A 57,671-nucleotide genomic window follows, 5' to 3' on the forward strand; every position below is an offset into this window, starting at 1 on the left:
AACCCCGACCCGCCCTTCATCACACAACGCCGCCAACGTGCGCAGCACATTGCGCAACTGCCGCACATTGCCCGGCCAATTAAATGCAAGCAAAGCCTGACGCGCCGGTTCCTCGATGACTATCGTTTCACCGCCCGCCTCCTCGGCCAGCAGAAAATCCAGCAACTGCGATTTATCACTGCGCTCGCGCAAAGCCGGCAACGCCACTTCCAGGCCGTTGAGTCGATAATACAAATCCTCGCGGAAGCTGCCGTCCGCAACCCGATCCAGCAGATTGCGGTGGGTAGCGCTGATGATACGCACGTTGACCGCTTCCGGCTCGCCGCCAATCGGCACCACCTGCCGATCCTCCAGCACCCGCAACAACCGAGTCTGCAAGGCCAGTGGCATATCGCCGATTTCATCGAGGAATAACGTGCCGCCATCGGCCTGCTGCAACTTGCCACGCATACCGTCCTTGCGCGCACCGGTGAAGCTGCCGCCGCGATAGCCGAACAGTTCGCTCTCGATCAGGCTCTCGGGGATGGCCGCACAATTAAGGGCAACGAAAGCTTTGCTCGAGCGTTGACTCGCCTGATGCACGGCCTTGGCGAAGGCTTCTTTGCCGGAACCGGTTTCGCCGTTGATCAACAGAGGTACGTCGCGCTCGAAGACGCGCAAGGCTTTTCGGAAGTCAGCCTGCAACGCTTCATCACCGAGACAGATACCCGACAGACGCGGGGCCTCGGCCACAACCGTGGACGGCACGATCGGCAAGGGCTTGCGCGATTCGCCGCGCAGTACGGCAAACAGATGTCGGCCGTCACGAGTGCGCAGAGGCCAACTGGCGCTGGCATGGGCACTCGCGCGGCCAAGCAACTCATTCAGTGAACAATCGAAAAACGCCTCGACCGGTTTACCCAGCAAGCCGCCGCGAATATGCCCGAGCAAGTTCAACGCGCTCTGGTTGACTGCACTGATCCGCCCTTCGCCGTCAAACGCCAACAAGCCTTCGCTGAACAGCCCGACCGATTCGGCCTGCAAATGAAAACGCAACAACCATTGGTTATCGAAACAGCGCAGGAAGTAGCAACTCTCGATCATCTTCGCCGACAGATTGACCAGCGCCATGGTGTGGAACTGGCTTTGCCGCGAGACATCGTGGCGCGCCGAAGACACGTCGAGCACCGCGAGCAGTTCTCCATGCGGGTCGAACACCGGGCTCGCCGAACAGGTCAGGCCGGTGTGACGGCCGCGAAAGTGTTCGTCCTGATGGATGGTCAGGGCCTGACGCTCGACCAGGCAGGTGCCGATGCCGTTGGTGCCTTCGCAGGCTTCACTCCAGTCGGCGCCCAGCCAGAGGCCGGCACGCTCGAAAATTTTACGTTCGGCCGGCGCGGTGACGCAGTTGAGGATCACCCCGCGCGCGTCGGTCAGCAGCACCGCATGGCCAGCGCCGGAGAGTTGTTGATGCAGGCTGCTCATTTCATTGCCGGCGATCTGCAGCACTTGTTGCAGGCGTTCGCGGCTTTCCAGTACGCGCCCGTGTTCAAGCACGGTCGGCGCCATGCTCAGCGCCGGGTCGAGGTGATAGTCCTCAAGACAGCGCAGCCATGAACGGGCAATCGACGGATCGGCACCGGGCCCGTGCAGGTGCGGTTTGCCCTGGGTAACGGTGAGAACCTGTTGGGCATGGCGACTCAAATGATTGTCGTGCATTTCTTATTGTTCTCCCCGAAAGGTCGACGCAAACCTCGTGTAGGAGCTGCCGGAGGCTGCGATCTTTTGATCTTGCCTTTTGAAGATCAAGATCAAAAGATCGCAGCCTCCGGCAGCTCCTACAGGGTTGCTGTTGGCTGAGGATCCTCCAGGTAAATGTGTATTGCAATGCTGGCAAGACTGCCCAGTCACTGGCTGTGCCAAAAGCGATACAAACTGTCACCCCATCTGTACCGAAACCGTCACAGGCGCCATCCACCCGTCCGACAAAAACCGGCCAAGCCCTTGATTTACCGGCCCTGCACGGCGGTGGCCCGACCTTTGCTCTACGCTTATAGCAAGCGCACTTGCGCGTTTCTCTAATAAGTACAAAGCCAAGGAGAACATCATCATGCGTTACGCTCACCCCGGTACTGAAGGCGCCAAAGTCTCGTTCAAGAGCAAGTACGGTAACTACATCGGCGGCGAGTTCGTCGCGCCTGTCAAAGGTCAGTACTTCACCAACACTTCGCCAGTGAATGGCCAACCGATTGCCGAATTCCCGCGCTCCACTGCCGAAGACATCGACAAGGCACTGGACGCCGCCCACGCCGCTGCCGACGCGTGGGGCGCGACCTCCGTGCAGGCGCGCTCGCTGATCCTGCTGAAAATCGCCGACCGCATCGAACAGAACCTCGAACTGCTGGCGATCACCGAAACCTGGGACAACGGCAAAGCCATCCGCGAAACCCTCAACGCCGACATCCCGCTGGCCGCCGATCATTTCCGCTACTTCGCCGGTTGCCTGCGGGCCCAGGAAGGCAGCGCTGCCGAAATTGACGGCAACACTGTGGCTTATCACATTCATGAACCGCTGGGCGTGGTCGGCCAGATCATCCCGTGGAACTTCCCGCTGCTGATGGCCGCGTGGAAACTCGCCCCGGCGCTGGCCGCTGGTAACTGCGTCGTCCTGAAACCGGCCGAGCAAACCCCGCTGGGCATCTGTGTACTAATGGAGTTGATCGGCGATCTGTTACCGCCGGGCGTGCTCAACGTGGTGCAAGGGTTCGGCAAAGAGGCCGGCGAAGCCCTGGCCACCAGCAAACGCATCGCCAAGATCGCGTTCACCGGCTCGACCCCGGTCGGTTCGCACATCATGAAGTGCGCTGCCGAGAACATCATTCCGTCCACCGTGGAACTGGGCGGCAAATCGCCGAACATCTTCTTCGAAGACATCATGCAGGCCGAACCGAGCTTCATCGAAAAAGCCGCTGAAGGTCTGGTGCTGGCGTTCTTCAACCAAGGCGAAGTGTGCACCTGCCCGTCGCGCGCACTCGTGCAAGAGTCGATCTACGACGAATTCATGCAAGCGGTGATGAAGAAAGTCAGCCAGATCAAACGTGGCGATCCGCTGGACACCGACACCATGGTCGGCGCGCAGGCGTCCGAGCAGCAATTCGACAAGATCCTCTCCTACCTGGAAATCGCCAAGGGCGAAGGTGCCGAGCTGCTGACCGGCGGCAAGGTGGAAAAACTCGAGGGCAGTCTCGCGACCGGCTATTACATCCAACCGACCCTGCTCAAGGGCACCAACAAAATGCGCGTGTTCCAGGAAGAAATCTTCGGACCGGTGGTGAGCATCACCACCTTCAAGGACGAAGCCGAAGCCCTGGCCATCGCCAATGACACCGAGTTCGGCCTCGGCGCCGGGCTGTGGACCCGCGACATCAACCGTGCCTACCGTATGGGCCGCGCGATCAAGGCCGGTCGCGTATGGACCAACTGCTACCACCTGTACCCGGCGCATGCCGCGTTCGGCGGGTACAAGAAGTCCGGCGTCGGCCGTGAAACCCACAAGATGATGCTCGATCACTATCAGCAGACGAAAAACCTGCTGGTGAGCTACGACATCAATCCGTTGGGCTTCTTCTAAACCTGCAGCACTGATCGTTCCCACGCTCTGCGTGGGAATGCCTCAACGGACGCTCCGCGTCCCACCAAAGCCGAACGCAGAGCGTCCGTTGAGGCATCCCCACGCAGAGCGTGGGGACGATCATGCTACCCACCGGCAAAAAAGCCGGGCCAATAAAACAATAAGAACGGTGAAACCTATGCCTAGCGAATCCCCGGCTGGCGCTCCGGCGACCGGCACCTCTGTCGACTATGAAAAAGTCGGATCGGATTACTTTCAACAACGCGAACTGAAAAAAGGTGCCGCCGGCTGGGTACTGCTAGTGGGTCTGGGCGTTGCCTACGTGATTTCCGGTGACTATGCCGGCTGGAACTTCGGCCTCGCTCAGGGTGGCTGGGGCGGCATGTTCCTGGCGACGCTGCTGATGGCCACCATGTACCTGTGCATGTGCTTTTCTCTGGCCGAGTTGTCTTCGATGATCCCCACCGCCGGCGGTGGCTACGGTTTTGCCCGCAGTGCATTCGGGCCGTGGGGCGGGTTTCTCACCGGCACCGCAATTCTCATCGAATACGCCATTGCCCCTGCGGCTATCGCGGTGTTCATCGGAGCCTACTGCGAATCGCTGTTCGGCATCGGCGGCTGGATGATCTATCTGGCCTTCTACATCATTTTCATTGCCATCCACATATTCGGGGTCGGCGAAGCGCTCAAGCTGATGTTTGTCATCACCGCCGTCGCCGCGTTGGCACTGGGGGTGTTTCTGGTGGCCATGGTGCCGCACTTCGACGTCGCCAACCTGCTCGACATTCCTGTGACTGCCGCCGCGGGTGCCAGTCCGTTTCTGCCATTCGGCTATGTCGGCGTCTGGGCGGCGATTCCCTATGCGATCTGGTTCTTCCTTGCCGTTGAAGGCGTGCCGCTGGCTGCCGAGGAAACCAAGAACCCCAAACGTGATCTGCCGCGCGGCTTGATCGGCGCCATGTTGGTGCTGCTCATGTTTGCCCTGTTGATTCTGATCGTTGGCCCCGGCGGTGCGGGCGCCAACTCGCTGCTGACCTCCGGTAACCCGTTGGTCGAAGCGTTGAGCAAAGCCTATGGCGGCTCGACCTGGATGGGCAGTTTCGTCAACCTCGTGGGGCTGGCCGGACTGATCGCGAGTTTCTTCTCGATCATCTACGCGTACTCGCGGCAGATTTTCGCGCTGTCCCGGGCCGGCTACCTGCCACGCAAACTGTCCGAAACCAATAAAAGCAAGGCACCGGTCCTGGCGCTGGTGATTCCCGGCATCATCGGTTTCGGCCTGTCGCTGACCGGCCAGGGCGATCTGCTGATTCTGGTGGCGGTGTTCGGCGCAACCATTTCCTATGTGCTGATGATGGCCGCGCACATCACCTTGCGGATTCGCCGCCCCAAAATGGATCGGCCGTACCGCACACCGGGCGGCATCTTCACCTCCGGCGTGGCCTTGGTGCTGGCGTGCATCGCCGTGGTCGCGGGTTTCCTGGTCGATCCACGGGTGGTAATCGGTGCCGCCGTCATCTATGGAGTGTTAATTGCTTACTTTGCGTTCTACAGTCGACATCACTTGGTAGCAGGCACGCCGGAAGAAGAATTCGCGGCGATCCAGAAGGCTGAGCAAGCCTTGCACTGAGTGCCGACAATCCCGGCGCAGGCTCGGTCTGCGCCGTCACGGAGAATTGTGTATGGCCAGTTTCGCTCACACGGTCGGCGCCCAGACCTACCGCTTCGACAGCCTCAAGGACGTCATGGCCAAGGCCAGCCCGGCGCGTTCCGGGGATTTTCTCGCCGGCGTCGCAGCCCTCAACGACGGCGAGCGCGTGGCCGCGCAAATGGCCCTGGCCGACATCCCGCTCACGCACTTCCTGCAAGAGGCGCTGATTCCATACGAGTCCGATGAAGTCACCCGCCTGATCATCGACACACACGACAAACAAGCCTTCGCCGTGGTCAGCCACCTCACCGTCGGTGGTTTTCGCGACTGGTTGCTCAGCGACGCCGCCGATGAAACCAGCCTGCGCAACCTCGCTCCCGGCCTGACCCCGGAAATGGTCGCGGCGGTATCAAAGATCATGCGCGTGCAGGATCTGGTGCTGGTGGCGCAAAAAATCCGCGTGGTCACAAAATTTCGCGGCACCCTTGGCCTGCGCGGGCGTCTTTCGACCCGACTACAACCCAATCACCCGACCGACGAACCTTCCGGCATCGCCGCGAGCATTCTCGACGGTCTGCTCTACGGCAATGGCGACGCGATGATCGGCATCAACCCGGCCACCGACAGCATCGCCTCAATCTGCGCGATGCTGGAAATGCTCGACGCGATCATCCAGCGCTACGACATCCCGACCCAGGCCTGCGTACTGACCCACGTCACCACCTCTATCGAGGCGATCAATCGCGGCGTGCCGCTGGACCTGGTGTTCCAGTCGATTGCCGGCACCGAAGCGGCCAATGCCAGTTTCGGCATCAACCTGAACGTGTTGCAGGAAGGCTACGACGCCGGCCTGAGCCTGAATCGCGGCACCCTCGGGCAAAACCTGATGTATTTCGAAACCGGTCAGGGCAGCGCGCTGTCGGCCAATGCCCATAACGGTGTCGACCAACAGACATGCGAGACGCGAGCCTACGCCGTGGCGCGACATTTCAAGCCGTTCCTGGTGAACACGGTTGTAGGATTTATCGGCCCGGAATACCTCTACAACGGCAAACAGATCATCCGCGCCGGCCTCGAAGACCATTTCTGCGGCAAGCTGCTCGGCGTGCCGATGGGTTGCGACATCTGCTACACCAACCATGCCGAAGCCGATCAGGACGACATGGACACCTTGCTGACTTTGCTTGGGGTCGCCGGGATCAACTTCATCATGGGCATCCCCGGCTCCGACGACATCATGCTCAATTACCAGACCACTTCGTTCCACGACGCGCTCTACGCCCGGCAGACCCTGGGCCTGAAACCGGCGCCCGAGTTCGAACAGTGGCTGGCGAACATGGGCATCTTCACTCAAGCGGACGGCAAGGTTCGCTTCGGTAACAACTTGCCGCCGGCCTTCCGCCAGGCGCTCGCGCAACTGGGATGAGTCGTATGGAAAAACCGCCCGTGGACCCGCAAAACCCTTGGCTGGAACTGCGCCGCCTGACCCCGGCACGGATCGCCCTTGGCCGCACTGGCACCAGTCTGCCGACCAACGCGCAACTGGATTTTCAGTTTGCCCATGCCCAGGCACGTGACGCCGTGCATCTGCCATTTGATCATGCCGGACTCAGTGCGCAATTGACTGAACGCGGACGCGAAAGCCTGCTGCTGCACAGCGCCGCTACGGATCGAAACAGTTATCTGCAACGCCCGGATCTGGGGCGCAAGCTCAGCGATGAATCGGCGCAGGCCTTGCGTGAATACGCTGCGGCGCATCCGGGTGGTGTCGATCTGGCGATTGTCGTGGCCGACGGCCTGTCGGCACTGGCGGTTCATCGGCATACCTTGCCGTTTCTGACCCGACTGGAGGAGCAAATGAGCGCTGACGGCTGGTCGATGGCGCCCGTTATCCTGATGGAACAGGGTCGCGTTGCCGTCGGTGATGAAATCGGCCAATTGCTCGGTGCAAAAATGCTGGTGATGCTGATTGGCGAACGCCCGGGCCTCAGCTCACCGGACAGTCTCGGTTTATATTTCACCTACAATCCAAAAATCGGCCTGACCGACGCCTACCGCAACTGCATCTCCAATGTGCGGCTCGAAGGTTTGAGCTACGGCATGGCGGCGCACCGCTTGCTCTATCTGATGCGCGAAGCCTGTCGGCGGCAGTTGTCGGGGGTCAACCTGAAGGACGAAGCACAGGTTCAGACGCTGGAATCGGATGCCGGTGTAGACATGAAAGGTAATTTCCTACTGGATCCGCCCACAACCTGAACCGTTTCCGCATTGCGTTTCTGCGCCGGTTTAAGGCAGGATCGATGCACGGCCGCACGGGTTTCCCATCGCCGTCAGAGCAGTTGAAGACAGCCACTTGAAGACGAGACCTATCATGCGGATTATTCAAGCGACCCTCGAACATCTGGATTTGTTGACCCCATTGTTCGTCAAATATCGCGAGTTCTACGGTTCCCTGCCTTACCCGGATTCCTCCCGTGCGTTCCTTGAAAAGCGTCTGCGCCGCAAGGAATCGGTGATCTACCTGGCACTGGCCGACGATGACGACAAGAAACTGATGGGTTTCTGTCAGCTCTATCCAAGCTTCTCCTCGCTGTCGCTCAAACGCGTGTGGATCCTCAACGACATATATGTCGCTGAAGACGCGCGCCGGCAACTGGTCGCTGACAACCTGATCCGCACTGCGAAGAAAATGGCCAAGGAAACCCAGGCAGTGCGCATGCGCGTTTCCACCAGCAGCAACAATGACGTCGCGCAGAAAACCTACGAATCCATCGGGTTCAAGGAAGACACCGAGTTCAAAAACTATGTGTTGCCGATCAGCGAAGAACTCTGATCGCGCATGCAACGTGTGATGAGGGAGCCTGCTCCCTCAGCCACGCCGAATGCAGCCTGACAATTGTTCACACCCCGACATCCCCCGCTACAAAACCAACGCGCTTTTCATCCTTCAGACCGTATAATCCCGATCTTTCCGGCTTGTAAGAAAAACTACACCCCGCTGTAGGCTTACACGAAGTCATCCGCACAGGCCTGCCGAGTCGGGCCGCCATACAGGTGCCCCCATGGATTTCAACCCGCTCGACCTTATCCTGCATCTCGACGTCTATCTCGATTTGCTGGTGAACAACTATGGGCCATGGATCTACGCCATCCTGTTTCTGGTGATTTTCTGTGAAACCGGCCTAGTGGTGATGCCTTTCCTGCCGGGTGACTCGTTGCTGTTCATTGCCGGCGCCGTTGCCGCTGGCGGTGGTATGGATCCGGTGCTGCTGGGCGGTCTGCTGATGCTCGCGGCCATACTCGGTGACAGCACCAATTATGTGATCGGACGAACGGCCGGCGAAAAGCTGTTCAGCAACCCGAACTCGAAAATCTTCCGTCGCGATTACCTGCAGAAAACCCACGACTTCTACGACAAGCACGGTGGCAAGACCGTAACCCTGGCGCGCTTCCTGCCGATCATCCGTACCTTTGCCCCGTTCGTCGCCGGTGTGGCGAAGATGCCGTACGCACGTTTCTTCGGTTTCAGCGTACTGGGCACCATCCTCTGGGTCGGCGGTCTGGTCACGCTGGGCTATTTCTTCGGCAACGTACCGTTCATCAAGAAAAACCTGTCGTTGCTGGTGGTGGCGATCATTCTGCTGTCGCTGGTGCCGATGATTCTCGGCGTGGTTCGCAGCCGTTTCGGCGGCACCAAAGCCCAATCGCACTAAGCCGATGTGGTCGCTGAGCGCCTGGCGTCGCCGGCGCACTCTGGCAAAGCACCCGATTGCCGACGAGATGTGGCAACGGGTGCGCCATCACCTGAGCTTCCTTGACGGCATCAGCGCAGCCGAAGACCAGTGGCTGCGCGAAGCCTGCGTGCTATTCCTCGAAGACAAACACCTGAGCGCCCTGCCCGGCGTCGAACTGCATCAGGAACAACGCCTGTTGCTCGCCGCCCAGGCGCAGCTGCCGCTGCTCAATCTCGGCGATCTGAACTGGTATCAGGGTTTTCATGAAATCGTCCTCTACCCGGACGATTTCCTCAGCCCGCAACGTCATCGTGACGCCAGCGGTGTCGAGCATGAGTGGGACGGCGAGCACAGCGGCGAAGCCTGGCAGCAAGGGCCGATCATTCTTGCCTGGCCGGGTGTGATGGCCAGTGGTGGCTGGGAAGGCTACAACCTGGTGATCCACGAACTGGCGCACAAACTCGACATGCTCAACGGCGACGCCAATGGTCTGCCGCCGCTGCATGCCGACATGCGTGTCAGCGACTGGGCCGACGTCATGCAAAAGGCTTACGACGACCTCAACCGTCAGCTCGACCATGACCCGGACGCCGAAACCGCCATTGATCCCTACGCCGCCGAAAACCCCGCCGAGTTCTTTGCGGTCACCAGCGAGTACTTCTTCAGCGCCCCGGATCTGCTGCACGAGGCTTATCCACAGGTCTATGCGCAGTTGCAGCTTTTCTACCGGCAGGACCCGTTGAGCCGGTTGCGGCAACTTCAGGCCACAGACCCGGTCTATCAGGCGCACGACTAAGCTCTGCACGACTTTCGGTACATGGCGTCGACGGCAGAATATGCCTATAATCGCCGCCACTTTTTGGTCAATCCGGCCAAGTGTTTTTGGTCAACTACGGGGGCAACGCCCAATGAGCTACAGCAAGATTCCGGCTGGCAAAGACCTGCCGAACGACATCTACGTCGCGATCGAGATCCCGGCCAACCACGCGCCGATCAAATACGAAATCGACAAAGACAGCGATTGCCTGTTCGTTGACCGTTTCATGGCCACCCCAATGTTCTATCCGGCCAACTACGGTTACATCCCGAACACCTTGGCTGACGACGGTGATCCCCTCGACGTGCTGGTTGTGACCCCTTACCCGGTTGCGCCAGGCTCGGTAATCCGCGCCCGTCCAGTCGGCATCCTGAACATGACCGACGACGGCGGCGGCGATGCCAAAGTCATCGCAGTGCCACACGACAAGCTGTCCCAGCTGTACGTCGATGTGAAGGAATACACCGACCTGCCGCCACTGCTGATCCAGCAGATCGAGCACTTCTTCGCGAACTACAAAGATCTCGAGAAAGGCAAATGGGTCAAGATCGAAGGCTGGGCCGGTGCAGACGCCGCCCGCGACGCGATCACCAAGTCGGTTGCCGCCTACAAGGGCTAAGCACCTGCGCTACGCGTGAGGCTTGAAGAAAACCCCGGTTGATCCGGGGTTTTTTGTGCCTGGTAATAGCCGCCTTAAACAGAGCGTTTATAACGGACTACAGAAAAGTTTTAGCCTGTGTAATTTCCCACAAGATCGTCTTACATTCCGTCGCAAAATTCAGCCCGTTTTTGAACGTCTGGTTTATTCAAACCGCTCTGGCACGGCCGTAGACTCCGTGTTTATGAGAAAGAACACTAGCGGTCCAAGATTCAAGGCACTCCTGGAAGCTGCGAACATCTCGACGACGGGTTTCGCAAAGTTCTGGGGCACGGAAGCCCAAAATGTCCACAACTGGTACACCCGGGGCGTCCCGGCGTATCGCATGGAAGAAGTCTCACGCCTGCTGTCCGTCAACAGCGAATGGCTGAAAACCGGCCAAGGCACAAAAGAGCTGCCAAGCCTGACTCCGCCGGCCAGCAACGGCGACAGCTTTGACGCCCACGATCCACAGGGCGCCTACCGATTCATCCATCCCAACGACATCGAACTGGCCTTCTTCAAAGAAACACCCCTGACCAACGGCTCAGACAAAACCCACGTCATCCAGGACCCGGACCTGTCCATTCGCCTGCTGCGCGCCCCACTGGATCAACTGGAAATCCGCCATGCCGACGCCATCTGCGCGCACATGATCGGCAACAGCATGGCCGAACGCATCGAAGACGGCTCCATCGTCGCCATCGACCGCAGCCTGACCCAGGTCGTCGACGGTGAGATCTACGCCATCGAACACGACGGCATGCTGCGCATCAAATACCTGCACCGCATGCCCGGCAACGGCCTGCGCCTGCGCAGCCACAACAACGCCGAATACCCGGACGAAGTCTTCCGCCCGGCACAGATCGAGGAGCAAAGGATTCATATATTGGGCTGGGTGTTCTGGTGGTCGACCGTGAGCAAGCGGCGGCCGGTGGTGCCGTTTCTCTAGAAAACGGTGAGGTCTGTCGGCAAACATCGATCCCTGTGGGAGCGAGCCTGCTCGCGAAGAGGCCCGGACAATCGGTACAAATCTCGGATTTCTGGCGTAGAAGTCGCTCTAAACCGCACTTCAGGCTGGGAATCCACAGCAAAACTCAGTATCCTGCGCCCCACATTTGCGCATCGACCCGCCCCGCGGCTCAGACAGCGCACGACGCGGCAGACCAACGTCTGACCAAGTCCCACAGCCGGACGCAGATCCGGATGTACGTTTTGAAGGCTGGCAAGGCTTACCAAAAATAGGCCAAGCCAGTCCCCGAGAAGCCGGCCACAAGCCGGCTTTTTAATGCCTGAAATAAACCCGGCCTACCGTCTGAAACATAAATTCGCGCTTGTCGAACAGAAGAGCCTCTTGGTACCGTAACGACAAACGTCATTACAGGTATTTCATCATGGCCTCCATCAACATTCGCATCGACGATGATCTGAAGCAGCGCTCCTTCGCCGAACTGGAAAAGCTGGGAGTAACCCCCTCAGAGCTTTTGCGTCAGACACTCCAATACGTCGCCGAGCGAGGCAAGCTACCCTTCAAAGCAGCATTGCTCAGCGAGGAAGATGAAGTACTCATAGCCGTAGTCACCGAACGCCTCGCGGCACCTCAACGAGTCAAGGTAAGTCTGGATGACCTATAACCTTGAATTTGATCGTCGTGCTTTAAAGGAGTGGAACAAACTCGGCGATACGGTTCGCCACCAGTTCAAGAAGAAGCTCACAGAAGTATTGGAGAATCCTCGAATAGAAGCCAATCGACTTCGCGAGCTCCCGGATTGCTACAAAGTGAAGCTGAAAAGCGCTGGCTATCGCCTGATCTATCAGGTCCTTGATCAAGAGATTGTGGTGTTTGTAATCGCAATCGGGAAGCGAGAGAGAGAGAAGCTGCTTACGAGGTTGCGCAGGACCGTCTTTCGCTCCTGCCCTGAGTCGGTCCAATGTCTGCGACCTGAAATTGGGCAGCAACCCGCAGCCCAATTCCCTCACGGATAACTAAACGCCTTAACCAACGTCAGTTCCCCCACCGCCCGCATCGGGATCAAAAACGTCTCCATCTTCTCGCTAGGCGTCCCTTCTTCAGTAATCACCGTCACCTGCGCCGTGGTCAGTGCCTGTACCGCCTCATCTCCACCCTCATCATCCCCGCGATACCCACCGCCGTAATAATTCACATACACCAGATACTGCCCCTTGATCGGCGCCGGCATGGCGAAGATTTCCGGGCCGTAACCGGTGGTCACGTCGACGTCCAGACCGGCGCCGTTGGCGGCGACGCGGTTGCCGTACCAGATGTGCGCGCCGTCGGGGGTGACGAGGTGCAGGTCGAGGTCGGTGCCGTCGCTGTCCCACGCTAGCAACACGCGCAGTTTCGCCGGGGTGGCGCCGCCGCTGGTGTTGAGGAACTGCGTGCGATGACGTTGCTGACCATCGGGGCTGCGCACTTCGACGCTGTTGCTGCCGTTGGGGAAGGAAAACGGGCGGTCGAAGCGGCCGCTGTCATCGATTTTCAGCGGCATGCTCAGGCCATTGACGATCAGGCGGCCGGGTTCGTTGTCCTTCCGCGCAGCTTTGATCTCGCCGCTGATGCGGGCAGTGTTGGCCTGGCCGACCGGGGTGTTGACCGATGAGGCCGGGTAATTGACGGTCTGGCGGAAGCTTTCGCCCTCGCCTTCGGGTGCGCCGCTGCGCCAGCCGCCGATCGGGGTGTCGAGTTTGACGCCGTCGGCAGCGATGGCTGGCGAGAGCGCAGTCAAGGTGCAGAGCAGCAGCAAGACCTGTGGATAACGGAGTGTCATGGTCTATTCCAGCAAAAGATGACGGGCGAGCCCTTCGATGTAGGTTTCATCCTGGCCGTTGGGGTGAGCTTCAAAGGCCAGGTGCAGATATTCGTGGGTCAGGTCGAGGCGATCCTGCAGGGTCAGTACGCCGCGCACGTAGATACGTTGGCGTTCGCGGTCGACGAAGGGTCTGCCGAACGCCAGTTTGCACACGGCGAAAGTGCTGACTTCGTTGTAGCCGGTTTCGCTTTCCAGTTTCGGGCGCCAGCCGCGTCGTTGTTTCTGCAGCCAGTCTTGCGCGGCGGGCAGTGGTTCGCAGGAGGCGACCGGGTTATCCCAGCGGCTGATGCTGGCGCGCGGGTAGGCGTGCAGCAGAATCGCGTCGTAACGCTGACCGGCATTAGCTTGCTCGACGGCTTGTTGCCAGGCGAGTTTGTCCGGGCCGGGTTGATCGGAGTGATAGGTGACGGTGCTGCCGGCCAGCACGAGGTCTGCCGTCCATGCGGCGATGTTGCGTGACTCGGCCGAGGCTGGACGCGGGGCGACGCGTTGGCGATTGCTGCTGTCGTCGATGCTCAGGCAATCGCCGTTGCGCGTGGCGTTTTGCAGCAGATAAGTGCGGATTGCCACGGCCAGCGCTTTGGCCGCTTCGGTGGGTTCGGGTTTGGCTTCACGCTCAAGGACGCGGGCGACGTATTCTTCGCGATCAAGCCTTGCGATGAGTTTGTCGTTGAGCAGAAACAGTTCGCCATCGCTGTGGATATCCAGTGCGTTGCCATTGGCGAATTCGACGCGGTAATCGCCTTGTAACGGGCCGGAAGTCACCACCCGCTCGCCAGTCAAAACCCGCGTAACCGGATAACGCGAGAACAACCCGACTTCAACACAACGCCCCGGCTCTGCCGGCCATGCGGCGGGCAACACCGTCGCCAGTGCCTGCCCGTAATGGCGCAAAACCATCTGACTGGTACCACGCCCACCCGCCCAGAGCGGAGATCCGTCCGCGATCCAACCGGCGAAACCACCCTGGCGCGACTGCGGATCCTGATCGCCAAGCCAGCTCCAGGTTTTCACCCGCAAACGCCCGCCCAGTTCGCCGACGACATTACCGTCCGCCGCATTCAGCACCACATCGAGCAGCACTCGGCGCGCCTGATCCTGCGCCGGCAACGAGGCGAGAACCTTCAGCAACTCAACCACGGAAACCCGTTGAGCCGGTTGCACCAACGGCAAATCCAGCAACCACGACGGCGCCTGTCGCGCCTGCCAATACGTCCGCCACTCCGCCGCCGCAATTCCCAACCGTGCAGGTTCAAAATACAACCCGCAGGATTTCACCAGTGCCTGATCACGCTCGATCCTGCCGCCCGCCGAGCAGCAATAAACCTCTTCCTTCGACTGTCCGCGACATTCATAGGCCGGCTCACGCGCACCGGTATCGACCAGCCACGCGTATACGAACAATTTCCACAGACTGCCCAACGGGGTATCGAGCGTCTGCGGCAACGGTTCACGAGCGATCAGTTGCGTCTGATTCAGCGATAACAACTCACCCTTATAGGCCACGCGCAACGGCTCATCCTGCGCCGTCGCCAGCGCAGGTATCACACACATCAGCAGCCACAGCAGCGGCCGGTTCATGTCAGTTGACCGTGACCTGACCGAGAGCGGCTTTTGCTTCCTGGGCCTGATGCTGCGGCGCGTAGACTTGTTTGAAACGCACCGGCGGCAGGTTGAACTGGCCCTTCTGCGAGAAACGCACCAGATGACGCAGGCGCAATTCGCCGCTCAGCGCATCCACCGGCACCGCGTAGGCCAGTTGCCCCGGTTCGAAGCGCGCCTTCTCCAGCGCCGTTGGTTCGGTGCCGTCCTTGCCCTGCAACTTGATGCCCCACGTCGTGCGCTCAACATCGGCGCCCGGTGGCAGCGGCACTTCGAGCATGCCGTAACGCAGCGGTTTCGGCGCTTTGCTGGTGAGGATCACTTCGTCCAGATACAGACTGTCACTGGACAACGGCTTGGTGCCGATTGGCTCCAGTTTGAAGGTGAACGCTTCGTCGCCCGGCACCAGTCGCGACAGGCGACGGGTGATGGTCACGGCCATCGGATCGACTGCCGGTTGCTGGGTCTGGAAACTCAACGCCGCGCGCAGCGGACGCTCCTGCGTGCCGGACACTGTCAACACGCTCGGCACTGGCGTCGCGCCCTGCCACGTCCAGTACATCTCGCCGCTGGCTCCGTAGTTCTTCTTCCAGCCTTCACCCGGCGTTAGTGCAATGGTCGGCGACGCCTGGGCGATGCTGCGTTGCAGCCAAGTCAGCGCCAGCGCACGTTCGAGGGTCGATTGCTGCGGCAGCAAACGTTGCAACAACGCCGTAGCACGGGCCTGATCGAACGCTTGCAGCGACAGGTTCAGCGCCTCGGCGAACGGCTGCGAACTGACCGCCAGACGCTGTTGCGCAGCCCCTACCTGACGATTGAACGCTTCCGGCAAGGTAACCTTCGACTGCGTGGCCAACGATGCGGTCAATACCCGCGCCGCCGCCAGACCGAGCGCCGAATCCGGGTCGCTCATCACCAGACTGTCTTCGCCGTCGTCCATCAGGGTTTCGGCGCTGCCTTCACCGGCCTTGGCCAGATCCTCCATCAAGCCGCTGAGCAAGGTGTTCACCGGCAAATGCATCTGCTTGGCAAACGACAGAATCAGCGCCCGTTGCAGCAATGGCGTGTTCGGCGCTTGCTTGGCGTAGACCTCCAGCACTCGCTGCCAATGCTCCGGCGGCAAGGTCAATTCCAGCACCTGGCTAGCGTTCCAGTCGGCGTAGTAAGCGTAAGCCGTGAGGAACGCATCCGGTTCACCGTCGTAGCCCCACCAGGTGAAGCTCGCCGACGGCCCGGCCATTTGCACCAGACGCAGACGGCTGTTCTGCATGATCAGGCGCAAGCGATCACGAATCTGTGGATTCGATGCCAGCGATGGATAGGCAATGCTCAACGGCAGCAACCGGCTGGCAGTCTGCTCGACGCCGCCATACGGATAGCTGAGCAGATCATCGAGTGCCGAGCGGAACAACGCTTGAGGGCTGTCATCCAGACGCAGGCGAATATCGGTGGCGTCGGCCGGCAGACTCAACGGTGTGTCACCGCTGGCGACATCAAGGCTTTGCGTCTGCGTCACTTGCCAGCCGTCACCGGTCGCACTCAGGCGCACGGCGAGGGAGTCGGCGGTCTTGCCGTCCTGCACCAACTCCGCCGTCCATTCGCCGGAAGCCAATGTGAACGCCGGCAGCGGCAGATAATTGATGCCGTTGTTCAGGGTCACCGGCAGACGCTGTTCGGCGCCCGCATAGTGAGTGACCAGTTCAGCCTTGACCGGTTTCTCGGCTTGGCTGAAGGCGAACACGCCGAGTTGCGGCTGATCGCCCTTACGGAATTTGCTCGGCCCGCTCCACTTCAGGTACAGCGGTTTTTCCGAGCGGACGAACTGCTTCTTCTGCCCGACCTGACCGTCATCGGCAATGGCGCGGGCAGTGATGCGCCAGCGGGTCAGCGAGTCCGGCATCTTGAAGGTGAAACGGGTTTTGCCGTCTGCACCGGTCAACAACTCCGGCTGCCACGCAGCGGTATCGACGTCCTCACGACGCGGCCGCTCCAGCACTTTTACACCACGCTCGCTGCGGTTGGCTTTGCCCGGTGCACCGGGGCTGCCCGGCAACGCGACGTCGTAACTGATGAACGACAGGCTGGCGCTGGTGCGCACGTTGTTACGGCGCGGGTGATAGAAGAACTGGTCGATGGTCGGCGCAACTTCGGGTTGCAGCGCGTAGACCATTTCGTCGACGACGCTGACGGTCAGATGCGCCGGAACGGCTTTGCCGGCGAACTGCGTGGTCAGGTCAACCGTGACCGTGTCGCCCGGCAGATACACCGCTTTGTCGGTGCTGATCGCCACGTCGATTTGCGGCGCGACCACTTTGATCCCGGCGTTCTGGAAGCTGTACTGACCGCCCTTGGTGTAGAGCACGGAGAAGGTCAGGTTCGGTGCAAAATTGTCCTTCACCGGGATGCGCGCGCGGTATTGGGTGTCGCTGAGTTTTTCCAGTTTCAACCAGTCACCGCCCTTGGCGAGCAGCGCGGTGGCTTCGACTTTGTCGCGTTCCAGCGAGAGCAATGCATCGCTGACCGGTTCCGGGAAAGTGATCAGCGCCAGCGCTTCATCGCCGGCCTTGTACTCAGGCTTGTCGAGGACGATTTCCACAGTGCCCGGCACGGCTTTGACGCCATCGCCAGTGACCGAATGACCGGTGGCGCCGAGGACGCGACCGTGTTGATCTTTCAAGGTCAGGTTGTAAGTACCCGGACGATCAAACGCCAGACTGAAGCCCTTGTCCGTCGCCGCGAGTTTGCCTTCACCGGTGCTCTGGTCTTCCAGCCGCACCCAGCCATAGGTGCTCGGCGTCACCGCTTTGCTTTGCTCGGTGCCGCCCTCGTTGGCGTAGCTGAACGCAACCTTGTCACCGACCGCACTGAAGCGTTGCGGCGCGCTCAGGCGGAAGCTCGCGGCGCCACGGTCGATTAGAATTTCCTTGGTGGTCTTGACCCGATACGCCGCGCCATCGCTGGCAAACACGGTGAGCATATAGCGGCTCGGCTTGTCGGCGGCCGGCAGGTCGAGGGTCGCGCTGCCCTTGCTGTCGGTGGTCAGTTCGGTGCTGGTCAGCTCCACCGGGAATTGCCCGAGGTATTGCAGCTCGTTGTCGACCATCGACAGTTGCTGGGCGCGCAGGCTCAGGGTCAACTTAGCGTTGGCCACCGGTTTGCCGTCCGGGTACAGCAGCACCAGGCTGCCCTTCACCGGTTCGCCAGTGCGGTAATCCTGCTTGGCCAGGTTCAACGAAATTTCGAAGTGCGGCTTGATGTACTCGGCGACACGGAAGGCGCTGCTGTAAGCCTGATCCTTATAGTTGAAACGGATCTCGTAACCCCCGGCCACGGCGTTGTCCGGCAACTGAAAGCGGCCCTGAGTGCCGGCCTTCGAATCGAGTTTCAGGTCGAGGTGTTGCAACTCAGTGCCTGTGGCGTCAAGCACGCTGACCGTGACATCCGCAGCCCCTGGCAACACTGAGTCCCGCGCATTCTTGAACTCGCGACCGACGATCTTCAGCGACACCCAATCACCCGGGCGATACAGCGGCCGGTCGGTGAACGCGTAGAGTTTGGTGTCGTAGATTTCGCTGTCGTAATAGAAGTTTTCGGAGACGAACACCCCGCCCTCTTCGTCCTCGCCGATGACGAACGAACGCTCCGGGCTGACATGTTTCAGGCGCAGCAAACCGTCAGTATCGGTGGCACCGCTGCTCATCACGCCGAGGCCGTCGGTCCACAGCACATTGACCTTCGGTACCGAACTGCCTTCGTGTTTGCGCGCGGCCCAGACCAGCAATTCATCGCCGGCAATCTTGCTCACCGCGACGGTGTTGGAGACGAACACCATGGTGGTTGCGCGGTACTTGCCGATCAACGCTTCGACCAGATACAGACCCGGCTTCAGATTGCCCAACGGGATATAAACGTTACCCGGCGCGACGCTGACGAAATCGCTCGAAGACCCGGCCAGATTGACCCCGGCCGGCGGCTGAATCGGCTTGGCCTGCCACAACGGATAACGGAACTGGCTGACCACCGGTAGACCCGGAATCAGCGCAAATTGCGGCTGCGCGTCATACGGAGTAGGCGCGACCATGGCGTTGCCCATCTTCAGTTCCGGCACTTCCTCGGTGACTTGTTTGCGCGACTCATAGGAGAACGCGCGCTGCATCACCCGACGGGATTTGCGGTACCAGTTGTCCCACAGGTACGCGAGGGTGTTGGACAGGCCTTCACCCTTGAACTGGCCGTCGCTGACCACGCGATGCAGGTTCTTCTGGCGCTTGAGGAAATCCAGCGGTTTGTCGATCCGGTACACACGAATATCCGCGCCGCCGTAAGGTTCCATGCGGAAACGACGATAGTCGCGGCCCGGCGCTTCGAGACGGACCATTGCCTGTTCATCAGCAGCAAAGCTGCTATCAGCCAGCAGGAAAAAGCTTTCGCCCGAGACCGGCGTGTAGCCGCTCGGCTCGACCGAATCTTCGGCGCTGACGGTAGCCACTGGCAGCAACAGCGCCAGCAGCAAAGGAATTCGGGAGCAGAGTCGCAACATGCGGGCACCGGTCATTGGGAGAGAAAGTTCAGTCGATAGACGCCGATGAAGTTGGGGTTGGCTGCGTCGGGTATCCATCGGGTGTCCTTCCATGTCATGAGTTGCTGCAGGCTTGCCGAACGCATGCCGTTGTCAGTCGGGGTGGTGGTGCCGGTGTGATAGGCGATGTAGCGGCCCATCCAGATCATCAGGTGCTGGTCGTCGCCCTGATCGAAAAACATCAGGTCACCGGGCCGCGCCTGCGACACGTCACGGCTGACCAAATGGCTGTTGAACTGAATCAGTTTGATCGCGTTGACGTACGGCCCGACCTTGCCGCCGCCCTGCTGCCATTGCTGGGCGAGCTTGCGCTGATCGTCGCTCAGCGAGAGCTCCGGCGGCAGGTAGCGATTGGACAGGCCATTGCTGCGCAGCCATTTTTCGTCATGGACTTTCAGCGCTTCGTTGGCAGCGAAACGTACCAGCCCGGCACAGTCCTGCTGATACCAGCGCGGACTTGGGCCTTGGCTCAACTGCTCTTGAGCGATGCGCACGAACCAGGCGCGAAACACCTGGGATTGCGCCGGATCGAGTGCGGGTGCTTCAACGGCGCGGGCGCCCGCACTGAGCAACAACGCGAGCAGGCCGAGGCTGCGGATCAGTGTCGTCACAGCGCTTTCCATTCCAGCGGCAACCATTGCCAGTGGCCGTCAGGCTCGCTGCCTTCCGGCAGCGTCAGCGCGTATTTGCCGTAGCCGCCGAGGGTGCGCAGTTTCGGAATCAGATAGGTTTGCGCGGCGTTGTAGAACACCGGCTCCATGTCCTGCGGCAGGCTGTCGAGGGTTTCCTGCTGCATCAGTTGCGCCATCGAATCCGGGCCGAAGTAGATCGGCATCAGCACGTCTTTGGGCAAAACGTCGGCCATCGGCGGGAAGCGTTTGTCGAGAGTGCCGAGGGCCTTGTCGACCAGTTTGTCGTCGAGGGAAAACAGCAACGTCGAACCGTGACGGGCGAGGCTGACTTTCATGAAGGCCTTGCCGGAAATAGCGTCCGGGTTCTGCGCCGTCTTCGCCGCATAAGGGCCAAAGTTGGAGCTGACCTGACGCTGCCAGACGTGGTTTTGGCCTTCTTGCTTCTCGACTACCGGGAACACGTTTTCTTCGACGTTGGCTTCGAATGCACCGACCATCGAACCGAACAGTTTGCCAAGATCACCGTCGAGCTTGCTGCTGTCCTCGTCTTTCAGACTGGCCACCAGCAATGGCGTGTACAACCGCGAGTCGGCGTACCAGCACAGGCCTGCCGCGCCGGCCACATGTTCGGTGAGGGTCTGCGCTACCGCTTCTTCGGCGCCGAGTTTTACCAGCAATGGTTTTTGCGGTTCGGCCGCGACCGGCAAGGTTACGCAGGCACTGGCGCCCAGCGGCATTGCTTGCCAGACCGGTTTGAAATCGAAGTCGGGCTGATTGTCCAGCTCGTCCATGGCGAGGTAGCTGTGCCAGCCCTTGTCGTCCATGTCGAAGCGCAGCCCGGCGAAGTTCGGGATGAAACGTTGATAGCCCATGGCCAGAACGCTGGAGTTGACCGACAAGCGTTGTTTGGTTTCCGGGGCTTTCGCCGGCAGACCGAACGCTTCGGGGAACAGTTTTTCGCCATTGAGCAGCGCCGCCAGCGCTTGTGGCGAGACATGGCCCGATTCTTCGGAGACGCCGCTTTCCGGGTCGTAATACTTGGCCGGGTTCGACAGCACTACCAGTTTGTCGCCGTGGGAAGCGAACAGCAGCGCTTTGCTGGCGTTATAGGTCAGTTGGTACAGCGGCACGCTATCGCCGCCGACTTTGAGTTCGCCCATCTGACTGAGCTGCGTGTCATCCAGCGCTACTTTCGCCAGCGGCTCGAGCAGTTTCGCCAGCCCACCACGGTCCATCACCAGCAGGAAATCTTTCAAGCGCCCATCCGCGCCACGCCACAACGCAACGTCGGCCGGTTGATCGAAAAGCTGCTCGATCAGGCTGTCCTGCAACTTCAGGTCATGCTCGTAGATGATCCGGCGCAGACTGCCGATCAAGCCGAGGCGATCAGCATGGGTCTCGTAGTAGAAGACGAAATCTTCGGTCAGCGTGGCCTTGAGGAACGGCACCGTCAGCAAGTCCTTGGGCAACTGGCTCAGCGAGCGGGTCTCCAGCAACGCGTCAGGACGACTGAGGCCGAGCTTGTCACTGGCCAATTCCGCCGGCGGCGCCTTGGGCTTGAGCAGCAGCCAGCCAAAACCGCCCGCCACGCCGGCCACCAGGCACAGCCCGGCCAGCAGCAAGGGCCAGCGCCGCGAAGGTTTGGCCGCTGGCGTGTCGGCAGCCGAAGTAACAGTGTTTTCGCTCATCTTTTCAAAGCCCGATTTCATCCGTGCAGCGGGATGCTTATTAATAGTTGAAAGTCTTTACCAGCAGCAGATCACCGATTGCCCGCAGGGGCACGATGAAGGTCTCGCGTTTTTCATCGACGGTGTTTTCGTTGAGCACCAGCGTGATTTGCGAGGTGATCACCTCGTTCTGGTTGCTGGTCTCCTCGAAGTTATAGCCGCCGTTGCCGAAGTTGCCCCAATAGTTGACGTAAATCAGATAGGTGCCGTGCAGCGGCGCGGTCATGGTGAACATTTCCGGGCCGGGACCATCGACGCCATCCGGGTCGAGACCGCCGCCATTGCTCAGCGCCGGCTGCGCCCAGAACGCATGCTGACCGTCAGGCGTGACAATGTGCAGATCGAGCTCGGCTTTCGGATCGTCCCAGCCCAAGACAAGACGAATTCGCGCCGGCGTGCGCAAATTGTTTGCTTCATAAAATTGCACGCGCTTGAGCGACTGGCCCTCGGCGCTGATCACTTCGACGCTGTTGGAGCCGGCGCCGAACGCGTAGGGCCGGGCGAAACGGCCCTGGTCGTCGGTGTACAGATTCAGTGGATTGCCATTTACGGCGAGGCTGTGCGGCGGGCGCATGTGGCCGATGGCTTTGAGCTGGCCCTGGATCATCGTGCGATTGCGCTGGATGCCGCGATCGATCGGCGGCGTCGGGTAGGCGACTTGCGGGTTTTCCGTGCGATCGAGCAGGCCGTGGTAACGCCAGCCACCGACCGGCTCCGACAACTCGGCCGTAGGTGCCGCCAGCAGCGCGGGCGCGCAGGCCAGGCCGATCAGCAGCCAAAAAAATGAACGCATGTAATGCCTCCTGCCATGCCTGAACGAAACCTTGCACCCGATCCTCGGTACTTCACAGCGGTGAAAACTGCGTTTCGTCTGAAAGACCCGTGACTATGGGGTCGTAGAAGGCGCGAAGATTAGCGATTCGGCGGTTTTTTAACAATCAGATACATGTGCTGTTGCTGTAGGAATCAAGCCAATCCGGTGGACGGTGAGCCGAATAGGCCTCATATTCGGCTCACAAAATGAGCCGAATAGCATTTCTATTCGGCTCACGGACTCAAGGCAGGCAACGAATGGCAACTTACTGGATCTGGCAGCAGCCCGATTGGCCCGACTTCAACTGGCAGGCGGAACGCCTGGCACCGTTGTTGCGCGAGTGTGTACAGGCCCAAGGTCAGTTGATGGGTATGGCCGGTTCGGTAAGTGACTCTTTGGGGGCTCAGACCGAACTGGACGCCCTTTTGCAGAATATCGTGACGTCTTCGGCCATCGAAGGTGAGCAACTGAATGTCGGCTCCGTGCGGTCATCCTTGGCGCGACGTTTGGGCCTGGAGTTGATCGACGGCGATAAAGTCAGCCAACGCAGTGAAGGTCTGGCGCAACTCATGCTTGATGCCACCCGTCGATTTGCCGAACCGTTGATACTGGAGCGCTTGCTGGAATGGCACCAATGGCTGTTTCCCGATCAAGAGGCTGACCTTACTGCGCGCTCAATGCATGTGGGTGCGCTACGCGGTGACGAGCCAATGCAGGTGGTTTCGGGTCGCATTGATCGTCCAACAGTTCATTTCGAGGCGCCACCTCGCCAAGGTCTTGAGCAGCAGCTCGACCAATTTCTCCAATGGTTCGAGGCCAGCCAGCATCAGACAGCACTGGACCCGATGCTTCGTGCGGGCATCGCCCATTTCTGGTTCGTCACCTTGCATCCGTTCAACGATGGCAACGGCCGTCTGACCCGCACCATCACTGATCTGGCGCTGGCACAGGGCGAAGCGCAAGCCATCCGTTTCTACGCCATGTCGGCGAGCATTCTGGATGATCGGTCCGGCTACTATCGGATTCTGGAATCGAGTCAAAAAGCCACACTGGACATCACTGAATGGCTCACATGGTTCCTGCAAACCTTGCTACGCAGTCTGCAACAAGCCATCACCCGCATTGAAAGCGTGCTGGGCAAGACGCGTTTCTGGCAGGCACACCGCGAGTCCGAACTTTCGGCGGAGCAGGTCAAAGTGCTCAATCGTCTGCTCGACGGCGGCGAGCGGAGCTTTGAGCACGGCATCAGTGCCGGGCAATATCAAGCGGTGGCGAAAGTGTCGAAGGCCACAGCAACCCGACACCTTGCGGAGTTGCTGGAGAAAGGTTGCCTTCAACGCTTGCCGGGAGGGGGTCGTAGCACCCGCTATCAGATCAACTATCCCGACAGAGCTACACATTAATCTCACCCAGCACAGAGCCATTTCTGTCCTTGAGAGCCGGCCCGCTCATTTGCCCATAACCCCCCTATCTGCTAGTGTCGCGCCGGTTTAACGTCAACCGGAAATCGCCGCCATGGCCCGCAAAAAAGCTGCACTGGATTTCGAACAGTCCCTCGCCGACCTGCAAACATTGGTCGAGCGTCTGGAGAACGGTGAATTGTCGCTGGAAGACTCGCTGACCGCTTTCGAGCAGGGCATCGGTCTGACCCGTGACTGCCAGGCAGCGCTGGCGCAAGCCGAGCAGAAGGTGCAAGTGCTGCTGGAGCGCGATGGCGAACTCGCCGAGGAACCCTTCGACGCGGAACAGCCAGAATGATTGCGGCGTACACGGCGACCAGCCAGACCCGGGTTAACGCGGCTCTGGAAACCCTGTTCAACGCGCCGTTGCCGGAATTGGCGCGGCTTTATGACGCCATGCGCTACAGCGTGATGAACGGCGGCAAACGCGTGCGTCCGCTGCTGGCCTACGCCGCGTGCGAAGCGCTCGGTGGCAACGCTGAACAGGCCAACGGTGCAGCCTGCGCGGTTGAGCTGATCCACGCTTATTCGCTGGTTCACGACGATTTGCCGGCGATGGACGACGACGACTTGCGTCGCGGCCAGCCGACCACTCACAAGAAATTCGATGAAGCCTGCGCGATCCTCGCCGGTGACGGTTTGCAGAGCCTGGCCTTCAGCGCTCTGCTCGACCCGCGCCTGAGCGACTGCAGCAGCGACATTCGCCTGCAAATGGTCACCGCCCTCGCCCAGGCTGCGGGCCCGGCAGGCATGGTCGGCGGTCAAGCCATCGACCTTGGTTCGGTCGGCTTGAAACTCGACCAGAAAGCCCTCGAACAGATGCACCGGCACAAGACCGGCGCGCTGATCGAAGTCAGCGTCAAACTCGGCGCCCTGGCCAGCGGCCGCGCCGAGAAGGATGAGCTCAAGGCCCTGCAGACTTATGCACAGGCCATCGGTCTGGCCTTTCAGGTGCAGGACGACATCCTCGACGTCGAAAGCGATACCGAAACCCTCGGCAAACGCCAAGGCGCCGACATCGCCCGCGACAAGCCGACCTACCCGGCGCTGCTCGGCCTCGACGCCGCCAAGGCTTACGCGCTGGAACTGCGTGATCAGGCTCTGCACGCCCTGCGACCGTTTGACGCGGCCGCCGAACCCTTGCGCGAGCTGGCCCGGTATATCGTCGAGCGCCGCAACTGACGGCGAATCAGCCAAAAAAGACCAACGCGTGGGCAGGGGGCGATGCATCAGGTAAACTGCCGCATCTTTTATACCTATAACGATTCGCCTGATGCCCACGACGTTTCATGAGATTCCCCGCAAGCGCCCGACCACGCCCCTGCTCGACCGCGCGAACACGCCGGACGGCCTGCGCCGGTTAGGCGAAGCCGAGCTGGAAACCCTGGCTGATGAGTTGCGCCTGGAATTGCTCTACACGGTCGGCCAGACCGGTGGGCATTTCGGTGCCGGCCTGGGCGTCATCGAGCTGACCATCGCGTTGCATTACGTCTTCGACACCCCGGACGACCGGCTGGTGTGGGACGTGGGTCATCAGGCGTATCCGCACAAGATCCTCACCGGTCGCCGCACGCGCATGGAATCGCTGCGCCAGAAGGACGGCATCGCCGCGTTCCCGCGTCGCGCCGAGAGCGAGTACGACACCTTTGGCGTCGGCCACTCCAGCACTTCGATCAGCGCAGCATTGGGCATGGCCATCGCCGCCCGCCTGCAAAACAGTGATCGCAAGGCGATTGCGGTGATCGGCGACGGCGCGTTGACCGCTGGCATGGCTTTCGAAGCGCTGAACCACGCGCCGGAAGTCAACGCCAACATGTTGGTGATCCTCAACGACAACGACATGTCGATCTCGCGCAATGTCGGCGGTCTGTCGAATTATCTGGCGAAGATTCTTTCCAGCCGCACCTACGCAAGCATGCGCGAGGGCAGCAAGAAAGTCCTGTCGCGCCTGCCCGGCGCCTGGGAAATCGCCCGCCGCACCGAAGAATACGCCAAAGGCATGTTGGTTCCCGGCACGCTGTTTGAAGAGCTGGGCTGGAACTACATCGGCCCGATCGACGGCCACGATTTGCCAACCCTGATCGCCACCCTGCGCAACATGCGCGATCTGAAGGGCCCGCAGTTCCTGCACATCGTCACCAAGAAAGGCAAAGGCTTCGCCCCGGCGGAAGTCGACCCGATCGGTTACCACGCGATCACCAAACTCGAACCACTGGACGCCCCGGCCGCAGCGCCGACAAAGACTGGCGGACCGAAGTATTCGGCCGTGTTCGGCGAGTGGCTGTGCGACATGGCGGCGGCGGATCCACGTCTGGTCGGGATTACCCCGGCGATGAAGGAAGGCTCGGATCTGGTGGCGTTCAGCGAACGCTTCCCGCTGCGCTACTTCGACGTGGCGATTGCCGAGCAGCACGCGGTGACGTTCGCTGCCGGCATGGCCTGCGAAGGCGCGAAACCGGTGGTGGCGATCTACTCGACATTCCTCCAGCGCGGTTACGACCAACTGGTGCATGACGTAGCGGTGCAGAACCTCGACGTGCTGTTCGCCATCGACCGTGCTGGCCTGGTGGGCGAAGACGGCCCGACCCACGCTGGCAGCTTCGATCTGTCCTACCTGCGTTGCATCCCGGGCATGGTCATCATGACCCCGAGTGATGAAAACGAACTGCGCAAAATGCTCACCACCGGCCACCTGTACAACGGCCCGGCGGCTGTGCGCTATCCACGCGGTACCGGCCCGAACGCGACGATCGACAAAGACCTCGAGCCGATTGAAATCGGCAAAGGCATCGTCCGTCGTCAGGGCAGCAAAGTCGCTTTGCTGGTGTTCGGTGTGCAACTGGCCGAGGCGCTGAAGGTGGCTGAAAAACTCGATGCCACCGTGGTCGACATGCGTTTCGTCAAACCGCTGGATGAAGAGTTGGTGCGCGAGATTGCCGGCAGTCATGAGTTGCTGGTGACCATCGAGGAGAACGCGATCATGGGCGGCGCCGGTGGCGCGGTCAGTGAATTCCTCGCGCGGGAGAACATCCTCAAGTCGATGCTGCATCTGGGTTTGCCTGACGTTTACGTCGAGCACGCAAAACCGGCGCAGATGCTGGCTGAGTGCGGGCTGGATGAGGCGGGGATCGAAGCGTCGATTCGTGAGCGTCTGGCCTTACTCGACAAATAAACGCATTACCCTTGTGGGAGCGAGCCTGCTCGCGAAAGCGGACTGTCAGTCAATACATTGCTGACTGATTCACCGCATTCGCGAGCAGGCTCGCTCCCACATTTGATTTGTGTACACTTGAAACACCAGTGGACTGTCCATGAACCTCTCGCGCCTCGCCCTGCCCTTCCTCCTGCTGCCAGCCGCCAACGCCCTCGCCGACACCTTCGAGCGTGATCAGGCACTGAAACTGCCGGACATGCTTATCTCAGCCAACCGCCAGGTCGAAGCCCGCAACGACAGCAGCGCCGCCAACACCGTGTTCACCCGTGAAGACATCGACCGCCTGCAGCCGAGTGACGTGCCGGACCTGCTAAGGCGCGTCCCTGGTGTGCAAGTGGCGCAGGCCGGCGGGCGCGGCAGCCTGCCGGGGATCTACATTCGCGGCACGCAGTCGGCGCAGAGTCTGGTGTTGGTCGACGGCCAGCGTATCGGCAGCTCCACTTCCGGCGACAGCAACCTGCAGCATCTGAACATCGAGCAAATCGAACGGGTGGAAGTGCTGCGCGGTTCGCGTTCGGTGATTTACGGCAGCGATGCGATTGGCGGGGTGATTCAGATCTTCACCCGGCGCGGCACTGAGCAAGGTTTGCAGCCACGGATGCACGTCGGTTTCGGCAGCAACCAAACGTGGGAACGCAGCCTCGGCTTGTCCGGTGGCGACGCGAAAACCCGCTTCAATCTCGGCGCCAGTCTCGATGAGACTGCCGGGATTGATCGTACCCATGAGTCGTATCCAAGCGATGGCGATCACGACGCCTACCGCAATAAATCCGTCAGCCTGAGCCTGAGTCATGCGCTGACCGATGACATCGAAGTCGGCGCCAATCTGCTGGATAACCGGGGCAAGAGCGAGTTTGACAACCCGTTCGGCCGCTTCGACATGAACACCTTCGAATCGGTCCAACAGCAGCCGTACAGCGATTTCAACGTCAGTAGTGTCAGCAGTTACGTCGATGCCCGGGTCAACGAAATCTGGAAAACACGCGTCGAGGTCGGCCACACCGAGAACCGCGAGAAGACCCTCGACAAGCTCAGCGACGAACGCACGGTGTTCAACACCTACCGCGACTCGGTGAACTGGCAAAACGACCTGACCTTGGATGCCCGCAACAGCCTGATCCTCGGCGGCGACTGGTACGAAGACCGGGTCAACAGCAGCACCGCATTCGACGAGGACAGCCGCTGGAACCGCGCCGCCTTCATCCAGCATCGTTATCAGGCCGACAGTTTTTCCACGGAGCTGGGTCTGCGCCACGACGACAATCAACAATTCGGCAGCCAGAACACCTGGAGCGGCACGTTCACCCTGCCGCTGAACCCGGACAACGATCTGTTGCTGAGCTACAGCGAAGGCTTCCGCGCGCCGACCTTCAACGACCTGTACTACCCGGACTTCAGCAACCCGGATCTGAAACCGGAAACCTCGAAAAGCTATGAGTTGCAGTGGCGCAGTCAGTTGACTGACAGCAGCCGTCTGGAGGCGTCGATCTATCGTACGGATCTGGAAGACGCGATCATTTTCGGCAGTAACTCACGCCCGGAAAACGTCGCTTCGGCGCGGATCAACGGTTTTGAAGCAGCGCTGAAGCAGGAACTGTTCGACTGGCAGAGCAATCTTGGCCTTTCGATCATCGATCCGCGTGATCGCAATACTGGGCACACCCTGGCCCGGCGCGCGCGACGCACGTTGAGTTGGGATCTGGATCGGCAATTTGATCAAGTCAGCTTCGGCGCCAGTTGGCAGGCGGTCAGCAGCAGTTATGACGACCTGACAAATGAAAACCCACTGGGTGGTTATGCGTTGTTCGGCTTGCGCAGCAGTTGGGCGTTGAACCGCGAGATCAAGCTGGATCTGAAGGTCGATAATGTTTTCGACAAAGGTTACAGCCGGGCGAACTACAGCTATGACGGCAGCCAGTATGGTTATCGCGAGGAAGGTCGGATGTGGATGTTTGGGGTGACTTGGACTCCCCAGCTTTGATTTGAATCTTCGGTGATTTGACTGACCCCTTCGCGAGCAGGCTCGCTCCCACATTTGGAATGCAATCCTCCTGTGGGAGCGAGCCTGCTCGCGAAGAGGTCACCGCGATTTCAGCGGTCAGGCGCGATCAATTGGCAGAGTTTGGCGGTGGCGCTGATCATTTGGCCGCTTGGGCGTTCGAGGCCTTTGTCGGTGACCAACAGTAATTTTCCCTGCTTCACCGCCGCCACCTGCGACCAGGTTCTCCACGCATTCAACTGCGCCTGATCACTCGCCAGAATCACCTCAGGATCACGCTGCAACACTGCCTCAATACTCACCTGCGGCGCCGGCAAACTCAGATCGCTGAACACATTCCGCGCCCCGCACACCTCCAGCGCATCACTGATGATTTGCCCGCCACCGACGGTGTACAGCGGCTTGTCCCAGACCTGATAAAACACCCGCAACGGCACTTCCCGGCGATAGCGCTGGCGCAGCTCCGCGAGTTGTTGGCGCAGCGCCGCCGCCCGTTTGACCCCATGCTCCGGTCGCCCCAATTGCGCGGCAATGGCTTCAATCTGGGTGGTGAGTTGTTCTAAAGAATGCGGTTCGGCGACGAAGGTCGGGATGCCCAGGCGCTTCAGTTGATCACGCTGCGCCGGGCCGACACTGCCGGGCCACAGCAACAACAAATCAGGTTTGAGGCTCAGTAGCTGTTCCATGTCGAGTTGGCCATAGCGGCCGACAGAGGGGACGCTGGCAATTTCAGCCGGCCGCTCACCGGCATCCAGCACACCGACCAACAGATCTGCCGAACCCAGCTCAACGACAATTTCAGAAAGGGACGGCGCGAGGCTGACCACACGCAGTTGCGCCAGCGCAGAACCACTGACGGCCAGTAGCAGAACCGCCAGCCAGAGGCGGTGCATCAACCGAGTTGACGCGGGATACGGTAGAGATAAAACAGCACTGCCGTGGACAACGCCAGCAGCATCAACGGTACGGCTTCAAGACCGACAAACACCGCCAGTGCGCCAATCCACGCCGGCAAGGCTGCCACAAGAAAAGCCGCACGACGACGGGCTGCGAGAGCAATCCACGCGGCCGGTTCATCGGGGGTATCGAGAGCTTTTTGCGTGGCGATCAGCGCATGTTTATAACGGCCAAAAAACTTCAGGCTGACAAACATCGATGCCACGCCGGCAATAAAGAACGGCATCGCCAGCACCGGCAGAATGCCTTTGCCCTGACCGAACAACGCGTTGAGTACGAACAGCGGCACCAGCGCCAGCGCGAGGTATTTCCACCAATCGACCGATAACCGGCGCCGCACCTGACCCCGCGTCACGCGCGATCGACCTCGCCCTGATGCTCGTTGCCCATCATGTGGTCGAGCTTGCTGGCCTTGGTCGCCAGATAGAGTTTGTTGTGCGGATTGTGACCGGTGTGCAACGGCACGCGCTCGGCGACGGTGATGCCCATATCGGTCAAGGCTTTGACCTTGCGCGGGTTGTTGGTCATCAGGCGCAGGGATTTCACGCCCAGATGCTCGAGCATCGGCAGGCACATGGCGTAGTCACGCTGGTCAGCGGCAAAGCCCAGACGCTCGTTGGCTTCAACGGTGTCGGCGCCGCCATCCTGCAGTTCGTAGGCACGGATCTTGTTCAACAAACCGATGCCACGACCTTCCTGACGCAGGTACAGCAATACACCACGGCCTTCACGGGCGATGGCTTTAAGCGCGCCTTCCAGTTGCGAACCGCAGTCGCAACGCTGGCTGAACAAGGCATCGCCGGTCAGGCATTCGGAGTGCAACCGGCCGAGTACCGGGGCACCGTCGGCAATTTCACCCAGGCTCAGCACGACGTGCTCGCGGCCGGTGGCTTCATCGAGAAAACCGTGCATGGTGAATTGCGCAAAAGGCGTTGGCAGCTTGGAAGCGGCGACAAAGACGACAGGCACCGGTGTGCTCCTGATCTAAAGAGTCTGAAAATTCGCAGGCCGGCATTGTAACAGCAGGTTCCTACCGGCGCTTAGGCTGAATTATCGGGCATAACGATCAAAAAGTTTGATAACAACCCGGTCGACATGGATCCATGTAGGAGCTGTCGAGTGAAACGAGGCTGCGATCTTTTGATCCGGCTTTTAGGATCAAGATCAAAAGATCGCAGCGTGCCGCAGCTCCTACAGGGGATTCGTCGCGCCGGTAGTGAACGGATACGGCTGCTGCCACTTCTCGAAGATCGGCTTCAACTCGCCGCTCTTCACCAACTGCTCCATACGCTGGTCATACAGCGCCATCAGCGCTCGCGCCTGTGGCGTGTCGGCAAACCCGAGAAACAGCGGCAGCTCGGCCAAGTGTGAATAGCGATACTGCGCCGGATCGGCTGCGGTTTTCACCACCGCCTCAATCTCGGTCAACGCATCGATGTAGTAATCCGCCCGCCCCTGCTTGAGCATCGACAGGATCCCGGTACGCCGCTCGATCTGGTTGTAGCGCTTGATATTCGGCAAGAAGTTTTCGTAGCGATAACCGCGCACCCAGGCCAGGCGATACCTGCCCAGCGTCGCTTGGGTAGGTGCAGGATTACTCGCCAGGCCCAATGCGTAAATGTGGTCGGAATCGAAATTCCAGTGTGGGTACAACACCTGCTCGGCTTCGTCGCGGTAGGAGCCGACCAGCGCATCGACTTCCTTCAACTGCACCAGCCCGACCGAGCGGGTGTAAGGCACGCTGCGAATGTCCAGCTTGACCCCGGACGGTTCGAACACTTTGCGCAGCACGTCCCAGCCCAGGCCATGGCCATCAGCGGCGGTGTAGTCTTCCCAGTCTTCGCTGGCCAGATGGATGACCGTCGGCGTCGGCGCTGCTTCCTGCGCACCGGCCACGGTGCTCAGCAAAGCCAAAACCACTAGCGCCAACCAACGTCGAGCCATCCCTAGTCCCCTCACTTGACCCTGATACCCCTTGGACTCAGGCGAAAATCCACACCAGTCCCTGCATGGCCAGCCAGGCGAACACGCCGGCCAACACGTCGTCGAGCATGATGCCGACGCCGCCATGCACGTGCCGGTCGATCCAGCGGATCGGCCATGGCTTGAGAATGTCGAAGAAACGGAATACAAGGAAACCCGCGAGCAACCAGTACCACCCTTCCGGCACCAGCCACAAGGTGATCCACATCCCGACCATTTCGTCCCAGACGATGCCTTCGTGGTCGTGTACCCGCAGATCGTCAGCGACTTTGCCGCACAGCCAGAAGCCGAACAGCATGGTGATCCCGAGCATCAGCCAGTAACCCCAGTCGGGCAACATCTGCCATAACGGGATAAAGGGTAGCGCAACCAGCGAGCCCCACGTTCCCGGCGCCTTGGGCAAGGTGCCGGAACCGAAGCCGAACGCGAGGAAATGCCAGGGATTGCGCCAGACCGACGGCGGAACGAATTCGGCCGGAACCTGTTTCGGGTGATCTGTCACGGTGTCTCCTGAAAATGTTGATAACCCCGGATTTGCGGGGTGATGTCGTGACCTTCGCGATCCAGCAGGACCACGCCCTGACCTTCGGACACTCGACCGATCACATGGATCGGCCAGCCATTGGCCAGCAGCGCCGGCAACTCGACAGACGGCAAGGTGAACGCCAGCACGTAATCATCGCCACCGCTCAGCGCAGCACGCTCGGCGCCGCGCTGACCGAGAAACGCCACTAATGCATCCGACATCGGTACGCGCTCGCGTTCAATCTCAAGTCGGACCTTTGAGGCCAGCGCGATATGGCCGCAGTCGGCGAGTAATCCATCGGAGATGTCCAGCGCCGAGGTGGCTTTGCCACGCAGGGCCTGGCCGAGGGCGAGTTGCGGTTGTGGTGACCAGTAATGATCGAGCAGCGGTTGGGCGACGTTCGCTTCGGCGTCACGCTGACCGAGCACCAGCGGCAAGGCGCCGGCCGCATTGCCAAGTTCGCCACCGACACAGAGCAAGTCGCCCGGTTGCGCGCCACTGCGGGTCAACGCCTGACCGGCAGGCACGCGACCGAACACCGTCACCGTCAGGCTCAACGGCCCGCGCGTGGTATCGCCGCCCACCAGCGCGACGCCGCAACTCTGCGCCATGCGGTTCAATCCGCCGGCATAGGCTTGCAGCCAATCAGCAGTCACCGTCGGCACAGTCAGGGCAAGGGTAAAGGCAACGGGTGTGGCGCCCATGGCGGCCAGATCGCTGACCGCAACGGCCAGCGAGCGCTGACCGAGCAGAAACGGATCGCAGGGGTCGGCGAAATGCACACCGGCCACCAGCGTATCGGTAGAGATCGCCAACTGTTCCCCGGAGGGAACAGCGAGCAAGGCGCAGTCATCGCCGATCCCCAGCGCAACGCCTTCGCCGCCCTGCGCACAAGGCGCGGCGGCGAAGAAGTTACGGATCAGCTCAAACTCGCCCATTGAAGTATCAAGCGCGTTTCAGCGCTTGAACGCCTTCACTTCAGCTTCACGCAGGCGCGGAGCCAGCTTGTCGAGCACACCGTTGACGAACTTGTGACCGTCGGTCGAACCGTAGACTTTCGCCAGTTCGATCCCTTCGTTGATCACAACGCGGTACGGCACGTCGACGCGCTTGAGCAGTTCCCAGGTCGACAGGCGCAGTACGCACAGTTCAACCGGGTCGAGCTCTTCGATGGTCAGGTCCAGGCACGGCGCCAGCGCAGTGTCGATCTCGGTCAGACTGGCCGGAACACCGTGCAGGATGTCGTGAAAGTAGCTGGCATCGGCGAAGGTGAAATCGTTATCGACGCGGAACTGCGCTTCGATTTCGTTCAGCGAAGTACTGGCCATGTGGCGCTGGTACAACGCTTGAGTCGCCAACTGACGGGCAGCGCGGCGCTTTTCACTTTTCGAAGGCTTGCCGGCGTCGGTTGGACGCGGCTCGCGCGGGTTGAAACGATCGCTTTCGTCGCTAATCACTTGGCCTCCAACTGTGCCAGCAGGCTGACCATTTCCAGAGCGGACAGGGCAGCTTCGGCACCTTTGTTACCGGCCTTGGTGCCGGAACGTTCGATGGCTTGCTCGATGGAATCAACGGTCAGGACGCCGAAGGCAACCGGAACGCCGAACTCCATGGACACCTGGGCCAGACCCTTGGTGCACTCGCCTGCCACGTATTCGAAGTGCGGAGTACCGCCACGAATGACCGCGCCGAGGGCGATGATGGCTGCGAATTCACCTTTCTGGGCGACTTTCTGCGCAACCAGCGGGATTTCGAAGGCGCCAGGTGCGCGGATGATGGTGATGTCGCTTTCGCTCACGCCGTGGCGAACCAGGGCATCAACTGCACCGCTGACCAGGCTTTCAACGACGAAGCTGTTGAAGCGGCCCACTACCAAAGCGTAGCGGCCTTTAGGGGCGATGAAGGTACCTTCGATGGTCTTCAGGGTCATTCGTCAGTTCTCTTAAAGAGCCGGGACGCGTCTGCTACGCGTCCCTCAGTGATTTATTTGCCGCGAATCGGAGATCGGAAACAACCGGTCATTATTCGGAGGGCACGTATTCTACAACTTCCAGATCGAAACCGGATATCGCATTAAATTTCATTGGCGCAGACATCAAACGCATTTTGCGCACACCGAGGTCACGCAGGATCTGCGAACCGGCACCGACGATGCTGTAAGTGGTCGGTTTTTTCGGCGCTGCCTGCTCACCCGTTTCACGGATATGTGCCAGCAGCACATCGCCATCGAGCGGGTGACCAAGCAACAACACGACACCGCTGCCAGCCTCGGCGACCGCAGCCATGGCGGCGCGCAGGCTCCAGCGGCCCGGTTGTTTGACCATCAGCAGGTCGCGCAGCGGATCCATGTTGTGCACCCGAACCAGGGTCGGCTCTTCGGCGCAAACAGTGCCCAGCGTAAGGGCCATGTGCACATCGCCTTCCACCGAATCACGATAGGTCACCAGGTTGAATTGGCCCAGTTCGCTGTCCAGTGGCTGCTCGGCAATCCGCTGAACGGTACGTTCATGGATCATCCGGTAGTGAATCAGGTCGGCGATGGTGCCGATCTTGATGTTGTGCTCAGCAGCGAACGCTTCCAGTTCAGCGCGACGGGACATGGTGCCGTCGTCGTTCATCACTTCGCAGATCACGCCACTTGGCTCGAAACCGGCCATGCGCGCGAGGTCGCAAGCCGCTTCGGTGTGGCCGGCGCGAGCGAGGGTGCCGCCAGCCTGGGCCATCAGCGGGAAAATATGACCCGGGCTGACGATGTCTTCAGCCTTGGCGTCTTTGGCGGCAGCCGCTTGCACGGTGCGCGCACGGTCGGCGGCGGAAATGCCAGTGGTTACGCCTTCGGCGGCTTCGATCGACACGGTGAACTTGGTGCCGAAACCGGAACCGTTGCGCGGCGCCATCAGCGGCAGCTTCAACAGTTCGCAGCGCTCGCGGCTCATCGGCATGCAGATCAGACCACGGGCGTGCTTGGCCATGAAGTTGATGTGCTCGGCCTGGCAGCATTCGGCAGCCATGATCAGGTCGCCTTCGTTCTCGCGGTCTTCGTCATCCATGAGGATGACCATCTTGCCTTGGCGGATGTCTTCAACCAGTTCTTCGATGCTATTGAGCGCCACAAGGCACCCCCTTCAGTCAGGATTTGAGGTAGCCGTTGGCGGCCAGAAAGCTTTCGGTGATGCCACCAGCGCTCGGCTCTGCGGCCTTGTCGCCGAGGAGCAGACGCTCCAGATACCGCGCCAGCAAGTCAACTTCCAGATTCACCCGGCGACCTGGCTTGTACGACGCCATGATGGTTTCGCTCAGGGTGTGCGGAATGATCGTCAGCATGAATTCGGCGCCATCGACGGCGTTCACGGTCAGGCTGGTGCCGTCGACAGTGATCGAGCCTTTATGGGCGATGTACTTGGCCAGTTCCTTCGGCGCGCGAATGCGAAATTCCACGGCGCGGGCATTGTCGCTGCGCGAGACGATTTCGCCGACACCGTCGACGTGGCCGCTGACCAGGTGCCCGCCGAGACGGGTGGTCGGGGTCAGGGCTTTTTCCAGATTGACAGGGCTGCCGCTTTTCAGGTCGTTCATGGCGGTGCAGTCCAGCGTTTCACGGCTGACGTCGGCGGCGAAGCCGTCGCCCGGCAGCTCAACGGCGGTCAGGCAGACGCCGTTGACCGCGATGCTGTCGCCGAGTTTGACGTCGCTCAGGTCGAGCTTGCCGGTGGCGACGTGGACCCGCACATCACCGCCCTTTGGGGTCAGTGCGCGGATACTGCCGATGGATTCGATGATGCCGGTAAACATGGGGTTCTCCTTGAGAACTGGGCCAGCGCTAACGCGATGGCCGGGAATTATACGCTCGCCGAAAGGACAGGGATGGCAGTGACTCGCCAGTCATCGCCCACCGCGCGAATTTCAGTGATTTTCAGCTCCGGCGCATCCTTCATATAAGCCAGCGGCCAGTCCAGCAGCGGACGCGCCGTGGAGCCGAGGAACTTGCCGGCGATGAAGATCACGAATTCGTCGACCAGACCGAGTTGAGCAAAAGCTCCTGCCAGACGCGGGCCGGCTTCGACCAGCACCTCGTTGACGTCACGCTTGGCCAGTTCAATCAGCAATTGATGCAGATCGACCTGACCGTCATCACCCGGCACGATCAGGCACTCGGGGCCGTGAGCATATTGCTCTTCGATCGCGACACAGGTGGCGACCAATGCCGGGCCAGCCTTGAAGAACGGTGCATCCAGCGGCACCCGCAGGCGCCCGTCGATCAGCACGCGCAGCGGCGGTCGGCTCATGGCCAGCGCGGTTTGCTCGGCATCCAGACCCAACTCGTCTGCACGCACGGTCAAACGCGCGCCATCGGCCAGCACGGTGTCGGCGCCGGTCAGGACCACGGCGGCCTGAGCACGCAGACGCTGGACGGCTGAACGCGCGGCCGGGCTGGTGATCCATTGGCTCTCGCCGCTTTCCATCGCCGTGCGACCGTCGAGGCTCATGGCCAACTTGACCCGCACGAACGGCAAGCCGTGTTCCATGCGTTTCAGAAAACCTTGGTTGAGCTTGCGCGCTTCGGCTTCGAGCACACCGCTTTCAGTGGCGATGCCGGCATCGGCCAGACGCTGCAAACCACGCCCAGCCACTTGTGGATTCGGATCACGCATCGCTGCGACCACCCGGGCAACCCCGGCATTCACCAGTGCTTCGGCACACGGCGGCGTGCGGCCATGGTGGCTGCACGGTTCCAGCGTCACATAAGCGGTCGCGCCCCGGGCCAACTCACCGGCGGCGCGCAGGGCGTGGACTTCGGCGTGAGGTTCGCCGGCGCGCTCATGCCAGCCTTCGCCGACGATCTGCCCATCACGCACCACCACGCAGCCGACCCGAGGATTGGGATGGGTGGTGTAATGACCTTTGCGCGCCAGTTCCAGCGCGCGCGCCATGAAGTGGGCATCGAGGATGGCCTGCTCGCCGGCGCTGGTCATTCTTTCACCGGTTCGCGGGCGAGGCGGTCGATTTCTTCGCGGAATTCATTGAGGTCCTGGAAGCGTTTGTACACCGACGCGAAACGGATGTAGGCGACTTCATCAAGCTTTTGCAACTCAGCCATCACCAGTTCGCCGACCACGAGGGATTTGACCTCGCGCTCGCCGGTGGCGCGCAGCTTGTGCTTGATGTGAACCAGGGAGGATTCGAGGCGCTCGACGCTCACCGGACGTTTCTCCAGGGCGCGTTGCATCCCGGCGCGGAGTTTTTCTTCGTCGAACGGTTGGCGGCTGCCGTCGGTTTTGATCAGGCGCGGCAACACCAGTTCGGCCGTCTCGAACGTCGTGAAACGCTCGCCGCAGGCCAGGCATTCACGCCGGCGGCGCACCTGTTCGCCCTCGGCGACCAGACGCGAGTCGATGACCTTGGTGTCGTTGGCACCGCAGAAGGGACAGTGCATGGTGGCTGGCAACAAAAAAAGGGAGGGCCATGGTAGCGCATCCCGGTGGCAAGACAAGCCATAGGCTTTGCGGTATACAGAACGACATGATCGTTTGATCCATGGATTTCATTTTGCTGGAGCATCCAATGCCGTTACGTCCGCTCGTTTTGCTCAGTCTTTTCAGCCTGCTGGTGGCCTGTGGCAGCGATGCACCCAAGCCCCAGCCGCCAACACCGGGACCTGCCCCGCAGCAAGCGCAGAAAAAAGCCAAAGAGGCTGCCGAACTTGGCCCGCTGCCGGCTTATCAACGGGAATTGAGCGGCACCCTGCAAGGCGTGCCGGCCGGCGCCGAAGTCGAACTGGCGCTGCTGGTGATCGACGAAAAGGATCGCCCGCAACAATTGCTCGCCAGTTCCAGCCTGATCGGCAACAACCAGATCCTGCCGTTCCGCCTGCGCTTCAACCCGGACGCGTTCCCGGCCGGTGCGCGGGTTGAGTTGCGTGGCCGCGCCAGCCAGTCCGGTCAGTTGATTCTGCATCTGCCGTCGCAAACCATCAGCCAGCCGACCTCCCAGGCGCTGGGCCAACTGCAATTTGTCAAAGCACCATGAATGCACCGCTCGACCTGCAACAGGCGTTAGGTGAATTGCTCGGCGACGCCAGACTCAAGGTCTGTGCGTTGCCGGACACTGATTTACAGCTATGGCTGATCGATGGCGACAACATGGATCGCCAATTCAGCCAGGAAGAAATTCAGCGAATTTTGCATGAGCCACCGTATTGGGGTTTCTGCTGGGCCAGCGGTCTGGCGGTGGCGCGTTATCTGGCGGAATTTCCCGAGTGGGTGCGCGGCAAGCGTGTGCTGGATTTCGGCGCTGGCTCCGGGATTGCCGGGATTGCGGCGGTGAAGGCCGGCGCGTTGGAAGTCCTGGCGTGCGATCTGGATCCGCTGGCGATTTCCGCGTGTCGGGCGAATGCCACGCTGAATGGCGTAGGGATGAATTACTCGACGGATTTCTTTGCCGAGGCGGATCGGTTTGATCTGATTCTGGTGGCGGATGTGTTGTATGACCGGGCCAATCTGCCGTTGCTCGATGCATTTTTAAGTCGTGGCCGTGAGGCGCTGGTGGCGGATTCGCGGGTCAGAGATTTTCGCCATCCGCTGTATGAGCGCATTGAAATGCTTGAGGCGATGACCTTGCCCGATCTGGCGGAGCCGGAAGAATTCAGACATGTCAGCCTCTACCATGCGCGGCGCTGATTAAAAGCTTCGCGAGCAGGCTCGCTCCCACATTTGGAATGCGTTTCCCTGTGGGAGCGAGCCTGCTCGCGAAGGCGTCCTGCCAGACAACACATCTCTACCTTCCGGCCACCCCCCGCCAAGCCGTATAGTTGCCCCATTCACGCTTCTACGAGATCCCCCATGAGTCAGCAAACGCCATACATCTTCGACGCCACGACGGCCGATTTCGACCAGTCGGTGATCGAGGCTTCCTTCAACAAACCTGTGCTGGTGGATTTCTGGGCCGAATGGTGTGCGCCATGCAAGGCGCTGATGCCGATGCTGCAAGGCATTGCCGAGAGCTATCAGGGTGAATTGCTGCTGGCCAAGGTCAACTGCGACATCGAGCAGGACATCGTCGCCCGCTTCGGCATTCGCAGCCTGCCGACCGTGGTGCTGTTCAAGGACGGCCAACCGGTCGACGGTTTTGCCGGTGCACAACCGGAATCCGCCGTGCGCGCCCTGCTTGAGCCGCATGTGCAGATGCCGCCACCGGCCGAAGCCGATCCGTTCGAGCAGGCTCAAGCGTTGTTCGATGACGGCCGTTACGCCGATGCCGAAGCGGCGCTGGTGGTGATGCTCACTGAGGACAACACAAACGCCAAGGCACTGATCCTCTACGCGCGTTGCCTGACTGAGCGCGGCGAACTGGATGAAGCGCAAACCGTGCTGGATGCGGTCAAGAGTGATGAGCACAAGGCTGCACTGGCCGGAGCCAAGGCACAGATCAAATTCCTCGGTCTGGCGCGTGACTTGCCGGATGCCGCCGACCTGAAAGCGCGTTTGGCGAAAGATCCGCAGGACGATGAAGCGGTGTATCAACTGGCGATTCAGCAACTCGCTCGCCAGCAGTATGAAGCGGCGCTGGATGCACTACTGAAGCTGTTCATCCGCAACCGCAGCTACAGCGAAGGCCTGCCGCACAAGACCTTGCTGCAGGTGTTCGAACTGCTGGGCAATGATCACCCGCTGGTAACGGTGTACCGCCGCAAAATGTTTGCTGCGCTTTATTAATATCAAAAGATCGCAGCCTGCGGCAGCTCCTACACGGGATCGTGTTCACCGCGCATTTTGCGGATGAACGCTGGACCTGTAGAAGCTGCCGCAGGCTGCGATCTTTTGCGGTTCACTCGATCCAGCTGTAGAGCGGCGTATCCCCGCCGCTCACCACTTTCACGTCCGCACTGTGGCGCAGGCGCACCAGCAAGCGTTTGCCCAACGCCGCGCTGCCGGTCAGCCCTTCCAGTTGATCAAGCAGATCCGGCCCGCTGAGCTGCCCGGCCTTGCGCAACAGATCCTTGGCCAGTTGCCACAAGGCATCGTCCTGATTCAGCGGTTTCGCCGCCGGGGCGGACGCGACCGCCTCAGATTGAGCTACCGGCGCCTGCCCATTCAATGCCGAACCGAGCTTCGCCCAGTCGCCGTCATCCAGTTCCACCGTCAAGTCCACCGGCACATCGCCGACGGTTCCGCGTATCCGCAACATTGAGTTCGCTCCCGCACTTTTCTGACGTGCATGCTCCCACGGGACTTGTGCAACGCCAAGCGCACGGGCAAACTCTGCGCACTTTCGTTATAAGATTACATAACAAACTCTTCACTTTACTTCCCGGAGACCGCCATGCGTCGTCTGCTGCTCGCTTTGCCGTTTGCCCTGTTGCCGCTGGCCATCGCCCATGCTGCCGATGAGCATGACCACGATCACGACCATGAACACGGCAGCCTCGGCGCGCATGAACATGGCGTTGGTCGCCTGAATGCTGCACTCGATGGCCAGACCCTGGAGCTTGAGCTGGAAAGCCCGGCGATGAACCTCGTTGGTTTCGAACACGTTGCGACCACGGACGCCGACAAGGCCAAAGTCGCTGCAGCCCGTGCGCAACTGGAAAAGCCGCTGACCCTGTTCAGCCTGCCCACTGCTGCCGGTTGCAAAGTGGTCAGTCAGGAACTGGAAAGCCCGTTGTTCGGCGACAAGCCGGATGCCGATGACCATGACGACGATGAAGCGGACAAGGATGGTCACGAGCATCACCACGACCACAGCGAAATCCACGCGCATTACCAATTCAACTGCGCCACACCGGGTGCGTTGAAGACGCTGGATCTGGCTAATGTCTTCAATACCTTCCCGGCGACGCAGAAAATTCAGGTACAACTGATCAGCGCCAGCGGCCAGCAAGGTACCGAAGTGACGGCCAAGGCTGCCTCGCTGAAATTCTGATAACACCGAAAATCCCCTGTAGGAGCTGTCGAGTGAAACGAGGCTGCGATCTTTTGATTGTAAAAAACCAAGATCAAAAGATCGCAGCCTCCGGCAGCTCCTACAGGGGTCCGTGTACAACCATGAAACTGGTGCCATGACCCAAGCACTCATCGAACTGTCCGACCTGGGCTTCAACTGGCCCGGTCATCCGCCGCTGCTGGACATTCCGGCGTTTCGTCTGGAAGCCGGCGAAACCCTGTTCCTCAAAGGCCCCAGCGGCAGCGGCAAGACCACCCTGCTCGGCCTGCTCGGTGGCGTGCAGAAGCCCGGTCGCGGCAGCATTCGCCTGCTCGGCCACGAACTCACCGAACTCTCCGCCGGCGCTCGCGATACCTTCCGTGTCGACCACACCGGCTACATCTTCCAGCAATTCAACCTGCTGCCGTTTCTCTCGGTACGCGAAAACGTCGAGCTGCCGTGTCACTTTTCCAAGCTGCGCGCGCAACGGGCGAAACAGCGCCACGGCAGCGTCGATCAAGCCGCCGCCACCCTGCTCGCCCACCTCGGTTTAAAGGATGAAAGCATCCTCAGCCGTCGCGCCGATTCGCTGTCGATCGGCCAACAGCAGCGGGTCGCTGCCGCGCGTGCCTTGATCGGTCAGCCTGAGCTGGTGATCGCCGACGAACCGACCTCGGCGCTGGATTACGACGCCCGGGAAAACTTCATCCGCCTGCTGTTCGCCGAATGCCGCGAGGCCGGATCGAGTCTGCTGTTCGTCAGCCACGACCAGAGCCTGGCGCCGCTGTTCGACCGTCACCTGTCCCTGGCCGAACTCAATCGCGCCGCCACGTCTGCCGAGGTCTGAGATGTATCTGTTTCGTCTGGCCATGGCCAGCCTGGCCAACCGCCGCTTCACCGCTTTGCTCACGGCTTTTGCCATCGCCCTCTCGGTGTGTCTGTTGCTCGCCGTTGAGCGGGTGCGCACCGAGGCCAAAGCCAGTTTCGCCAGTACTATCAGCGGCACCGACCTCATCGTTGGCGCCCGTTCCGGCTCGGTGAACCTGTTGCTGTACTCGGTGTTCCGCATCGGCAACGCCACCAACAACATCCGCTGGGACAGCTTCGAACACTTCGCCAGCAACCCGAAAGTGAAGTGGGCGATCCCGATGTCCCTCGGCGACTCCCATCGTGGCTACCGAGTGATGGGCACTACCGAAGCCTACTTCGAGCATTACCAGTACGGTCGCCAGCAGCATCTGCAACTGGCGGACGGTCGTGCGTTTGCCAGCGATCCTTTTGAAGTGGTGCTCGGTGCGGAAGTGGCCGATGCGCTGCATTACAAGCTCGGTGACAAACTGGTGCTGGCCCACGGCGTGGCCGCGATCAGTCTGGTCAAGCACGACGACAAACCGTTCACCGTGGTCGGCATTCTCAAGCGCACCGGCACCCCGGTCGATCGCACGCTGCACATCAGCCTCGGCGGCATGGAGGCGATTCATATCGACTGGCACAACGGCGTGCCGGCGCGAGGTAATGGCCGAATAACCGCCGATCAGGCACGCAACATGGACCTGACGCCGCAAGCGATCACCGCATTCATGCTCGGCCTCAACAGCAAGATTTCCACCTTCGCCCTGCAACGCGAGATCAACGAATTCCGTGGCGAACCGATGCTGGCGATTCTGCCGGGTGTAGCCTTGCAGGAGTTGTGGAGCCTGATGAGCACCGCTGAAAAAGCGCTGTTCGTGGTCTCGTTGTTTGTGGTGTTGACCGGGTTGATCGGCATGCTCACGGCGATTCTCACCAGCCTCAACGAACGACGCCGCGAGATGGCGATCCTTCGTTCGGTCGGTGCGCGCCCTTGGCATATCGCGAGTCTGCTGGTGCTCGAGGCGTTTGCACTGGCGCTGACCGGGGTGATTGCCGGCGTGGCATTGTTGTACATCGGCATCGCCGCCGCCCAGGGTTACGTGCAGGCCAATTACGGTCTGTACCTGCCGCTGGCGTGGCCGAGCGAGTATGAATGGACGCTGCTCGGTGGCATTCTGGCAGCCGCGCTGCTGATGGGCAGCGTGCCGGCCTGGCGCGCTTATCGCCAATCCTTGGCCGATGGCCTGTCGATCCGTTTATGAGGATGTTCACCATGCCCCGCGCTGTACTCGCGCTGCTGTTGCTGATCGCCCTGCCCGTGTGGGCAGCGGCGCCGAAAGACCTGACGTGGTCGGAAATGATTCCGCCGGACGCCGCGCCGGAAGTGCCGAACATGACCCCGCTGCACGACATGTCGAAGATGAGTGATGCGCTGTCCGCCGAGTCCGCGCCAGCGGCCAAGCAGGACCTGCCGAACGCGCCGGTGGTGAAGTCCCTCGACGGTCAGAACATTCGTTTGCCGGGTTATATCGTGCCGCTGGAAGTCAATGAAGAAGGACGCACCACGGACTTTTTGCTGGTGCCGTATTTCGGCGCCTGCATCCACGTGCCGCCCCCGCCGTCGAACCAGATTGTGCATGTGAAAAGCGAGTTGGGCGTGAAGCTTGATGAGCTGTATCAGCCGTATTGGGTGGAGGGACCGTTGCAGGTCAAGGCGTCGAGCAGCGAACTGGCGGATGCCGGGTATCAGATGGATGCCGACAAGATTTATGTGTATGAACTGCCGGAGTGAATCCCGGTAGTTTTGTGCTGTTTGCAAGGGCCCCATCGCTGGCAAGCCAGCTCCCACAGTGATTGAGTCGCTCACAAATTTTGTGATCAACAACAAAACCTGTGGGAGCTGGCTTGCCAGCGATGGGGCCCTCAAAGGTTCCACAGAAACCCGCCCCTTCACTGTTTCATTGAGCTGAGTCAAAAGACCGTATCAGTTGGCTTCGTACCATAGGACATCGAACATTTTTAACGTCCTTTCGGAGCCCCCATGAACAAGTCCTTGCTCAGCGCTTCGCTGTTTGCCCTCGCGCTCGCAGCCCCGCTCGCCCACGCCCACGAAGCCGGTGACATCCTCATCCGCGCCGGTGCGATCACCGTCAACCCGAAAGCCGACAGCTCCAGCGTCAAGGTCGATCAGGGTCCGTTGAGCGGCACCAATCTGGGCGGCAAAGCGACCATGAGCAGCGACACTCAATTGGGTCTGAACTTCGCTTACATGCTTACCGATCACGTCGGCCTCGAGTTGCTCGCGGCCACGCCGTTCGAGCATGACGTCAAACTCAAGGGTACTGCCCTGCCAGCGGCCAACGGCAAGCTCGGCACCCTGAAACACCTGCCGCCGACCCTCAGCGTCGTCTACTACCCGCTGGATTCGAAGTCGCCGTTCCAGCCGTATGTCGGTGGCGGTATCAACTACACCTGGATCTATGACGAACACGTCGGCAGCGAAGCCAGTGCTAACGGTTTCAGCAACTTCAAGGCGAAAAACTCCTGGGGTCTGGCCTGGCAGGTCGGTGCCGACTACATGCTGACCGACAACATCATGCTCAACGCCCAAGTGCGTTACATCGACATCGACACCCGCGCCACCGTCGAAAACAACGCCGTTGCGCCGGGCACTCGCGCACGGGTGAATGTGGATGTGGATCCGTTCATCTACATGGTCGGTTTGGGCTATAAGTTCTAAGTCGATTGACCGAACGTTCACGTGGTGGTGAATGAGGCTTGGTGGTGAGCAGGCATAGAACTGACGGCGACCGTACGCAGTTGATCGGGGGATAACATCCCCTTGCCACAGGAGTAGCGACATATTCCGGCCGTGAAAAAGGCGCCTGTCAAAGGGCGCCTTTTTCATGTCTGCCTGGCATGCGTGGTGAGTTTGAGTCTCCCCCCTCACCCCAGCCCTCTCCCTCAGGGAGAGGGGGAAAGGGAGCCGATTTGGGTGCTTTTCAAATCCAAGTTCGACTCGGTATTTCACGTCGGCGCATTTCTCACAAACGCTACGGTCAGTCCCCTCTCCCTCTGGGAGAGGGTTAGGCGGGCGGCGTTCCGATGAGGGGCTCTTTTCAGGCTCGTCCCAACAACCGCGCCAACCCCACGCTCATCGGCGTCTGCTGCGGCAGCTTGAAGCGTTCCAGCAGACGAGCGTTATTCGCCCGGGAATGACGGATATCACCGGAACGCGCCGGGCCATAGCTGATCGGCGGCAGCTCACCGACCACCGCTTGCAGGGCTTCAAGCATTTGCTTGAGGCTCATCGCCTGATTCCATCCAACATTCACCGCACCGACTTCCACCTCAGGTTTTTCGATGCCCTGTACCAGCAAATCAACCAGATCTTCGACATAGAGGAAATCACGCGTCTGCTCACCATCGCCGAACACGGTAATCGGCAAGCCTTTCTGTGCGCGCTCACTGAAGATGCTGATCACCCCGGAGTACGGCGAGGACGGATCCTGACGTGGGCCGAAGATATTGAAGAAGCGGAAAATCACCGGCTCCAGGCCATGCTGGCGGCGATAGAAATCGAAATAATGTTCGCCCGCCAGCTTGTCCGAAGCGTAAGGCGTCAATGGGGCTTTGGGCGTCTCTTCATCAATCGACTCGCCCTCGCCATTGTTGCCGTACACCGCCGCGCTGGAGGCGTACAACACGCGCTTGACCCCGGCCAGACGCATGGCTTCGCAGACATTCAGCGTGCCGATGAAGTTGCTCTGGTGAGTTTTCACCGGATCGTCCACCGAGGCCTGCACCGACGCCACGGCCGCCAGGTGAGCGACTGCGCTGCAGCCTTGCATGGCTCTGGCCACCAGCGTCGCATCGGCGACATCGCCGACAATCAGCTCAACCTGCGGATTATCCAGCGGCAGGTTGCTGCGCTTGCCGGTCGACAGATCGTCGAGAATGCGCACCGAATGCCCCTTGGCAAGCAAGGCGTCGGTCAGGTGCGAGCCAATGAAGCCGGCTCCGCCGGTGATTAAAACAGTCCCTTCAGCCATGACGGTAGAACCTATCCAGTAAGCCCGGGAGTGCGGCGCGCCAGGCACGCGGTTTAATCCCGAAAGTGTGCAGAATTTTCTTGCAGGCCAGCACCGCGTGTTGCGGCTCTTCGGCAGCGTCCGGTCGCGCGGCGTGAGCCTGGGCGGTTGGTGCTTCGATCGCTAGGGCGTGCAGGCTGCGCGCTTCGGTCAGAATCGCCTGACCCAGCGCCAGCGGTGTGGTCGCTTCGTGGCCGGCGTAGTGGTAAGTGCCCCACAGTGGCGCGGCGCAATCGAGTTGCTTGAGCACGGAAATAATCACCCGTGCGGCGTCATCGACCGGCGTCGGGTTACCCCGGCGATCATCGGCCAGGAGCAATTCTTCTGGCTGCTCGGCACGAGCGAGGAAGCGCCCGAGGGTGCCCTCCGGGCTGTCGTCGAGCAACCAGCCAAATCGTAGCAAAACGTGTTGCGGGCAAGTGGCGCGCACACTTTGTTCAATTCGCCACAACGCCTGACCGCGCAGGCCCAATGGTACCGGTTCGTCTTTTTCGCTGTACGCCGTGGCCCGCGAACCATCGAACACCCGATAACTGGAGGGCTGCACGAGGACGATGTTGTGGTGCTGGCACAGTTCGGCCAGACGCTCGATCGCACGTTCCTGCCCGGCCATGCGGCTTTCGCTGACGGTTTCGGCCTGGAACCAGTCGAAATAGTAGGCGAGGTTGATCAATGCATCGGGACGGGTGTCGTCGAGCAATTGGGTCAGGCTCGCGGCATCCCAGCCGTTTTCGGGCGGGCGGGGGGCGAGGAAACCGATGTCTTCCTCTGCACCGAGGCGAATCAGCGCCTGCCCAAGGGCATTTCCGCCGCCCAGTAACATAAGGCGCATTCGCATAGAGTCAGCAGGCCCAGTCTGATTGGAACGATGGCTTTAGCGACGGTCCTTGTGAAACCGTCGTCGATAATTGCCGGAATCGTTGCATTTTGCGGGTTTAGTGCGCAACCGTCATCCGTAAAGTGTACATCCCGGATATTTGTAGCGCTTCGACTGGCGCCATCGCGAGCAGGCTCACTCCTACAATTGAAATGCATTCCCCTGTAGGAGTGAGCCTGCTCGCGATGAGGCCCGAACGGTACTTGCATCTTCACACCCGCGCCCGCATAACTTAAGCCATGAATCTGCCCATCCCCACGGACGCGGCCCTGGCAGGCTTTCACCCCGCCGTCAGTGCCTGGTTCAGCAACACATTCGCGACGGTCACCGCCGCCCAGGCCCGCGCATGGCCGTTGATCCGCCAGCGTCGTTCGACGCTGATCGCCGCGCCCACCGGCTCCGGCAAAACCCTCACTGCGTTTCTGGCCGTGCTCGACGACCTCGTCCACCGAGGCCTGGAAGATCCCGACGGCCTGCCCGACGAAACCCTGGTGGTCTACGTCTCGCCACTGAAGGCGCTTTCCAACGACATTCGCATCAACCTGCAAAACCCATTGGCGGGGATCACCGAACACCTGCGGCAGATGAATCTGCCTGGGCTGGCAATCACCACCGCCGTGCGCACTGGCGACACCCCGCAAAAAGAACGCGCGGCCATGCGCAAGACCGCGCCGCACATTCTGGTGACCACCCCGGAATCGCTCTACGTGCTGCTCGGTTCGGAGTCGGGACGAAAAATGCTCGGCACCACGCGCACGGTGATCATCGATGAAATCCACGCGATGGCCGCCGGCAAACGCGGCAGTCATCTGGCCCTGAGCCTTGAGCGACTGCAGGCGTTATGCAGCGAACCGCTGACCCGCGTAGGCCTGTCCGCCACGCAGAAACCGGTGGAAGCCGTGGCGCAATTTCTCGTCGGCCACGACCGTCCCTGCGAAATTATTGACATTGGCCACGCCCGGCCACGGGATCTGGGTATTGAGGTGCCGCCAGTGCCCTTGTCGGCCGTCATGGCCAATGATGTCTGGGAACGGGTCTACGACCGGCTCGCAGAACTTGCGCGCGCGCACCGCACCACGCTGATTTTCGTCAACACCCGGCGCCTGGCCGAACGCCTGAGCCGGCACCTCAGCGAACGCCTGGGCAAACACGCCGTAGCCGCGCATCACGGCAGTCTGGCCAAGGAGTTTCGCCTGGACGCCGAACAACGACTCAAGCGCGGCGAACTGCAGGTATTGATCGCTACCGCCTCGCTGGAACTGGGCATCGATATCGGCGAAGTCGATCTGGTCTGCCAGATTGCCTCACCGCGCTCTATCGCCGGTTTTCTGCAACGTGTTGGCCGCTCCGGGCACCAGGTGGGCGGCACACCCAAGGGTCGATTGTTCGCCACCACCCGCGACGACTTGATCGAATGCACCGCCCTGCTCGACTGCGTGCGCCGAGGCGAACTCGACAACCTGCACATCCCGGTCGCGCCGCTGGATGTTTTAGCGCAGCAGATCATCGCCGAAGTCAGTTGTCAGGAATGGCCGGAGGACGCCTTGCTGGCGATGTTCCGCCGCGCCTCGCCCTACCGCGATCTCGACGAAAGACACTATCAGGCCCTGCTGAGCATGCTCGCCGAAGGCTACAACGGTCGCCAGGGCATCCGCAGCGCCTACCTGCACCGCGACGCCGTCAGCCGCACCTTGCGTGGCCGTCGCGGTTCACAACTGACCGCCGTGACCAGCGGCGGCACCATTCCCGATAACGCCGACTACAGCGTCATGCTCGAGCCGCAAGGCCTGAACATCGGCAGCGTCAACGAAGACTTCGCAGTGGAAAGTATTGCCGGCGACGTGTTCCAGCTCGGCAACACCTCCTATCGCATCCTGCGCGTGGAAACCGGCAAGGTCCGCGTTGAGGATGCCCACGGCCAGCCGCCGACCATTCCGTTCTGGCTCGGCGAAGCGCCGGGGCGCAGCGATGAATTGTCATCGGCTGTCGCACGTCTGCAAGCACAGCTCGATGAACTGCTCAGCGACAGCCCCGGCAATCTGCAACCGGCACTCGACTGGCTGACTCAGACCCTCGGCCTCAACCTCGCCAGCGCCGAGCAACTGGTCGAATACCTGGCCCGCGCCCGCCAAACCCTCGGCGCCCTGCCCTCGCAAGACACGCTGCTGATGGAGCGTTTTTTCGACGAGTCCGGCGGCACGCAATTGATCATCCACTCACCGTTCGGCAGTCGCATCAACCGCGCCTGGGGCCTGGCCCTGCGCAAGCGCTTCTGCCGCACCTTCAACTTCGAATTGCAGGCCGCCGCCAGCGAAGACGCGATCGTCCTGTCGCTGTCCACCAGCCACAGCTTTGAACTCGATGACGTCTGGCGTTACCTGCACAGCAACAGCGCCGAGCACATCCTTATTCAAGCCGTACTCGATGCGCCGCTGTTCGGCGTGCGCTGGCGCTGGAATGCCGGGGTGGCACTGGCATTGCCGCGTTTTACCGGCGGGCGCAAAGTCGCGCCACAGTTGCAGCGGATGAAAAGCGAAGACCTGATCGCCAGCATATTTCCCGACCAAATCGCCTGTCTGGAAAACCTCGCCGGCGAACGGGAAATTCCCGAGCATCCACTGATCGAGCAAACCCTCGACGATTGCCTGCATGAAGCGATGGACAGCGAAGGCTGGTTGAATTTGCTGCGGCGCATGGAGCGTGGCGACGTGCGCTTGATCAGCCGCGACTTGCCGGCGCCCTCGCCGCTCGCCGCAGAAATTCTCAGTGCGCGGCCGTACACCTTTCTCGACGATGCACCGCTGGAAGAACGTCGCACCCAAGCGGTGATCAACCGGCGCTGGAGCGATCCGCAATCGACCGATGATCTCGGCGCGCTGGATGCGGACGCCATAAACGCTGTGCGCGCAGAAGCCTGGCCGACGCCGAACGCTGTGGATGAAATGCATGAGGCGCTGATGAGCCTGGCGTGCATCAGCGATGAGGAAGTGCAAACGAACGAAGGCTGGCGTGCATGGCTGGAAAATCTGGCCAGCAGTGGTCGCGCCTGCCGTCTACAGATCGATGCCGAGCATGGCTTGTGGCTGGCCCGCGAACGCCTAACGTGTCTGCAAGCGCTTTATCCACAGGCCAAATTGCAAGCCGAACTGGAGGCGTTGCCGGGATTCGATGAGGCGTGGACGTTCGATGAAGCGCTGGTCGAAGTGATCCGCGCGCGCCTCGGTGCCTTCGGACCGCTGCCATTATCCGCGATTGCCGAACCGCTCGCGTTGCAGGCCACTGAAGTCCATCAAGCCCTCGCCCAACTGGAGCGCGAAGGTTACGTGCTGCGCGGCCAATTCACGCCGGGATTGGAAGTAGAAGAATGGTGCGAACGGCATCTGCTCGCGCGCATTCATCGCTACACGGTCAAGCGCCTGCGCCGGGAAATCGAACCGGTAGCTCTGCAGGATTTCATGCGGTTTCTGTTCGACTGGCAGCATCTCTCGCCTTCTACTCGCGGTCAGGGTAGAGCCGTGTTGCCGGCGATTATCGGCCAGTTCGAAGGCTACGCGGCGGCGGCTTCGGCGTGGGACAGCGATATCCTCCCGGCGCGATTAAAAGACTATTCGCCAAGTTGGCTGGATGAGCTGTGCCGCAACGGCAAACTGGTGTGGACGCGCCTCAGTGCCCGGCAAAAAATCAGCGGTACGGCGTTGCGCAGCACGCCTATCGTGCTGCTGCCGCGCAGTCAGGTCGGCCTGTGGAGTGCGCTGGCCGAACAGACGCCGGTGAGCGAACTTTCGCCGAAAACCCAGAAGGTTTTTGAAGCCTTGAGCCAGCACGGCGCGCTATTTTTCGATGAGCTGATTCATGAAGCGCACCTGTTGCGCACCGAGCTGGAAATCGCCTTGCAGGAACTGGTCGGCGCCGGCCTGGTGAACGCCGACAGCTTCGCCGGCCTACGCGCGCTGATCACCCCGGCGAGCAAGCGCCAGCAGCGCAGCAGTCGGCGTGGGCGCGGGGCGTTTATCGGTGGGATGGATGATGCCGGGCGCTGGGCCTTGCTGCGGCGCGGGGCGGCTGTGGATAACAGCGAGACGCTGGAACATGTCGCGATGACGTTGTTGCGCCGCTATGGCGTGGTGTTCTGGCGCTTGCTGGAGCGCGAGGCGGACTGGTTGCCGAGTTGGCGCGAATTGCTGCGCACGTTTCATCGACTGGAAGCGCGCGGCGAGATTCGCGGTGGACGGTTTGTCAGTGGTCTGGCGGGGGAGCAGTTTGCCTTGCCTGAGGCGATTCCGCTGTTGCGCGAAGTACGTCGGCGGCCACATGACGGCAGTCTGGTCGCGGTGTGCGGGGTTGATCCGCTAAATCTCGTCGGGACGTTATTGCCGGGGGTGAAAGTGCCGGCGTTGGTGAGTAATCGGTTGGTGTATCGCGATGGATTGCCGGCGGCGGCGGAGATTGCGGGTAAGCAGCAGTTCTGGCTGGAGCTGGATCAGATCGGCATGGAGCAGGTGCGCGGCAAGCTGATCCGGCATTGAGGTTGGCGGGTCTGGCGCCATCGCGAGCAGGCTCACTCCTACATTTGGAATGCGTTCCCCTGTAGGAGTGAGCCTGCTCGCGATAGCGCCGGCATTCCCACCCAAAATCCACTCGTTAAGTCCGCGATTCCTGCGGCACCTCGCTCACCACGACCTCACCCTCCTGCTGCCGCTTGGGCAATAAAACCTGCTGTGGATAAGTCTGCGCGAAATGCACCACCGGGCTGTTATCCACAAGCTTCTTCAAGCGCTGATTGAATGCCCGGCTCACCGCATACTGCCCACCGGATACCGTGCGGAACTGCGCCGTCAGCACCACGCCGTTCAAATCCATCTTGTCGACACCAAACACATCCAGCGGCCCTTGCAGGTTGTACTTTAGGAACGGGTCTTCGCGGATCGAGTCACCGGTCTCGCGAATCAGCTCGATGGCTTTATCCACATCCGTGTCGTAAGTGAACTGCACCGAGAAAAACGCAAAGGCAAACTGCCGCGATTGATTGGTCACCGCTTTGATCTGGCCGAACGGCACCGAGTGCACAAAGCCCTTGCCGTCGCGCAGACGTAGAGTGCGGATGGTCAGCCCTTCGACGGTGCCGGCATGCCCGGAATCAAGCACCACCCAATCGCCAATCGACAGTGTGTCTTCGATGATGATGAACAATCCGGTAATCACGTCCTGCACCAGTTGCTGCGAACCGAACCCGATGGCCAGCCCGACCACCCCGGCACCGGCCAGCAGTGGCGCAACGTTGATCCCCAGATTGGCCATAGTGGTGATTGCGCAGATCACCACGAGGATGATTTTGATCGCGTTGCGCAGCAGCGGCAGGATGGTTTTCACCCGCGTGCTCGGCTGGCGCGCCGCGCGTTTGCTGAGCGGCGGTTTCAGCGCTTCCTGAATCGCCGTGTCGAGCACCACCCACAGCAACCACGTCACCAGGAAGATCAGGCCAATGCTGCTCAGCGCGTTACTGATGGCTCGTCCAACCGTGCTGCTCTGGGCAAAATCGAGCAGCGACACACCCCAGATTCGCCCGAGGATATCGATGAATGCGATGGCGATGACAATCCGCAGCAAAGCGTGCAACAGGCTGAGAAAACGCTCCTTGTAGGCGCTGCTGCGCTGGATCGCTTCGGCTTTTCGTGACTTGAACAGATGCTGCAGGATCGTACTGAGGAACACCGTGCCGATCAGCAACACCGTGGTGAACAACGCGCAACGCAGGGCCTTCTGATTGTCCTCGCCGATGCCGATCAGATTCACTGCCGAGACCAGCACCATCAACACGATTGGCCAATACCACAGCCCCGAGAAAATCCGCAGCGACTCCTGCAACGAGGGTTGTTTCAGCCGCTGACTCAGTGAACGATTGCGGATCAGATGCGCCACCGGACGACGCAGGCGAATCACCAGCAAACCAAAAATTATCGAGGCGATCAGCCCGGTGAACACCGCGATACTGCTGGTGATGTTACCGCCCAGTTGTCGGGCGATCTGCGGGCTGGTCAGCGCATCGCTGAGGGCCGCGAGGAAGCCGATCAGGAACAGCGGACGCGGGCAATAATCACGAATGATCCGCGCCGCCGGACGTTTATGGCCGACGTTGAACATCACCACCACGCACAACAACATCGAGGTGGAAAAGATGCCGCTGCTGGTGGCGTAGGCCAGACACAGCGCCAGCGCGCGGCCGACCGAAGCTTGCAGAAAATGGCTGACGTACAGCGTCAGCGGCAGGCAGATCAGCGCCGGCACGGTGTACGGCAGCAAGTAACCAATCAGATCCTGACTGCGCTGGCGGGTGCGCAACCAGCGGCCCTCACGCAGACGCTTGGCCATCAAACTGCCGAGCACGGTCAACAACGCGAAACTGCCAAGCCAAACGCCCGACAGCGTGAGGAAGTCCCCGGCGACGCTCCAGCCCGAGCGGTTCGAGGATTGGTTGACCAGTTTATCGACTTCATCAGCGGCGCGATCGGCGCGCAGGCGCCAGGCGTCGACCAGGTGTTCGTTGAGATCGAGCTTGTCCTGGACGTCGTCGATGCTCGAACTGATTGCACCGAGCAGACCGCCCTGCACAATCGGTTCAGGTTTTTCCGCCTCTTCGGCGGCGGCCGGGATGCCCGGCAACGCGGCGGCGTCGATTTCACTGGCGCCGAGAAACAGCAGTGCTCCCAGCAGAATGGCGATCCTGAACTTGCCCAAAACTCCGATCTCCCGTGGCTGAACCTGTAAGGAACTGATCGGTAATTGCACAGCAAGTTCAAGAGCACCCTCACCCCAGCCCTCTCCCAGAGGGAGAGGGAGCCGACCGAGTTGCCTGCGAAAAGTACATCGACCTGAAAGTCCTGAGTCGAACTCAAATCCTGAAAACCCTGAAGATCAGCTCCCCTCGCCCTCTCCCAGCGTGAGAGGGAGCTGACCGAGTTGCCTGCGAGAAGTACACCGACTTGCAAGTCCGGAGTCGAACTCAAACCCTGAAAACCCTGAAGATCTGCTCCCTTCCCCTCGCCCCCTCTGGGGGAGAGGGTTGGGGTGAGGGGGAGCGCTTTTGATCTTCGCTTTAGACGTGACCGTCCGTAACACCATCGAAACTTTCCCCAGCCGCCCGCAGTCATCAAAAGATACCGGCAACACGAGGACTTTCGACGGAGGGCGGCATGGCAACGATCCACATCGGTATTTCCGGCTGGCGCTACGCACCGTGGCGCGGGGACTTCTACCCCAAGGGACTGGCGCAGAAACGCGAATTGCAGTTCGCTTCGCGGGCGGTCAACAGCATCGAAATCAATGGATCGTTCTACGCCCTGCAACGGCCCGAACGCTATTCGCAGTGGTACGCCGAAACACCGGACGACTTCGTTTTCAGCGTTAAGGCGCCGCGCTTCATCACCCACATCCGCCGCTTGCGCGAGATCGAAAAGCCTCTGGCCAATTTCTTCGCCTCGGGGGTGCTGGAGCTCAAGGAAAAGCTCGGGCCGATCCTTTGGCAGTTCCCGCCGAACTTCAAATTCGAGCCTGAGCGCTTTGAACATTTCCTCGCGCTACTGCCCCACGATACCGAAGCCGCCGCCACCCTCGCCCGGCAACACGACGCTCATCTGCACGGTCACGCGAGCATGAAAGCCTGGCGTAGAAAACCGCTGCGCCACGCTGTGGAAATCCGCAACGACAGCTTCCTTGATCCCGATTTTGTGCGCCTATTGAAGCGCTACAACACCGCACTGGTGATCGCCGACACTGCCGATAAATGGCCATACCGCGAAGACCTCACCAGCGACTTTGTCTACTTGCGCCTGCACGGTGCCGAAGAGCTGTACGCCAGTGGCTACACAGCACCGGCACTCAAACGCTGGGCCGAGCGCATTGACGCTTGGCATCACGGCGAGCAACCAAAGGATGCTCATCTGATCGCACCACGCTTGAAGCCACGCGCACGCAAGTCTCGCGAAGTGTTCTGCTATTTCGACAACGACATCAAAGTCCGCGCGCCGTACGACGCCCGTGATCTGCTGCACCGTTTCGAACTGGATAAAGACCTCGTCACCACCCCCGGCGAACCCGCTGGCGAAGGAGTGTTGGCATGAGTATTCCAGAACCGGTCGGTTTTACAGACGAAGGTTCGGTAGTCGCGCCATCGGTACGCACGTTCACCGTGCTGACGGTCAATACCCACAAGGGTTTCACCGCCCTCAACCGGCGTTTCATCCTGCCGGAGTTGCGCGAAGCGGTGCGCAGCGTCGCCGCCGACGTGGTGTTTCTGCAGGAAGTCCATGGCACCCACGAACAGCACCCCAAGCGCTACAACAATTGGCCGACGATGCCGCAATACGAATTCCTCGCCGACAGCCTCTGGCCGCAGTTCGCCTATGGGCGCAACGCGGTGTACCCGGAAGGCGATCACGGCAACGCGCTGCTGTCGAAATTCCAGATCATTCGCCACGACAACCTCGACGTATCGATCAGCGGCCATGAGAACCGTGGCCTGCTGCATTGCGTCCTGCGCCTGCCCGGTGACGGCACCGAAGTGCATGCGATCTGCGTGCATCTGGGCCTGCGCGAAAGTCATCGCAACGCCCAACTGGATTTACTCATGCAACGCCTGGCGGAGTTGCCCGACGACGCACCGGTGATCGTCGCGGGCGATTTCAACGATTGGCGCCAGCGCGCCGATGCGCAGATCAAACCCTGCGGCCTGCGCGAAGTATTCGCCGAGCACCAGGGCAAACCGGCGCGCAGCTTTCCCGCGCGCCTGCCAGCACTGCGGCTCGACCGCATCTACGTGCGCAACCTTAAAGCGAGCCGACCGAAAGTTTTGTCGAATCGTCCTTGGTCGCACCTTTCCGACCACGTTCCTTTATCGGTAGAGATCGAACTATGAGCAGCGCGCCGCTGGAGAAATCCGCCGTGGAACCGGTCGCCATCACCCCGCCGACCCGCGAGCCCGGCCAGGTCGATGTCGAGTACCACTGGCAGGGCAACAACCGTGTCGAGTTGCTGGAAAACGGCGAAGAATATTTCCCGCGGGTGTTCGCCGCGATGCGCGCGGCAAAGAGTGAAATCCTCCTCGAGACCTTTATCGTTTTCGAAGACAAGGTCGGCGCCGAACTGCAGGAGATTCTGATCGACGCAGCACAGCGTGGCGTTCGCACCACGGTCAGCTTTGACGGTTTCGGCTGTGGCGAATTGACCACTGGTTATCTGACGGCGTTGAGCGAGGCCGGGGTGCACCTGCAGATTTTCGATCCAGCACCGAAGCACCTGGGTATTCGCACCAACTGGTTCCGCCGTTTGCATCGCAAGATCGTCGTGGTCGACGGACTGGTTGCGTTCGTTGGCGGAATCAATTTTTCCGGTGATCACCTGGCCGACTTCGGCCCCGAAGCCAAGCAGGATTATGCGGTGGAAGTTCAGGGCCCGGCGGTCACCGACATCCATCATTTCGCCTTGCTGCAAAGCGGTCGTCCCGGACGTGCACGGTTCTGGTGGCAACGCCGGCGCCAGCGGCGTGCGGAAATGGCCTTCAACGATCTCGATGGCCAAGTGCGTCTGGTGTTCCGTGACAACGATCAACACAACACCGATATCGAGGATGTGTACTTACAGGTACTGCGCCGCGCCAAACGCCGCGTGGTGATTGCCAACGCCTACTTCTTTCCCGGCTATCGTTTGCTGCGCGAGATCCGTAACGCGGCGCGGCGCGGCGTCGAGGTGCGCCTGATTCTGCAGGGGCAACCGGACATGCTGGTGGCCAAACTGGCGGCGCGCATGACCTACGACTACTTGCTCAAGGCCGGCGTGCAGATCCACGAATATTGCCAGCGCCCGCTGCACGGCAAAGTGGCGCTGGTCGACGAGGAATGGAGCACCGTCGGCTCAAGCAATCTGGACCCGCTGAGCCTCTCCCTGAACCTGGAAGCCAACGTGCTGATCCGCGACCGCGCGTTCAATCAGCATCTGTTCGAGCGCCTCGAAGACCTCAGCCAGAACCACTGCAAAGCCATGGACCCGAGCAAGTCCCCGCGTGGTCGAATCTGGCACATGACCGTGGGTTTTCTGGTGTTCCACTTTTTGCGGCATTTTCCGGCGATGGCCGGTTGGCTGCCGGCGCACAAACCACGGCTCAAGC

Annotated in this window: 50 protein-coding genes and 1 pseudogene (2 of these 51 cut by a window edge); 28 read left to right on the forward strand and 23 right to left on the reverse strand. The window is 60.7% G+C overall.

All coding sequences use genetic code 11. The annotated features are described in order from the left end of the window. On the reverse strand, positions 1-1,698 hold the 5' portion of the coding sequence (locus tag ACOYXH_RS21900) for a sigma-54-dependent Fis family transcriptional regulator (RefSeq protein WP_095125500.1). 216 nt of this gene lie to the left of the window's left edge; the window shows 1,698 of its 1,914 coding nt (coding positions 1-1,698); its start codon is at positions 1,696-1,698; its stop codon lies off the left edge, out of view. A 391-nt stretch (positions 1,699-2,089) separates the two neighbouring features. On the opposite strand from ACOYXH_RS21900, the gene exaC reads away from it, so the two are divergent. From exaC to ACOYXH_RS21955, 11 genes and pseudogenes are all read left to right on the forward strand, one after another. After that, complete coding sequence (gene exaC / locus ACOYXH_RS21905; RefSeq protein ID WP_095048794.1) at positions 2,090-3,610, forward strand: acetaldehyde dehydrogenase ExaC; 1,521 nt, start codon at positions 2,090-2,092, stop codon at positions 3,608-3,610. A gap of 178 nt (positions 3,611-3,788) precedes the next feature. After that, the gene (gene eat / locus ACOYXH_RS21910; protein WP_095125501.1) at positions 3,789-5,240 is read left to right on the forward strand and encodes an ethanolamine permease; all 1,452 of its coding nucleotides are present in this window, start codon (positions 3,789-3,791) and stop codon (positions 5,238-5,240) included. Positions 5,241-5,292: 52 nt separating this feature from the next. Further along, positions 5,293-6,687: an ethanolamine ammonia-lyase subunit EutB gene (locus ACOYXH_RS21915; RefSeq protein WP_460066145.1), complete on the forward strand. Its 1,395-nt coding sequence runs from the start codon at positions 5,293-5,295 to the stop codon at positions 6,685-6,687. After that, a complete protein-coding gene (eutC, locus tag ACOYXH_RS21920) occupies positions 6,684-7,517 on the forward strand; it encodes an ethanolamine ammonia-lyase subunit EutC (protein WP_371857748.1) in 834 nt (277 codons plus the stop codon). Before ACOYXH_RS21915 ends, eutC begins: the two co-directional genes overlap by 4 nt. A gap of 115 nt (positions 7,518-7,632) precedes the next feature. After that, positions 7,633-8,094 (forward strand): GNAT family N-acetyltransferase, encoded by a 462-nt coding sequence (locus ACOYXH_RS21925; RefSeq protein ID WP_095048797.1) that lies wholly within the window; start codon positions 7,633-7,635, stop codon positions 8,092-8,094. A gap of 229 nt (positions 8,095-8,323) precedes the next feature. Then, positions 8,324-8,974 carry a DedA family protein gene (locus ACOYXH_RS21930; RefSeq protein ID WP_034153744.1) on the forward strand — a complete coding sequence of 217 codons (651 nt, stop codon included), beginning with the start codon at positions 8,324-8,326 and terminating at the stop codon, positions 8,972-8,974. Between the two features lie 4 nt (positions 8,975-8,978). Then, on the forward strand, positions 8,979-9,791 hold the full coding sequence (locus tag ACOYXH_RS21935) for a M90 family metallopeptidase (protein ID WP_095048798.1): 813 nt from the start codon (positions 8,979-8,981) through the stop codon (positions 9,789-9,791). Positions 9,792-9,903: 112 nt separating this feature from the next. Then, a complete protein-coding gene (ppa, locus tag ACOYXH_RS21940) occupies positions 9,904-10,431 on the forward strand; it encodes an inorganic diphosphatase (protein WP_008052339.1) in 528 nt (175 codons plus the stop codon). A gap of 223 nt (positions 10,432-10,654) precedes the next feature. Then, positions 10,655-11,401: a S24 family peptidase gene (locus tag ACOYXH_RS21945; protein ID WP_095048800.1), complete on the forward strand. Its 747-nt coding sequence runs from the start codon at positions 10,655-10,657 to the stop codon at positions 11,399-11,401. A gap of 442 nt (positions 11,402-11,843) precedes the next feature. Next, positions 11,844-12,083 (forward strand): type II toxin-antitoxin system RelB/DinJ family antitoxin, encoded by a 240-nt coding sequence (locus tag ACOYXH_RS21950; protein WP_016984130.1) that lies wholly within the window; start codon positions 11,844-11,846, stop codon positions 12,081-12,083. Continuing rightward, positions 12,073-12,371: pseudogene (locus ACOYXH_RS21955) on the forward strand (type II toxin-antitoxin system RelE family toxin). The gene ACOYXH_RS21950 and the pseudogene ACOYXH_RS21955 overlap by 11 nt, the downstream one beginning before the upstream one ends. Positions 12,372-12,425: 54 nt before the next feature. On the opposite strand, the gene ACOYXH_RS21960 reads toward ACOYXH_RS21955, so the two are convergent. Genes ACOYXH_RS21960 through ACOYXH_RS21985 form a run of 6 tightly spaced genes read right to left on the reverse strand, consistent with a single transcriptional unit; the run spans position 12,426 to position 22,613 of the window. Continuing rightward, the gene (locus tag ACOYXH_RS21960) at positions 12,426-13,238 is read right to left on the reverse strand and encodes a YfaP family protein (protein ID WP_095125504.1); all 813 of its coding nucleotides are present in this window, start codon (positions 13,236-13,238) and stop codon (positions 12,426-12,428) included. A gap of 3 nt (positions 13,239-13,241) precedes the next feature. Beyond that, positions 13,242-14,861 carry a DUF2300 domain-containing protein gene (locus tag ACOYXH_RS21965; RefSeq protein ID WP_460066150.1) on the reverse strand — a complete coding sequence of 540 codons (1,620 nt, stop codon included), beginning with the start codon at positions 14,859-14,861 and terminating at the stop codon, positions 13,242-13,244. A gap of 1 nt (position 14,862) precedes the next feature. After that, complete coding sequence (locus ACOYXH_RS21970) at positions 14,863-19,437, reverse strand: alpha-2-macroglobulin family protein (RefSeq protein ID WP_320413547.1); 4,575 nt, start codon at positions 19,435-19,437, stop codon at positions 14,863-14,865. Next, the gene (locus ACOYXH_RS21975; protein ID WP_095048804.1) at positions 19,434-20,084 is read right to left on the reverse strand and encodes a DUF1175 domain-containing protein; all 651 of its coding nucleotides are present in this window, start codon (positions 20,082-20,084) and stop codon (positions 19,434-19,436) included. The genes ACOYXH_RS21970 and ACOYXH_RS21975 overlap by 4 nt, the downstream gene beginning before the upstream one ends. Continuing rightward, positions 20,069-21,781, reverse strand: coding sequence for a DUF2138 domain-containing protein (locus ACOYXH_RS21980; protein ID WP_095048846.1), 1,713 nt, complete (start codon positions 21,779-21,781; stop codon positions 20,069-20,071). The genes ACOYXH_RS21975 and ACOYXH_RS21980 overlap by 16 nt, the downstream gene beginning before the upstream one ends. A gap of 40 nt (positions 21,782-21,821) precedes the next feature. Next, a complete protein-coding gene (locus ACOYXH_RS21985) occupies positions 21,822-22,613 on the reverse strand; it encodes a YfaP family protein (protein ID WP_460066153.1) in 792 nt (263 codons plus the stop codon). Positions 22,614-22,891: 278 nt separating this feature from the next. Between ACOYXH_RS21985 and ACOYXH_RS21990 the strand changes: the two genes are divergently transcribed. The 5 genes from ACOYXH_RS21990 to ACOYXH_RS22010 all read left to right on the forward strand — a co-directional run bounded on the left by ACOYXH_RS21990 (position 22,892) and on the right by ACOYXH_RS22010 (position 29,289). After that, positions 22,892-24,037 carry a Fic family protein gene (locus ACOYXH_RS21990; RefSeq protein ID WP_460409947.1) on the forward strand — a complete coding sequence of 382 codons (1,146 nt, stop codon included), beginning with the start codon at positions 22,892-22,894 and terminating at the stop codon, positions 24,035-24,037. Between the two features lie 112 nt (positions 24,038-24,149). After that, positions 24,150-24,392 carry an exodeoxyribonuclease VII small subunit gene (locus ACOYXH_RS21995; RefSeq protein WP_003228627.1) on the forward strand — a complete coding sequence of 81 codons (243 nt, stop codon included), beginning with the start codon at positions 24,150-24,152 and terminating at the stop codon, positions 24,390-24,392. Then, complete coding sequence (gene ispA / locus ACOYXH_RS22000; RefSeq protein WP_220557055.1) at positions 24,389-25,276, forward strand: (2E,6E)-farnesyl diphosphate synthase; 888 nt, start codon at positions 24,389-24,391, stop codon at positions 25,274-25,276. Before ACOYXH_RS21995 ends, ispA begins: the two co-directional genes overlap by 4 nt. 91 nt (positions 25,277-25,367) lie before the next feature. Continuing rightward, a complete protein-coding gene (gene dxs, locus ACOYXH_RS22005) occupies positions 25,368-27,266 on the forward strand; it encodes a 1-deoxy-D-xylulose-5-phosphate synthase (RefSeq protein WP_095048808.1) in 1,899 nt (632 codons plus the stop codon). 139 nt (positions 27,267-27,405) lie between these two features. After that, complete coding sequence (locus tag ACOYXH_RS22010; protein WP_095048809.1) at positions 27,406-29,289, forward strand: TonB-dependent receptor domain-containing protein; 1,884 nt, start codon at positions 27,406-27,408, stop codon at positions 29,287-29,289. A 110-nt stretch (positions 29,290-29,399) separates the two neighbouring features. On the opposite strand, the gene ACOYXH_RS22015 is transcribed toward ACOYXH_RS22010, so the two are convergent. From ACOYXH_RS22015 to nrdR, 12 genes are all read right to left on the reverse strand, one after another. After that, positions 29,400-30,200, reverse strand: coding sequence for a cobalamin-binding protein (locus tag ACOYXH_RS22015; RefSeq protein ID WP_220557058.1), 801 nt, complete (start codon positions 30,198-30,200; stop codon positions 29,400-29,402). Beyond that, positions 30,200-30,619, reverse strand: a complete 420-nt coding sequence (locus ACOYXH_RS22020) for an MFS transporter (RefSeq protein ID WP_095048811.1) — start codon at positions 30,617-30,619, stop codon at positions 30,200-30,202. Before ACOYXH_RS22020 ends, ACOYXH_RS22015 begins: the two co-directional genes overlap by 1 nt. Continuing rightward, on the reverse strand, positions 30,616-31,233 hold the full coding sequence (ribA, locus tag ACOYXH_RS22025; RefSeq protein WP_016984117.1) for a GTP cyclohydrolase II: 618 nt from the start codon (positions 31,231-31,233) through the stop codon (positions 30,616-30,618). The genes ACOYXH_RS22020 and ribA overlap by 4 nt, the downstream gene beginning before the upstream one ends. Before the next feature lie 222 nt (positions 31,234-31,455). After that, positions 31,456-32,208 carry a substrate-binding periplasmic protein gene (locus tag ACOYXH_RS22030; RefSeq protein WP_095125512.1) on the reverse strand — a complete coding sequence of 251 codons (753 nt, stop codon included), beginning with the start codon at positions 32,206-32,208 and terminating at the stop codon, positions 31,456-31,458. A gap of 37 nt (positions 32,209-32,245) precedes the next feature. Next, entirely contained in the window at positions 32,246-32,749 is a 504-nt protein-coding gene (locus ACOYXH_RS22035; RefSeq protein ID WP_007910933.1) for a phosphatidylglycerophosphatase A family protein, read from the reverse strand. Further along, positions 32,746-33,711 (reverse strand): thiamine-phosphate kinase, encoded by a 966-nt coding sequence (thiL, locus tag ACOYXH_RS22040; protein ID WP_460066161.1) that lies wholly within the window; start codon positions 33,709-33,711, stop codon positions 32,746-32,748. Before thiL ends, ACOYXH_RS22035 begins: the two co-directional genes overlap by 4 nt. A gap of 18 nt (positions 33,712-33,729) precedes the next feature. Further along, positions 33,730-34,230, reverse strand: coding sequence for a transcription antitermination factor NusB (nusB, locus tag ACOYXH_RS22045; RefSeq protein ID WP_034153728.1), 501 nt, complete (start codon positions 34,228-34,230; stop codon positions 33,730-33,732). Continuing rightward, positions 34,227-34,703: a 6,7-dimethyl-8-ribityllumazine synthase gene (gene ribH, locus ACOYXH_RS22050; protein ID WP_003228649.1), complete on the reverse strand. Its 477-nt coding sequence runs from the start codon at positions 34,701-34,703 to the stop codon at positions 34,227-34,229. Before ribH ends, nusB begins: the two co-directional genes overlap by 4 nt. A 91-nt stretch (positions 34,704-34,794) precedes the next feature. Continuing rightward, positions 34,795-35,886, reverse strand: a complete 1,092-nt coding sequence (gene ribBA / locus ACOYXH_RS22055; protein WP_039761895.1) for a bifunctional 3,4-dihydroxy-2-butanone-4-phosphate synthase/GTP cyclohydrolase II — start codon at positions 35,884-35,886, stop codon at positions 34,795-34,797. A gap of 16 nt (positions 35,887-35,902) precedes the next feature. Further along, entirely contained in the window at positions 35,903-36,565 is a 663-nt protein-coding gene (locus tag ACOYXH_RS22060) for a riboflavin synthase (protein ID WP_093434480.1), read from the reverse strand. Between the two features lie 47 nt (positions 36,566-36,612). Next, positions 36,613-37,746, reverse strand: a complete 1,134-nt coding sequence (gene ribD, locus ACOYXH_RS22065; RefSeq protein ID WP_460066164.1) for a bifunctional diaminohydroxyphosphoribosylaminopyrimidine deaminase/5-amino-6-(5-phosphoribosylamino)uracil reductase RibD — start codon at positions 37,744-37,746, stop codon at positions 36,613-36,615. Beyond that, positions 37,743-38,207 (reverse strand): transcriptional regulator NrdR, encoded by a 465-nt coding sequence (gene nrdR / locus ACOYXH_RS22070; RefSeq protein ID WP_007910946.1) that lies wholly within the window; start codon positions 38,205-38,207, stop codon positions 37,743-37,745. Before nrdR ends, ribD begins: the two co-directional genes overlap by 4 nt. Before the next feature lie 128 nt (positions 38,208-38,335). Here nrdR and ACOYXH_RS22075 point away from each other — a divergent pair, with 128 nt between their 5' ends. From ACOYXH_RS22075 to trxA, 3 genes are all read left to right on the forward strand, one after another. Beyond that, entirely contained in the window at positions 38,336-38,800 is a 465-nt protein-coding gene (locus tag ACOYXH_RS22075; protein ID WP_095048847.1) for a YbaY family lipoprotein, read from the forward strand. Beyond that, positions 38,797-39,450, forward strand: coding sequence for a class I SAM-dependent methyltransferase (locus ACOYXH_RS22080; protein WP_460066167.1), 654 nt, complete (start codon positions 38,797-38,799; stop codon positions 39,448-39,450). The genes ACOYXH_RS22075 and ACOYXH_RS22080 overlap by 4 nt, the downstream gene beginning before the upstream one ends. 162 nt (positions 39,451-39,612) lie before the next feature. Next, positions 39,613-40,485 (forward strand): thioredoxin, encoded by an 873-nt coding sequence (trxA, locus tag ACOYXH_RS22085; protein ID WP_460066169.1) that lies wholly within the window; start codon positions 39,613-39,615, stop codon positions 40,483-40,485. A 112-nt stretch (positions 40,486-40,597) separates the two neighbouring features. Here the strand turns inward: trxA and ACOYXH_RS22090 are convergent, their stop codons facing one another. After that, the gene (locus tag ACOYXH_RS22090) at positions 40,598-40,957 is read right to left on the reverse strand and encodes a hypothetical protein (protein WP_095048817.1); all 360 of its coding nucleotides are present in this window, start codon (positions 40,955-40,957) and stop codon (positions 40,598-40,600) included. Between the two features lie 135 nt (positions 40,958-41,092). On the opposite strand from ACOYXH_RS22090, the gene ACOYXH_RS22095 reads away from it, so the two are divergent. From ACOYXH_RS22095 to ACOYXH_RS22115, 5 genes are all read left to right on the forward strand, one after another. Beyond that, on the forward strand, positions 41,093-41,692 hold the full coding sequence (locus ACOYXH_RS22095; RefSeq protein WP_095125517.1) for a DUF2796 domain-containing protein: 600 nt from the start codon (positions 41,093-41,095) through the stop codon (positions 41,690-41,692). Positions 41,693-41,828: 136 nt separating this feature from the next. Beyond that, entirely contained in the window at positions 41,829-42,539 is a 711-nt protein-coding gene (locus ACOYXH_RS22100) for an ABC transporter ATP-binding protein (protein WP_095048819.1), read from the forward strand. 1 nt (position 42,540) lies between these two features. After that, positions 42,541-43,806, forward strand: a complete 1,266-nt coding sequence (locus ACOYXH_RS22105; RefSeq protein WP_095125519.1) for an ABC transporter permease — start codon at positions 42,541-42,543, stop codon at positions 43,804-43,806. Positions 43,807-43,817: 11 nt separating this feature from the next. After that, positions 43,818-44,336, forward strand: coding sequence for a DUF3299 domain-containing protein (locus tag ACOYXH_RS22110; RefSeq protein WP_095125531.1), 519 nt, complete (start codon positions 43,818-43,820; stop codon positions 44,334-44,336). Positions 44,337-44,585: 249 nt separating this feature from the next. Then, complete coding sequence (locus ACOYXH_RS22115) at positions 44,586-45,284, forward strand: OmpW/AlkL family protein (protein WP_007910962.1); 699 nt, start codon at positions 44,586-44,588, stop codon at positions 45,282-45,284. A gap of 379 nt (positions 45,285-45,663) precedes the next feature. Here ACOYXH_RS22115 and ACOYXH_RS22120 read toward each other — a convergent pair whose 3' ends face one another. Together ACOYXH_RS22120 and ACOYXH_RS22125 are read right to left on the reverse strand one after the other, a co-directional pair. Beyond that, the gene (locus tag ACOYXH_RS22120) at positions 45,664-46,596 is read right to left on the reverse strand and encodes an NAD-dependent epimerase/dehydratase family protein (protein WP_095048821.1); all 933 of its coding nucleotides are present in this window, start codon (positions 46,594-46,596) and stop codon (positions 45,664-45,666) included. Further along, entirely contained in the window at positions 46,589-47,473 is an 885-nt protein-coding gene (locus tag ACOYXH_RS22125) for a sugar nucleotide-binding protein (protein ID WP_095048822.1), read from the reverse strand. The genes ACOYXH_RS22120 and ACOYXH_RS22125 overlap by 8 nt, the downstream gene beginning before the upstream one ends. Positions 47,474-47,751: 278 nt before the next feature. On the opposite strand from ACOYXH_RS22125, the gene ACOYXH_RS22130 reads away from it, so the two are divergent. Further along, the gene (locus ACOYXH_RS22130; RefSeq protein WP_460409948.1) at positions 47,752-52,038 is read left to right on the forward strand and encodes a DEAD/DEAH box helicase; all 4,287 of its coding nucleotides are present in this window, start codon (positions 47,752-47,754) and stop codon (positions 52,036-52,038) included. A gap of 115 nt (positions 52,039-52,153) precedes the next feature. Here ACOYXH_RS22130 and ACOYXH_RS22135 read toward each other — a convergent pair whose 3' ends face one another. Continuing rightward, positions 52,154-54,247 carry a mechanosensitive ion channel family protein gene (locus ACOYXH_RS22135; RefSeq protein WP_460409949.1) on the reverse strand — a complete coding sequence of 698 codons (2,094 nt, stop codon included), beginning with the start codon at positions 54,245-54,247 and terminating at the stop codon, positions 52,154-52,156. Between the two features lie 455 nt (positions 54,248-54,702). On the opposite strand from ACOYXH_RS22135, the gene ACOYXH_RS22140 reads away from it, so the two are divergent. The 3 genes in view from ACOYXH_RS22140 to clsB are tightly spaced (each overlapping or abutting the next) and all read left to right on the forward strand, a layout consistent with a single transcriptional unit that may run on beyond the window. Further along, complete coding sequence (locus ACOYXH_RS22140) at positions 54,703-55,629, forward strand: DUF72 domain-containing protein (RefSeq protein ID WP_095125523.1); 927 nt, start codon at positions 54,703-54,705, stop codon at positions 55,627-55,629. Then, positions 55,626-56,423 (forward strand): endonuclease/exonuclease/phosphatase family protein, encoded by a 798-nt coding sequence (locus ACOYXH_RS22145; protein WP_460409950.1) that lies wholly within the window; start codon positions 55,626-55,628, stop codon positions 56,421-56,423. The genes ACOYXH_RS22140 and ACOYXH_RS22145 overlap by 4 nt, the downstream gene beginning before the upstream one ends. Beyond that, on the forward strand, positions 56,420-57,671 hold the 5' portion of the coding sequence (gene clsB, locus ACOYXH_RS22150) for a cardiolipin synthase ClsB (RefSeq protein WP_220557067.1). Its footprint extends 23 nt past the window's final position; the window shows 1,252 of its 1,275 coding nt (coding positions 1-1,252); it begins with the start codon at positions 56,420-56,422; the stop codon falls past the right edge of the window. The genes ACOYXH_RS22145 and clsB overlap by 4 nt, the downstream gene beginning before the upstream one ends.

It is taken from the genome of Pseudomonas sp. Mb7, from assembly GCF_054790525.1.

Excerpts from the sequence above, each read along its gene's own strand:
- ribD (WP_460066164.1), bottom strand. The coding sequence starts at position 37,746 with ATGACCAGCGCCGGCGAGCAGGCCATCCTCGATGCCCACTTCATGGCG.
- ACOYXH_RS22105 (WP_095125519.1), top strand. The coding sequence starts at position 42,541 with ATGTATCTGTTTCGTCTGGCCATGGCCAGCCTGGCCAACCGCCGCTTC.
- ACOYXH_RS22015 (WP_220557058.1), bottom strand. The coding sequence starts at position 30,200 with ATGCACCGCCTCTGGCTGGCGGTTCTGCTACTGGCCGTCAGTGGTTCT.
- dxs (WP_095048808.1), top strand. The coding sequence starts at position 25,368 with ATGCCCACGACGTTTCATGAGATTCCCCGCAAGCGCCCGACCACGCCC.
- ACOYXH_RS21995 (WP_003228627.1), top strand. The coding sequence starts at position 24,150 with ATGGCCCGCAAAAAAGCTGCACTGGATTTCGAACAGTCCCTCGCCGAC.
- ACOYXH_RS22115 (WP_007910962.1), top strand. The coding sequence starts at position 44,586 with ATGAACAAGTCCTTGCTCAGCGCTTCGCTGTTTGCCCTCGCGCTCGCA.
- ACOYXH_RS22060 (WP_093434480.1), bottom strand. The coding sequence starts at position 36,565 with ATGTTTACCGGCATCATCGAATCCATCGGCAGTATCCGCGCACTGACC.
- eutC (WP_371857748.1), top strand. The coding sequence starts at position 6,684 with ATGAGTCGTATGGAAAAACCGCCCGTGGACCCGCAAAACCCTTGGCTG.
- ACOYXH_RS21970 (WP_320413547.1), bottom strand. The coding sequence starts at position 19,437 with ATGACCGGTGCCCGCATGTTGCGACTCTGCTCCCGAATTCCTTTGCTG.
- ACOYXH_RS22100 (WP_095048819.1), top strand. The coding sequence starts at position 41,829 with ATGACCCAAGCACTCATCGAACTGTCCGACCTGGGCTTCAACTGGCCC.
- ACOYXH_RS22095 (WP_095125517.1), top strand. The coding sequence starts at position 41,093 with ATGCGTCGTCTGCTGCTCGCTTTGCCGTTTGCCCTGTTGCCGCTGGCC.
- eat (WP_095125501.1), top strand. The coding sequence starts at position 3,789 with ATGCCTAGCGAATCCCCGGCTGGCGCTCCGGCGACCGGCACCTCTGTC.
- ACOYXH_RS22120 (WP_095048821.1), bottom strand. The coding sequence starts at position 46,596 with ATGGCTGAAGGGACTGTTTTAATCACCGGCGGAGCCGGCTTCATTGGC.
- ACOYXH_RS21945 (WP_095048800.1), top strand. The coding sequence starts at position 10,655 with ATGAGAAAGAACACTAGCGGTCCAAGATTCAAGGCACTCCTGGAAGCT.
- thiL (WP_460066161.1), bottom strand. The coding sequence starts at position 33,711 with ATGGGCGAGTTTGAGCTGATCCGTAACTTCTTCGCCGCCGCGCCTTGT.
- nrdR (WP_007910946.1), bottom strand. The coding sequence starts at position 38,207 with ATGCACTGTCCCTTCTGCGGTGCCAACGACACCAAGGTCATCGACTCG.
- ppa (WP_008052339.1), top strand. The coding sequence starts at position 9,904 with ATGAGCTACAGCAAGATTCCGGCTGGCAAAGACCTGCCGAACGACATC.
- ACOYXH_RS21960 (WP_095125504.1), bottom strand. The coding sequence starts at position 13,238 with ATGACACTCCGTTATCCACAGGTCTTGCTGCTGCTCTGCACCTTGACT.
- ispA (WP_220557055.1), top strand. The coding sequence starts at position 24,389 with ATGATTGCGGCGTACACGGCGACCAGCCAGACCCGGGTTAACGCGGCT.
- ACOYXH_RS21965 (WP_460066150.1), bottom strand. The coding sequence starts at position 14,861 with ATGAACCGGCCGCTGCTGTGGCTGCTGATGTGTGTGATACCTGCGCTG.
- ACOYXH_RS21985 (WP_460066153.1), bottom strand. The coding sequence starts at position 22,613 with ATGCGTTCATTTTTTTGGCTGCTGATCGGCCTGGCCTGCGCGCCCGCG.
- ACOYXH_RS22110 (WP_095125531.1), top strand. The coding sequence starts at position 43,818 with ATGCCCCGCGCTGTACTCGCGCTGCTGTTGCTGATCGCCCTGCCCGTG.
- ACOYXH_RS21990 (WP_460409947.1), top strand. The coding sequence starts at position 22,892 with ATGGCAACTTACTGGATCTGGCAGCAGCCCGATTGGCCCGACTTCAAC.
- ACOYXH_RS22010 (WP_095048809.1), top strand. The coding sequence starts at position 27,406 with ATGAACCTCTCGCGCCTCGCCCTGCCCTTCCTCCTGCTGCCAGCCGCC.
- exaC (WP_095048794.1), top strand. The coding sequence starts at position 2,090 with ATGCGTTACGCTCACCCCGGTACTGAAGGCGCCAAAGTCTCGTTCAAG.
- trxA (WP_460066169.1), top strand. The coding sequence starts at position 39,613 with ATGAGTCAGCAAACGCCATACATCTTCGACGCCACGACGGCCGATTTC.
- ACOYXH_RS21930 (WP_034153744.1), top strand. The coding sequence starts at position 8,324 with ATGGATTTCAACCCGCTCGACCTTATCCTGCATCTCGACGTCTATCTC.
- ACOYXH_RS22090 (WP_095048817.1), bottom strand. The coding sequence starts at position 40,957 with ATGTTGCGGATACGCGGAACCGTCGGCGATGTGCCGGTGGACTTGACG.
- ACOYXH_RS22080 (WP_460066167.1), top strand. The coding sequence starts at position 38,797 with ATGAATGCACCGCTCGACCTGCAACAGGCGTTAGGTGAATTGCTCGGC.
- ACOYXH_RS22145 (WP_460409950.1), top strand. The coding sequence starts at position 55,626 with ATGAGTATTCCAGAACCGGTCGGTTTTACAGACGAAGGTTCGGTAGTC.
- ACOYXH_RS21980 (WP_095048846.1), bottom strand. The coding sequence starts at position 21,781 with ATGAGCGAAAACACTGTTACTTCGGCTGCCGACACGCCAGCGGCCAAA.
- ACOYXH_RS22030 (WP_095125512.1), bottom strand. The coding sequence starts at position 32,208 with ATGGCTCGACGTTGGTTGGCGCTAGTGGTTTTGGCTTTGCTGAGCACC.
- ACOYXH_RS21915 (WP_460066145.1), top strand. The coding sequence starts at position 5,293 with ATGGCCAGTTTCGCTCACACGGTCGGCGCCCAGACCTACCGCTTCGAC.
- ACOYXH_RS22140 (WP_095125523.1), top strand. The coding sequence starts at position 54,703 with ATGGCAACGATCCACATCGGTATTTCCGGCTGGCGCTACGCACCGTGG.
- ACOYXH_RS21935 (WP_095048798.1), top strand. The coding sequence starts at position 8,979 with ATGTGGTCGCTGAGCGCCTGGCGTCGCCGGCGCACTCTGGCAAAGCAC.
- ACOYXH_RS21950 (WP_016984130.1), top strand. The coding sequence starts at position 11,844 with ATGGCCTCCATCAACATTCGCATCGACGATGATCTGAAGCAGCGCTCC.
- ACOYXH_RS22130 (WP_460409948.1), top strand. The coding sequence starts at position 47,752 with ATGAATCTGCCCATCCCCACGGACGCGGCCCTGGCAGGCTTTCACCCC.
- ribH (WP_003228649.1), bottom strand. The coding sequence starts at position 34,703 with ATGACCCTGAAGACCATCGAAGGTACCTTCATCGCCCCTAAAGGCCGC.
- ACOYXH_RS21925 (WP_095048797.1), top strand. The coding sequence starts at position 7,633 with ATGCGGATTATTCAAGCGACCCTCGAACATCTGGATTTGTTGACCCCA.
- ACOYXH_RS22075 (WP_095048847.1), top strand. The coding sequence starts at position 38,336 with ATGCCGTTACGTCCGCTCGTTTTGCTCAGTCTTTTCAGCCTGCTGGTG.
- ACOYXH_RS21975 (WP_095048804.1), bottom strand. The coding sequence starts at position 20,084 with ATGGAAAGCGCTGTGACGACACTGATCCGCAGCCTCGGCCTGCTCGCG.
- ACOYXH_RS22125 (WP_095048822.1), bottom strand. The coding sequence starts at position 47,473 with ATGCGAATGCGCCTTATGTTACTGGGCGGCGGAAATGCCCTTGGGCAG.